50 protein-coding genes (2 of these 50 cut by a window edge) are annotated in these 57,671 nt (G+C 63.9%); 28 read left to right on the forward strand and 22 right to left on the reverse strand.

The genetic code is table 11. The annotated features are described in order from the left end of the window. Nucleotides 1-346, forward strand: partial view of an efflux RND transporter periplasmic adaptor subunit gene (locus tag P6U30_RS07450; protein WP_407168778.1) — the end only. The gene continues 521 nt to the left of window position 1, outside the view; the window shows 346 of its 867 coding nt (coding positions 522-867); its start codon lies beyond the left edge, outside the window; it ends in the stop codon at nt 344-346. Between the two features lie 44 nt (nt 347-390). On the opposite strand, the gene P6U30_RS07455 is transcribed toward P6U30_RS07450, so the two are convergent. Continuing rightward, nucleotides 391-1,956: a hypothetical protein gene (locus tag P6U30_RS07455; RefSeq protein ID WP_407168779.1), complete on the reverse strand. Its 1,566-nt coding sequence runs from the start codon at nt 1,954-1,956 to the stop codon at nt 391-393. Continuing rightward, nucleotides 1,953-3,065: a glycosyltransferase family 4 protein gene (locus P6U30_RS07460; RefSeq protein ID WP_407170392.1), complete on the reverse strand. Its 1,113-nt coding sequence runs from the start codon at nt 3,063-3,065 to the stop codon at nt 1,953-1,955. The genes P6U30_RS07455 and P6U30_RS07460 overlap by 4 nt, the downstream gene beginning before the upstream one ends. A 409-nt stretch (nt 3,066-3,474) precedes the next feature. Here P6U30_RS07460 and P6U30_RS07465 point away from each other — a divergent pair, with 409 nt between their 5' ends. Continuing rightward, entirely contained in the window at nt 3,475-5,559 is a 2,085-nt protein-coding gene (locus tag P6U30_RS07465; protein ID WP_407168780.1) for a GumC family protein, read from the forward strand. Nucleotides 5,560-5,591: 32 nt separating this feature from the next. Here P6U30_RS07465 and P6U30_RS07470 read toward each other — a convergent pair whose 3' ends face one another. Further along, the gene (locus P6U30_RS07470) at nt 5,592-6,938 is read right to left on the reverse strand and encodes a lipopolysaccharide biosynthesis protein (RefSeq protein ID WP_407168781.1); all 1,347 of its coding nucleotides are present in this window, start codon (nt 6,936-6,938) and stop codon (nt 5,592-5,594) included. Between the two features lie 517 nt (nt 6,939-7,455). On the opposite strand from P6U30_RS07470, the gene P6U30_RS07475 reads away from it, so the two are divergent. Next, a complete protein-coding gene (locus tag P6U30_RS07475; protein WP_407168782.1) occupies nt 7,456-8,676 on the forward strand; it encodes an FAD-dependent oxidoreductase in 1,221 nt (406 codons plus the stop codon). A gap of 33 nt (nt 8,677-8,709) precedes the next feature. Here P6U30_RS07475 and P6U30_RS07480 read toward each other — a convergent pair whose 3' ends face one another. Beyond that, on the reverse strand, nt 8,710-9,843 hold the full coding sequence (locus P6U30_RS07480; protein ID WP_407168783.1) for a GNAT family N-acetyltransferase: 1,134 nt from the start codon (nt 9,841-9,843) through the stop codon (nt 8,710-8,712). 527 nt (nt 9,844-10,370) lie between these two features. On the opposite strand from P6U30_RS07480, the gene P6U30_RS07485 reads away from it, so the two are divergent. From P6U30_RS07485 to P6U30_RS07495, 3 genes are all read left to right on the forward strand, one after another. After that, complete coding sequence (locus P6U30_RS07485; RefSeq protein ID WP_407168784.1) at nt 10,371-11,207, forward strand: WecB/TagA/CpsF family glycosyltransferase; 837 nt, start codon at nt 10,371-10,373, stop codon at nt 11,205-11,207. An 89-nt stretch (nt 11,208-11,296) separates the two neighbouring features. After that, a complete protein-coding gene (locus P6U30_RS07490; RefSeq protein WP_407168785.1) occupies nt 11,297-12,592 on the forward strand; it encodes an O-antigen ligase family protein in 1,296 nt (431 codons plus the stop codon). Nucleotides 12,593-12,603: 11 nt separating this feature from the next. Then, on the forward strand, nt 12,604-13,626 hold the full coding sequence (locus tag P6U30_RS07495; protein WP_407170393.1) for a glycoside hydrolase family 5 protein: 1,023 nt from the start codon (nt 12,604-12,606) through the stop codon (nt 13,624-13,626). A 62-nt stretch (nt 13,627-13,688) separates the two neighbouring features. On the opposite strand, the gene P6U30_RS07500 is transcribed toward P6U30_RS07495, so the two are convergent. After that, nucleotides 13,689-14,900, reverse strand: coding sequence for an amidohydrolase family protein (locus tag P6U30_RS07500; protein WP_407168786.1), 1,212 nt, complete (start codon nt 14,898-14,900; stop codon nt 13,689-13,691). A gap of 193 nt (nt 14,901-15,093) precedes the next feature. Here P6U30_RS07500 and P6U30_RS07505 point away from each other — a divergent pair, with 193 nt between their 5' ends. After that, the gene (locus tag P6U30_RS07505) at nt 15,094-16,314 is read left to right on the forward strand and encodes an MFS transporter (protein WP_407170394.1); all 1,221 of its coding nucleotides are present in this window, start codon (nt 15,094-15,096) and stop codon (nt 16,312-16,314) included. A 90-nt stretch (nt 16,315-16,404) separates the two neighbouring features. Here the strand turns inward: P6U30_RS07505 and P6U30_RS07510 are convergent, their stop codons facing one another. The 5 genes from P6U30_RS07510 to clpB all read right to left on the reverse strand — a co-directional run bounded on the left by P6U30_RS07510 (nt 16,405) and on the right by clpB (nt 21,650). Continuing rightward, the gene (locus P6U30_RS07510) at nt 16,405-16,599 is read right to left on the reverse strand and encodes a hypothetical protein (protein ID WP_407168787.1); all 195 of its coding nucleotides are present in this window, start codon (nt 16,597-16,599) and stop codon (nt 16,405-16,407) included. Nucleotides 16,600-16,682: 83 nt separating this feature from the next. Continuing rightward, the gene (locus P6U30_RS07515) at nt 16,683-17,501 is read right to left on the reverse strand and encodes a family 1 encapsulin nanocompartment shell protein (RefSeq protein WP_407168788.1); all 819 of its coding nucleotides are present in this window, start codon (nt 17,499-17,501) and stop codon (nt 16,683-16,685) included. Continuing rightward, nucleotides 17,494-18,555 (reverse strand): Dyp-type peroxidase, encoded by a 1,062-nt coding sequence (locus P6U30_RS07520; RefSeq protein ID WP_407168789.1) that lies wholly within the window; start codon nt 18,553-18,555, stop codon nt 17,494-17,496. The genes P6U30_RS07515 and P6U30_RS07520 overlap by 8 nt, the downstream gene beginning before the upstream one ends. Before the next feature lie 114 nt (nt 18,556-18,669). Beyond that, the gene (locus P6U30_RS07525; RefSeq protein WP_407150736.1) at nt 18,670-18,942 is read right to left on the reverse strand and encodes a DUF2171 domain-containing protein; all 273 of its coding nucleotides are present in this window, start codon (nt 18,940-18,942) and stop codon (nt 18,670-18,672) included. Nucleotides 18,943-19,037: 95 nt separating this feature from the next. Beyond that, on the reverse strand, nt 19,038-21,650 hold the full coding sequence (gene clpB, locus P6U30_RS07530) for an ATP-dependent chaperone ClpB (RefSeq protein ID WP_407168790.1): 2,613 nt from the start codon (nt 21,648-21,650) through the stop codon (nt 19,038-19,040). Nucleotides 21,651-22,786: 1,136 nt separating this feature from the next. On the opposite strand from clpB, the gene P6U30_RS07535 reads away from it, so the two are divergent. From P6U30_RS07535 to P6U30_RS07550, 4 genes are all read left to right on the forward strand, one after another. Continuing rightward, entirely contained in the window at nt 22,787-23,689 is a 903-nt protein-coding gene (locus tag P6U30_RS07535; RefSeq protein WP_407168791.1) for a DnaJ C-terminal domain-containing protein, read from the forward strand. Next, entirely contained in the window at nt 23,686-23,961 is a 276-nt protein-coding gene (locus P6U30_RS07540; RefSeq protein ID WP_407168792.1) for a chaperone modulator CbpM, read from the forward strand. Before P6U30_RS07535 ends, P6U30_RS07540 begins: the two co-directional genes overlap by 4 nt. Before the next feature lie 53 nt (nt 23,962-24,014). Further along, on the forward strand, nt 24,015-24,248 hold the full coding sequence (locus tag P6U30_RS07545; RefSeq protein ID WP_407150740.1) for a hypothetical protein: 234 nt from the start codon (nt 24,015-24,017) through the stop codon (nt 24,246-24,248). A 67-nt stretch (nt 24,249-24,315) separates the two neighbouring features. Then, a complete protein-coding gene (locus P6U30_RS07550) occupies nt 24,316-24,714 on the forward strand; it encodes a thioesterase family protein (RefSeq protein ID WP_407168793.1) in 399 nt (132 codons plus the stop codon). A 42-nt stretch (nt 24,715-24,756) separates the two neighbouring features. Here the strand turns inward: P6U30_RS07550 and P6U30_RS07555 are convergent, their stop codons facing one another. Together P6U30_RS07555 and ybaL are read right to left on the reverse strand one after the other, a co-directional pair. Further along, nucleotides 24,757-24,990, reverse strand: a complete 234-nt coding sequence (locus tag P6U30_RS07555) for a hypothetical protein (RefSeq protein WP_407168794.1) — start codon at nt 24,988-24,990, stop codon at nt 24,757-24,759. A 155-nt stretch (nt 24,991-25,145) separates the two neighbouring features. Continuing rightward, the gene (gene ybaL, locus P6U30_RS07560; RefSeq protein WP_407168795.1) at nt 25,146-26,852 is read right to left on the reverse strand and encodes a YbaL family putative K(+) efflux transporter; all 1,707 of its coding nucleotides are present in this window, start codon (nt 26,850-26,852) and stop codon (nt 25,146-25,148) included. Between the two features lie 140 nt (nt 26,853-26,992). On the opposite strand from ybaL, the gene P6U30_RS07565 reads away from it, so the two are divergent. The 15 genes from P6U30_RS07565 to P6U30_RS07635 all read left to right on the forward strand — a co-directional run bounded on the left by P6U30_RS07565 (nt 26,993) and on the right by P6U30_RS07635 (nt 43,705). Then, entirely contained in the window at nt 26,993-27,658 is a 666-nt protein-coding gene (locus tag P6U30_RS07565) for an HAD family hydrolase (RefSeq protein WP_407168796.1), read from the forward strand. A gap of 6 nt (nt 27,659-27,664) precedes the next feature. Then, entirely contained in the window at nt 27,665-28,618 is a 954-nt protein-coding gene (locus tag P6U30_RS07570) for a sugar-binding transcriptional regulator (RefSeq protein WP_407168797.1), read from the forward strand. A gap of 152 nt (nt 28,619-28,770) precedes the next feature. Continuing rightward, the gene (locus P6U30_RS07575) at nt 28,771-30,084 is read left to right on the forward strand and encodes an ABC transporter substrate-binding protein (protein ID WP_407168798.1); all 1,314 of its coding nucleotides are present in this window, start codon (nt 28,771-28,773) and stop codon (nt 30,082-30,084) included. Between the two features lie 137 nt (nt 30,085-30,221). Beyond that, nucleotides 30,222-31,094 carry a carbohydrate ABC transporter permease gene (locus tag P6U30_RS07580; RefSeq protein WP_407150746.1) on the forward strand — a complete coding sequence of 291 codons (873 nt, stop codon included), beginning with the start codon at nt 30,222-30,224 and terminating at the stop codon, nt 31,092-31,094. A gap of 4 nt (nt 31,095-31,098) precedes the next feature. After that, nucleotides 31,099-31,929: a carbohydrate ABC transporter permease gene (locus P6U30_RS07585; protein WP_407168799.1), complete on the forward strand. Its 831-nt coding sequence runs from the start codon at nt 31,099-31,101 to the stop codon at nt 31,927-31,929. Between the two features lie 16 nt (nt 31,930-31,945). Further along, complete coding sequence (locus P6U30_RS07590) at nt 31,946-32,950, forward strand: ABC transporter ATP-binding protein (protein WP_407168800.1); 1,005 nt, start codon at nt 31,946-31,948, stop codon at nt 32,948-32,950. 76 nt (nt 32,951-33,026) lie between these two features. Continuing rightward, on the forward strand, nt 33,027-33,800 hold the full coding sequence (locus tag P6U30_RS07595; RefSeq protein WP_407168801.1) for an SDR family NAD(P)-dependent oxidoreductase: 774 nt from the start codon (nt 33,027-33,029) through the stop codon (nt 33,798-33,800). A 27-nt stretch (nt 33,801-33,827) separates the two neighbouring features. Then, complete coding sequence (locus P6U30_RS07600; protein ID WP_407168802.1) at nt 33,828-35,483, forward strand: FGGY-family carbohydrate kinase; 1,656 nt, start codon at nt 33,828-33,830, stop codon at nt 35,481-35,483. Between the two features lie 12 nt (nt 35,484-35,495). Continuing rightward, the gene (locus tag P6U30_RS07605; RefSeq protein WP_407168803.1) at nt 35,496-36,434 is read left to right on the forward strand and encodes a carbohydrate kinase family protein; all 939 of its coding nucleotides are present in this window, start codon (nt 35,496-35,498) and stop codon (nt 36,432-36,434) included. 118 nt (nt 36,435-36,552) lie between these two features. Further along, a complete protein-coding gene (locus tag P6U30_RS07610; protein WP_407168804.1) occupies nt 36,553-37,974 on the forward strand; it encodes an amidase in 1,422 nt (473 codons plus the stop codon). Nucleotides 37,975-38,270: 296 nt separating this feature from the next. Beyond that, entirely contained in the window at nt 38,271-39,221 is a 951-nt protein-coding gene (locus P6U30_RS07615) for an ABC transporter permease (protein ID WP_407168805.1), read from the forward strand. Continuing rightward, nucleotides 39,218-40,114: an ABC transporter permease gene (locus P6U30_RS07620; protein ID WP_407168806.1), complete on the forward strand. Its 897-nt coding sequence runs from the start codon at nt 39,218-39,220 to the stop codon at nt 40,112-40,114. Before P6U30_RS07615 ends, P6U30_RS07620 begins: the two co-directional genes overlap by 4 nt. A gap of 2 nt (nt 40,115-40,116) precedes the next feature. Beyond that, nucleotides 40,117-41,127, forward strand: coding sequence for an ABC transporter ATP-binding protein (locus P6U30_RS07625; protein ID WP_407168807.1), 1,011 nt, complete (start codon nt 40,117-40,119; stop codon nt 41,125-41,127). Continuing rightward, a complete protein-coding gene (locus P6U30_RS07630) occupies nt 41,124-42,158 on the forward strand; it encodes an ABC transporter ATP-binding protein (RefSeq protein WP_407168808.1) in 1,035 nt (344 codons plus the stop codon). The genes P6U30_RS07625 and P6U30_RS07630 overlap by 4 nt, the downstream gene beginning before the upstream one ends. A gap of 56 nt (nt 42,159-42,214) precedes the next feature. Beyond that, nucleotides 42,215-43,705, forward strand: a complete 1,491-nt coding sequence (locus P6U30_RS07635; RefSeq protein ID WP_407168809.1) for an ABC transporter substrate-binding protein — start codon at nt 42,215-42,217, stop codon at nt 43,703-43,705. Between the two features lie 187 nt (nt 43,706-43,892). Here the strand turns inward: P6U30_RS07635 and bla are convergent, their stop codons facing one another. Beyond that, on the reverse strand, nt 43,893-44,795 hold the full coding sequence (gene bla / locus P6U30_RS07640; protein ID WP_407168810.1) for a class A beta-lactamase: 903 nt from the start codon (nt 44,793-44,795) through the stop codon (nt 43,893-43,895). 99 nt (nt 44,796-44,894) lie between these two features. Between bla and P6U30_RS07645 the strand changes: the two genes are divergently transcribed. Beyond that, nucleotides 44,895-45,881, forward strand: a complete 987-nt coding sequence (locus P6U30_RS07645; RefSeq protein WP_407168811.1) for a LysR substrate-binding domain-containing protein — start codon at nt 44,895-44,897, stop codon at nt 45,879-45,881. A gap of 324 nt (nt 45,882-46,205) precedes the next feature. Here the strand turns inward: P6U30_RS07645 and P6U30_RS07650 are convergent, their stop codons facing one another. From P6U30_RS07650 to P6U30_RS07680, 7 genes are all read right to left on the reverse strand, one after another. Beyond that, nucleotides 46,206-47,174: an ABC transporter ATP-binding protein gene (locus P6U30_RS07650; RefSeq protein WP_407168812.1), complete on the reverse strand. Its 969-nt coding sequence runs from the start codon at nt 47,172-47,174 to the stop codon at nt 46,206-46,208. Then, nucleotides 47,171-48,151 carry an ABC transporter ATP-binding protein gene (locus tag P6U30_RS07655; RefSeq protein ID WP_407170395.1) on the reverse strand — a complete coding sequence of 327 codons (981 nt, stop codon included), beginning with the start codon at nt 48,149-48,151 and terminating at the stop codon, nt 47,171-47,173. Before P6U30_RS07655 ends, P6U30_RS07650 begins: the two co-directional genes overlap by 4 nt. After that, nucleotides 48,148-49,065 carry an ABC transporter permease gene (locus tag P6U30_RS07660; protein WP_407150760.1) on the reverse strand — a complete coding sequence of 306 codons (918 nt, stop codon included), beginning with the start codon at nt 49,063-49,065 and terminating at the stop codon, nt 48,148-48,150. Before P6U30_RS07660 ends, P6U30_RS07655 begins: the two co-directional genes overlap by 4 nt. Beyond that, nucleotides 49,031-49,987, reverse strand: a complete 957-nt coding sequence (locus tag P6U30_RS07665) for an ABC transporter permease (protein WP_407168813.1) — start codon at nt 49,985-49,987, stop codon at nt 49,031-49,033. Before P6U30_RS07665 ends, P6U30_RS07660 begins: the two co-directional genes overlap by 35 nt. Before the next feature lie 242 nt (nt 49,988-50,229). After that, the gene (locus tag P6U30_RS07670) at nt 50,230-52,020 is read right to left on the reverse strand and encodes a peptide ABC transporter substrate-binding protein (protein WP_407168814.1); all 1,791 of its coding nucleotides are present in this window, start codon (nt 52,018-52,020) and stop codon (nt 50,230-50,232) included. 363 nt (nt 52,021-52,383) lie between these two features. Continuing rightward, nucleotides 52,384-53,802 (reverse strand): M20 family metallopeptidase, encoded by a 1,419-nt coding sequence (locus tag P6U30_RS07675; protein ID WP_407168815.1) that lies wholly within the window; start codon nt 53,800-53,802, stop codon nt 52,384-52,386. A gap of 279 nt (nt 53,803-54,081) precedes the next feature. After that, nucleotides 54,082-55,167 (reverse strand): mandelate racemase/muconate lactonizing enzyme family protein, encoded by a 1,086-nt coding sequence (locus P6U30_RS07680; protein ID WP_407170396.1) that lies wholly within the window; start codon nt 55,165-55,167, stop codon nt 54,082-54,084. A 241-nt stretch (nt 55,168-55,408) separates the two neighbouring features. Between P6U30_RS07680 and P6U30_RS07685 the strand changes: the two genes are divergently transcribed. After that, nucleotides 55,409-56,176, forward strand: coding sequence for a glucose 1-dehydrogenase (locus P6U30_RS07685; protein ID WP_407168816.1), 768 nt, complete (start codon nt 55,409-55,411; stop codon nt 56,174-56,176). 222 nt (nt 56,177-56,398) lie between these two features. Here P6U30_RS07685 and P6U30_RS07690 read toward each other — a convergent pair whose 3' ends face one another. Continuing rightward, nucleotides 56,399-57,025 carry an FMN-dependent NADH-azoreductase gene (locus P6U30_RS07690; protein WP_407168817.1) on the reverse strand — a complete coding sequence of 209 codons (627 nt, stop codon included), beginning with the start codon at nt 57,023-57,025 and terminating at the stop codon, nt 56,399-56,401. Between the two features lie 15 nt (nt 57,026-57,040). After that, on the reverse strand, nt 57,041-57,671 hold the 3' end of the coding sequence (locus P6U30_RS07695; protein ID WP_407168818.1) for an isochorismatase family protein. It continues 944 nt past the right edge of the window; only the last 631 of its 1,575 coding nucleotides appear in the window; its start codon lies off the right edge, out of view; its stop codon occupies nt 57,041-57,043.

Consider the following 57,671-nt stretch of genomic DNA (forward strand, 5'->3'; position numbering starts at 1 on the left):
CTATGTCACCGCTGGCAAGGGCGTGATGGCCCTGGTCGACACCGATACGCTGCATGTCGAAGGCTATTTCGAGGAGACTAAGCTGGCGCGCATCCACATCGGCGACAAAGCACGGGTGCGTCTGATGGGTGAGCCGACCCGGCTGACCGGGCACGTCGAGAGCATCGCGGCGGGTATCGAGGATCGCGATCGCGCAGAGGGCGCGAACCTACTGGCAAACGTCAATCCGACCTTCAGTTGGATTCGGCTTGCGCAGCGCGTGCCGGTGCGCATCGTGCTGGACCACATTCCGGAGAACGTTGCGCTGGTGGCCGGCCGTTCGGCGACAGTCGAGATCGGACAATAGCGTAGGCTCCTACACGCCCGATCCGTGGAGAAAGATCGCGGACGCTATTGGAGACGCCGTGCGACGGGCTTCGCTGCCGCCGCGCTATGCCATTCCGACAACGACGTGCGGGCCGTTGACAAAAGTCCGCTCAGCAACACCGTGGTTTTCGGTTGAACCCGCGACCCGTCGATCACCTCGAGTTGGCCGCACCGGTTGAGCGTGTGCAGCTTCCGACCGGTCCACGCCGGTCCGGGCCTGAGCGAGTGCCGAACGGCTTGCCGATACGTCGTCGGTGACAGCTCCAGCACTTCCGCGAGACCGAGCGCTGCGCCATATCCGTTGCTGCAATCCTGCACCGGTCGCCACAGCCGTCCATTGATATTCACGAAATTTCCAGCCGGCCGGGTACTCGCCCGGTCCATCAGGATCGGATTGCTGGCGTGAGGCAACCAGGGGCCGAACAACTGCTCGGCGTAGTAGATCGCCAATGTGTCGGAATATCCGCCGGTGCCGTCGCGCCAGGCTCCGAACAGATAATACAGGCCGTTGTGGCGCGTGATGGTTACATCTGCGAGCTCGAGCCCGGAGAGCAGCGTGCTATGACGCTCCCACTTATCGGGAAACCGAATGCACCTGTAGAGCGGGACGTCCCGATGCTCGGTGCTTTCGGGGATCATCCATAGCTCACCATTGTCTTCGATCAGGAAGGGGTAAGACAGGTGCCAGGGTTCCTCCAGCACGGGCACGACGCTTGCGAGCGGCCCGTTGCCGTCGAACTCGACGGCTGAGATGATACCCTTGCCGACCCGATGGTCGAGGTCTTCGAAGAAGACGAACGTCCTTCCCTGCCATTTGACCGGGAAAGGATCAGCAAAGAAACGGTGCCCAGGATCTTTCAGTACGTTCCAGGCCGGCCCGGACAGATCGCCGGTGCGCCAGATATCGGCGTTTTCGACGTAGCGCCAGCCGACATGCCAGTGCGGCGCATAGCAGCACAGGCGATAGATCTCCTTCGCAATCGAAGCAGCCAGGCCGCGTCCGACATAGGCCGTGGCATTTCGCGGGCTGCGTCCGCTGGTCGAAGGGGCGAGCTGCGGCACCAGCCGTGTCGTTCCTGACAAAATCGCTGTCAGCATCGTCAGGGTTCGCGCCATCACCGTGTCGAGCGCGCCGCTCAAGCCGGTTGCGATCTCGCCGGAAGGATGGCCGCGGTCCATCACGCTACCGTCGAGCTCATTGACGATATCGATCACCGGCAGATCACCGGCAAGGATGACTGCGAGCGCGGCGTTTTCTCCTGCCACGCCGTTGAACAGCGGGCGAAGATAGAGCCGGGCGGAGCAGTCCGGATCTCGCTTGGCAGTCGTAAAATCGACCACCACGTCGGCTTGGCCCAACGGCGCCCGCACACGCTCGGGTATTGCCTTCAGTCTGTCGGCCTTGCTGGCCTCGCCCTTGCGCAAGACCATGCGCTCGAGCTCAAACAGCACGTCGAGGCCAGCAGGCCGAGGTTGCTCGGTCGTGGTCCATGCGATCTGCACCGGTACGTTCTGACCGTTGACGGACAGCGCCTCGCGGCACATCCAGAGCCGTGCACGCTCCCGTTCGCAGCGAAACTCGATGATCATGTTCGGCCCACCATCTCATCCATGTCCGCGCGAGTGGCCTCGTCGAGGATGCGGACGTATTCGTCGACCATAGTATCTAGCGAATAGCGCGACTTCAGGCCCTTGGCGCGTTGTCGCAGCTCCGCGCTCAGGGCACCGTCGGCCAGGATGCTAGAAACCGCGGCCGATAGCGCGGCCTGGTCTGCAGCATCAACGAACATGGCTGCCGGCTTACCATCGAACGACAACACCTCGCGCAGAACGGGGAGGTCATTCACAACACAAGGGACGCCCGCGCTCGCGGCCTCGACGGCGGCGAGACCGAAGGTCTCGGCTTGCGAGGGAAACACGAACACGTCGAGGCAGACCAGGAAATCGGCCATGCGCTGCGGCGGAATCTCGCCGATGAAGTGCAATCTGTCGTTGACTTTCAGTTCGTCGGCCAAAGCCTTTAGCCGTTCCTCGTCGGCGCCTTGCCCGGCGAGTGCAAGGTGCCATGATGGTGTATCGGCGAGCAGACGTATTGCGGCATCAAGCCGCTTGTGCGGGTGCAGTCTTGCGGCGCAGCCGAGCAGGACGCAATCCGACGGCAGCTTGAACTGCTGCCGCGCAATCTCTCTTGGCAGACCACGCGATTTATCGTCGAACCCGTGCGGGACGTGCTTCATTCGCGATCGATAGCGGGCCGGGTACCGCGCATACTCACGCTCCATGTCCCGCGAATTCAGCGTGATGCATGTGAAGAAGCCGACGCTGCCCATCACGATGTCGGCGGCGCGAACCGGCCAGCTCATCGACATGGCTGAGGATACCTGATTGGCGATGACCGGAGCGCGGCTCACGAGCCGCGACACGCCTGCACCAATGACGTTGCCGAAATGCTGGAAGGTCAGCACGACGTCGGGCTTGATGGTCCTGATATGAGCGGCGAGCTGCCAGAGCATCCGAAGCAGCGCGAGCGGATTTCCAGGGCGGCGGGAGGCGCAGTAGAGCGTATTGGGCGGCTCGTCGAAGGAGTCCGATTTGCGGAAGAAAAACAGATTGAAGACGTCGTAGCCGCGCGCGGTCAGGCCGCTGCCGAGCAGCCTCGAGATTTCCTGAGCGCCGGCGTTCTCCGCCTGGGTCTGCATCAGAATGACGCGGAGCTTCGGCTGAATGGTGTTTTGCCGATCGTGCGACGCGGATGACGATTGGTTCGGCGCCTCGCGCAGTTCTGTGCTGGGCTTGTAGTGGAGCACGGATTCCTCGACCATTAAGGGAGTGAAGCCGTCTCCCATACTCTTGTGCACATACTTATCACGCGAGACACGCTCGTACGTCGAGTAACGCGAGTTGAGGTTACTGCCCGTTTGACGGGACTTGCCGGCAAAACGAGAGTCCACTGTGGGGGCCGCAAGGTACCAGCGGCTCGTTAACCAGTTGGTTACGGCCATGCATCGATTGCCGCCAGGAGAGGGTAACCGCTGATTAACCATAGATCCTTACGTTGGCGCAGGCCGCTGAACAGTGAATGCCAGTTGAATTCGAGTCAGAACACCCATGACGTTCGGTAGCCGCTCAGGCCCAAGACGGTCCGGTCCAACGGATCCAGCAGCGTCGTGGGAGTCCGCTGCCGGTGTGCGCAGATCTGCGGCCGAGGTCGCCAAGGGCGCGCTGACCCTCTCCGGTACGATTGCCTTCCTGCGCGAAAATGGTCGGCGCATTTTGACGCTCGCGTCGGTCATCTTCGTGATCGGTATCATTCTCCTGCTGCTTATTCCGGCCCGCTATGCGGCGACGGCGCTGGTCGTCGTCGACCCGCGTGAGCAGCGCGTGACCACCGATCAGGACGTGCTGCCGGGGATCGGACAGGATGCCGCGGCGCTCCAGAGCCTGGTTGAGATCGCGAAGTCCGACGGATTCTTGCGGCCGCTGATCGAGCAGCTCAAGATCGCGGACGACCAGGACATTGCCGGCGGCAAGACCGAGGCCACGCGTCTGCTCGAGAGGTTTCGCAGCCGGCTCGACATCTCCCGCCGCGGGCTCACCTACGTCATCGCGATCAAGTTCACGTCCAACAATCCGCAGCGTGCTGCGTACTACGCCAACGCCGTGGCAGAGGCCTTTGTTGCCAATCAGCGCGGGACGCGGGTTGTGGCTACCGACGAAGCTGCCGATTGGCTCAAGAGCCGGCTGAAGACGCTGAACGACCGCTTGAGGGCGTCAGAGGATGCCGTGGCCGCATTCAAGCTCGAGCACCGGATCGTGAATGCCGGCAAAGATTCAACGACGCAGCAGTTGCGCGTGACCGACCTCACCCAGCAGGTTGCCGCCGCTCGTGCGCGCACCGAAGAGGCCAAGGCCCGCTACGAGCAGGCGCAACGCGACCTGAAGGCGAATGTCGACGGCCCGGTCAAGCAGGACATCCTGACTGCGCTGCGAGCGCAGCGCTCGGCGCTCAACGATCAGATTGCGCAGAAGCGTGCGGTGCTCGGTGATCGTCACCCTGACCTCGTCATGTCATATGGCCAGTTGAACGATCTCAACCGGCGGATCGAGATCGAGCGGAAGAAGAATATCGAGACTGCAAAGTCTGAATACGAGGCCCAGCGCGAGCAGCAGAAGGGCCTTGAGGACCAGTTGAAGGTCGTCGAGTCGCAGATTCTGGTCGATGGTCAGGCGCTGGTCCGGTTGCAGGAGCTGCAGCGTGACGCAGATGCCAATAAGAACATCTACGAGCAGTTCCTGTCGCGCTACAAGACCACCGATGAGCAGCGCCTGCTGCAGAACTCTCAGACCAAGGTCGCTTCGCCTGCTACGCCACCGGTCCGCTCGACGCTTCCGCCGCTGCCGTTGCTGATCGCCGTGCTCGCGATTGCCTCGCTGCTGATCGCAACGTCTATCGTCGCCGCGCCGAGTCTGAAGCTGCTTGCGGCGAAACCCGATCCGGAAGTTCGCCGCGTGGATGCGACGTCGCTGCGACCCCAGTTGCCGCCGGAGCTGCCGGTTTTGGCCCGGATTCCCAACCTGTCATCACCGGGCTCTATCAAGAGCGTCTGGCAGACTCCGCTCTCCACAACCGGCGAACCCGATCTCAGCCCGCATCTGCAACCTGTAATCAGGAACATCGAGCAGCTTCCGGGCCCGCACGGCAAGGTCGCGCTTCTGATGTCGACCGAAGAAGGTGTGGGTGGAAGCACGGTTGCAAGATCGCTCAACCGGTCTGCCGTCAAGAATGGAATGCTCAGTGTTCTGATCGAGATGGAACCGAAGGCCACCGATGCGATACCGGCGACACAGGCATCTGGCATCGTCAGGGCGGACCTTCATTCCGTTGAGGAGCTCCTGAGCGGCAGCGCGAAAGATCAACCGTTGCCGCCGGACGACATTCGTGCCGACTTTGGTCTCATCATTGTCGACGCGTCGTGCTTCGTCGCGCAAGCGGCCGTCGCGGCGTTGGCCGCCCATGCAGACCTGATCATTCTCGTGGTTGGCGATGGCGCAGCCAATGCCGACGCTACTCGCAAGGCGAATGCTGAGCTGTCGAAGTTCGGCAGTGTGCCGACGGTGCTGGTCGTCAATCGTATACCCACCAGCGCAACCGCTGGTGCGGTTCAAGCCGGGGCGCTGGGATTGGCGAGCTGAGCGCGGATTGGCAAGGTCCCGACGGAACCGGATTAGTCGTTCGAGTCCGCGGCGCCAACCACGTAAGTGTCCGACTTGTCCGACGCGAAGTGACAAAGCGCCAGGATGGAGGGGTCGAGGCCGGTTCGCTTGCGACACAGCACGTTGAGCCCGATGGTAGCGAGTGCCAGCGACACCGTGGCCGAGATCGCGGCGCCGAGCACGCCGAGCCAGGGGATCAGGATGAGGAACCCGATGAGCCGCAATACGACGTTGGCGGCGATGACAGGGACATACTCGCGCTCATGGCCGGTCAATTGCAATATCGCCGCGGCCGGACCGCCCGCCGCTTGAAATGCCGTCCCTATCGCAAGCACGATCAACACCCATTGCTGCGCGATAAAGTGGGATCCGAACAGGCCGAGAAGATGAGGCGCTCCGAGCCAGACCAGAAATAGGCCGCTGAACACGCAAAGCGCGGTCACCTCGGCCATGAGCTTCAAGGTGTGCTCAAGGTCACGCTGGTTCTTGCTGAAGTAGAGCGAGGGGAGCCTCCGCGCGCCGAACGTATACAGCGCGGCCGAGAGCATGGCAAAGATGTTCGCCAGACGCGAGGCCGCGAAATAGACGCCCGCTGTGGCGGGATCCAGCATCCAGTAAACGATGATGACATCGAAATACTGGTTCGCCGCCTCGAGGATGGAGGACAGCCAGAAGCGAATCGCGCTCGCTCTCCAGCGGGACGTCTCGAACCGGGCGGTCACATCGCGCAGGTGAGGAACAACACGCAAGATCGAGGCGACCTGCACCAGCAACCCTGCGAGCATCGCCACTGTCATTGCGCTGAACAGTTCCGCAGGGGTGAGCTGTCGGTGACCGAACAGGACTGCGATCAGAAACAGGACGACGGCAACCCGCCAGAAGAATTCCCGGTTGCCTTCTCCCATCAGAATACTGACCAGGGATCGCGCGATCTGGCTGCCGAGCATCAGGCCGGCATTGACTGCCGTGAACGCCGAGACCGACAGGATCAGGAGCCACCACTCGCCGCGAATGCTCGCCACGGCCGCGATGGCGGAGATCGAGATCAGCATGGCGATCGCTGAGCCCTTCAGGCTGGATAACAGCACACCCTTGGTGAGATCGGCCCTGCCTCCGACGTCATACTCGTTGAGGAAACGAACCAGGAGCAGTTCTTGGCCGATCAGACCCACGACCGAAGCGATCTGGGCAACCGACAGCCAGGTCGCAAAATCTCCAAACGCCTCGGGCGACATCGCCCGCGCCGCCAGCGAGAACAACGCGAACGCAAGTCCGCCGCTACCGACCTTGAGGAGGATCGTGCCGGCAACGCCGCGTGTCACGTCACGCTGCATCAGTTGGAGAAGAGAGGCGAACATGAAGGCGAGGGACCTTTCTCCTTCCGAGAAGCCGCCATGCCGTCGAGGCGCAACATTCGGTGGAGCGGGGAGTGTTAACGTTCGGTTGCTAAGATTCAGTTCCTCCCCGCCGATCCGAGCTTCCGGTGAATGCGGCGCCTCGCTCCATTCCGGAACGCCGCCTGCCTTGCTGTCTCCAAATGAGGCAGGCGCGGGAAAGTCCTCACGGCGGGCATTGCCGTGCGAAGGAAGCGGGACGGGGCCGGCTCTGCGCATCATGGGCACGATATCGTGGCGCTCCACGACCGGTCGCGCGCTTCGGATGCGGCGGCAAACGACCGCGCATTCTGCGGCGGAGCCTTGGGAAAGCAGGTTCTCATGAGGCTTGTCGTGCAAGGTGCATGCCGGGCAGCCGTCCGCCGGGTCTCTTGTATTGCCGTTAACCTCAATGTCGGAACGGCACTGACCGGCTCGGGAAGGGAGCATGCAGCCGGCAAGGAAATTGCAGTTCCGGCGTCATCCGTTGGAGTGGGACAGCATGATCGCCGATCAGAGCATGACAAAGCCGGCCGCAGCAGACGGCGCAGAAACGATCGAAACCGATGTTGCCATCGTCGGCGCCGGGTTGACCGGCTCGCTCGCCGCGGCTGTGCTCGTCCGGGCCGGATACCGCGTTCTCCTGATCGACAAGCGCACGGTCCCACCGCACGAATTTCGCGTTGAGAAGATCGCAGGTCCGCAGGTCGATATCTTGCGCAAGCTGGGCTTCCTCGGCGATATCGAGGCCGCCGCGTCTACCTTTGACCGGGTGCTCAATATCAGGGAAGGCAAGGTGGTCGACGTCAGCCTCCGTCGCGCGTACGGAATTCGCTATTCCGATCTCGTTGCCACGGCCCGTCGCTTGCTGCCCGATTCGTCCAGCTCCATGTCTGATGAGGTCACCGGCATAGATTGCAGCGAAGACCTTCAACATCTGCAGTTGGCTTCCGGAAAACGCGTCATTTCGCGCCTGGTTGTTCTGGCGACCGGCATGGCGGGAGTGTTGGGATATAATCTCGGAATGAACCGGCGGGTGCTCGCCGCGCGCCATTCGATTTCGTTCGGCTTCACCATTGCTGCACCGGAGGACGCGCCGTTCGATTTCGAATCGCTGACCTGCTACGGGGAGCGGACAGTGGACGGTGTCGACTATCTCACCTTATTTCCGATTCGGGACGGCATGCGGGCAAACCTGTTTCTGTTTCGCGACCCGAACGACCCGATCATGCGCGAGCTGCGCCGAAATACAAAGGCGACGCTGTTTCGCTTGATGCCGGGCTTGCAGCGCTATGTCGGGGATTTCCGCGTGATAGATCAGGTCCAGAACTGGGTGATGGACCTATCGGTGATCGAAGGCCACGTGCAGCCGGGGGTCGTGGTGATCGGGGATGCATTTCAGACCAACTGTCCTGCCGCAGGGACCGGCGTAAGTCGCCTGCTGGTGGATGTCGAACGTCTCTGTACGGAGTACATCCCGCAATGGCTGGAGACCGACGGCATGGGCATCGAGAAGATCTCGCAGTTCTATTCCGATCGGGACAAGATCGCGGCCGACCAGCGCTCGTTGCAGGTGGCGCACTTCCGCCAGGCTCTGGCGTCGAGCACCGATCTGCGATGGAACATGCAGCGGAGGCTACATTTCCTGCGACGAAGCATCACCCACCGGGTCGACCGGATTCGGCCCGGTTGGGTCGCACGCGTACGCGGTGCGCTCGGATAGGCGGAAAACGGTCCTCGCAGGGAACCGAACCTGCTAACGTGTGTCAGTCGAGGTGCGGATCGGCTGGGCCCTGAAATCAACCATTTTCTTGACCGCTTGTTTGATCCACGGCGCCTGGTTCAGGGCGAATATCGCAATTGACCCGGCGGCGCTGCCGGCCTGCGTCACGCTCGACATCGGTGAGGGCTGAGCACCGAACAGCTTCTTGTACGGCTCGTCCCCGATGGTGAAGTCAAGGATATGATCGCCACGCTCGATACAGTCCTTCGCAACCTGCTCGAACGTCAGCGCGCCGATCGATTGGCTCTTGTATCCGGCGATATCGAATGCCGTCATCAGGATGAGGAAGCTGTCTCGGTGAGACAAGCCGAGCACGGTCGCAATCACGTTGCCGTCTATCTTCATGACGTATAGCCGGACTAATGAACCCAGACCGCGCAACGCCACGTCGGAGTAGAAGTCGAAATACTCGGGACGCTGCAGCAGGTCGCCATCGCCTTGCGCCTGGAAGCGCGGACCACGATACTTCTTCATCGTCTCCATCGCTTCCAGGATGGAAGTGTTGTCCTCACAACATGAGAAGGTCAGTGCACCCTTCTTCTGAACCTGACGCCACTTCTTTGCGAGTTCTTTCCGATAAGAAGGGTTGAGGGCGTTGGTTCGCCATTGTTCGAACGGTGCCGTTAGAACGGTTGCATACGAGTTCGTATTGGTTGCAACTCGGCGTGGCGCCGCCAGAAGACTCTCGATGGGCATCCTCGCATCGAGCAATTTGGGCATGCGCAACAGATCAAATGGCCTGACGAGTTGTCGAAGCTTCGCGCAGGCACTCTGATCCTGGAGCAGATCGGCGAAGGTCCGGACGGTGCAGACAGGTGCCAGATAGTCGGATACTCGCAGGTCCGCGAACTCAACGGTTCGCATGGGGCCGCGTCGCAAGCGCACCAGAGGCAGTATTGCCGCGAGTTCGCCTGTTGCGCGACGGCGTACGACGACAACGAGCGGCTTCGCCGCCATAGCGGGCGCGAGCTTGCCGTAGAGACTGCTCAGCCATATCGGGTGCTGAAAGGCGGTGGCGTCCGAGTGCTTGAACAACTCCGCATATTCGTGAGACAGGAAGTCGAATGCGTCGTCGATGCACACATCGAACGCGTCATTGTTATTCATGTGAGGCCAGACAACCGGTGGTTTCGAGGCGCCTGCCAAGCCAGCGCGGCGTCCTTATAGCAAAGGCCGATCGGGTCGGGCAGCAACGGAATGCGATTTGTATTAATACAATGCCCTCGCCGATCTCGAGGCCGCATGGTTGGCGGAAGCGTGCGTGAGATCGAACCGGGCTGGCGCAGCCCCATCCTCGCTCCGGCCAAGCGAATGGCGTTGGCATGGGGCCGTGTTGGTCGATCCTCGTTACGGTTAACGAACCGTTGGCAGACCGGCCAGCCAGCTTGGCCAGGGCTGGCGCGCGAGCTGGACCGGATATTGCACTTGGGGGCACGTACGCATTGGAGTCTCCGGTAAACATGTTGAGTCATAGTCAGAAAGCGCGTGTTTCCAACGAAAAATCCTCGTTGCGACACGACGGCGAACGCGCCTGGCGTATCAATTCCGACGCGGCTGCCCCACGTGTCCGGATTTGGAACACGGATCGCGGCGCGCAGCCGAAGTCCCCGGCAGATCTCGCCGCGGTGACACCGATGCCGAGCAAAGCGCTGAGGACGCGTGAACGTCGTGCCAATCCTGTCGGCAGAGCCGCGACAGCAAGTATCCCTCGGGAGACGGTTGGCGGACTGCGGCTCGCCGTGGTCGATCTCGAGCAGACGGCGGATTTCATGATCGATGCGGTATTCCCGCGCCGGCGCGTCAGCCGGCCGCTCTATCTGACGTCGGCCAATGGCGAGGTGCTCTCGCGATGCTCGACCGAGCCGGTGACCGATCGCCTGTTCCGTTCGGCCGACCTGATCAATGCCGACGGGCAGCCGCTGGTCATGATGTCGAAGCTCCGGTCTCAAAAGCCGCTGCCCGAACGTGTCGCGACGACCGATCTATTCCACGTTGTCGCGCGCAAGGCGCAGGCACTCGGGCTGACTTTCTACATGTTCGGCGCCGACGAAGCGGAGAACGAGGCCGCGGTCGCAAACGTCCGCAGCATGTATCCGAAGCTCAAGATCGTTGGTCATTCGCACGGTTACCTGCGCGGCGAAGCGCTGCGATCCAAGGTCGATGAGATCAACGCATTAGCGCCGGACTTTCTTTGGGTCGCGCTCGGCGTACCCTACGAGCAGGCGTTCGTCGAAGAGTTCATGCCGCGGCTTGCCCGTGTCGGCGTCATCAAGACCTCCGGCGGGCTGTTCAACTTCCTGTCGGGCAGCCGGCCGCGCGCGCCACAATGGATGCAGAACTTCGGATTGGAGTGGGCCTGGCGGCTCTGGCTCGAGCCGCGGCGGCTGTTCTGGCGCTACCTCACGACCAATCCGCACGCTCTTTATCTTCTGTTCAACCGCACCTTGGCTTCGCGTACGAAACGAGACTGAAGCGATGGAGCCCCGAGCACGGATGCCTATGCTTCGGTCGCCGCGCCCGGACCAGCAAAGATTTGAGCCTGCTTCATGAAGTTCGAGCCATGACCAGAGCGCCGGCTGAGATGGATTGGGACCAAGTCGAGAGTTCGATCTGGCAGGCGCCCAGTGTCGAAGCGGAGAACTTTGCACGAACCGTCATCAATTGGTCGATCACCATCAACATGGTGATGTCGATGGGGAACTTCAACGCGGGCTTACTGGCGGCCGAGCAGGCTTATGTGCAGCAATCCGTCGCCCTCCTGATGTGGGGTGTGCTGATCTACGCGAGCGCGTTTCTGCGCCCGGTTCTGCGGCTGGCATTCAACCTCGACACGGTCGCGATCGTCTCGTTCTACGCCTTTGCCGCGATCTCCGTGCTCTGGACGAATCTGAGCGCTGCCGCCTTCATGAAGGCTGCGGCGCTCGCGATAACAACCTTTGGTGCGTTCTGTCTCATCACCCGCGTCGACATCGATGACATCGTCAAATCGACCGCGAGGGGCCTCCTTGTTCTGGTGGCTGCATCTGCCGTTTTTGCGATGTTCGTACCGGACATCGGCATCGATCGTACCTGGATGCACAACGGTCAGTGGCAAGGCGTCTTCGAGTCGAAGCAAACCCTGGGTTTCGCCGGTGCCTATCTCATGTTCTTTGCGTGCTATCGGAAGATCACCGGGCAGGGATGGCTGCCCTTCCTGGTGACGTTCCTGATCGCTTCGACCTGCGTCATCGGGTCGGAATCGCGGGGCGCGGGCGCGCTGGCGCTGGTCGCCTGCGCCTTGGTCTTGACGTCCTTGTGGTCAGTGAGATGCATGAAGGTATACGCGGTACTGCCGTGTGTCATGTGCGTCGCGGCCGCGGTGCTGTTCCTGTACTTCTATACGACGGGGTACGACGCCATCCACATCTTCGACTCGACGATCGACTTCACCGAGAGAACGTTCATTTGGCAGTACGCAATCAGCCATTTCGACAACGCGCCGTTGATCGGATTCGGAATCAACGGGTTCTGGACCAATCCGGCGATCTACGACTATTTCCAGCAGAATCACGGCTGGGTGCTCGACAATTATCATAACGGCTACATCGCCATTCTCATTGAAACGGGATTCCTGGGCTACGTTCTTTTCATGGCAAGCGTGTTCCTGTTCTCAAGCAAGGTGCGCTACCTGATCTCTGCGCGGGCAATTGACCGATCTCACTGCGCCCTCATCATTGGGTTTGTCTTCCTCACTTGTCAGACAAATTTTACCGAAACGACCTTCCTTCGTTCGACGACGTTCACGTCGGTGCTGCTGGTGTCCTTCTTTTTTGCGGTATGCAGACCTGTCTACGCTGCAAATCCACAGCCATCGTGAATTGGAGCGCAATGATGGCCGTTCGCGCACGCTGGCCAGGGGCCGTCAACTGGCTTCTGGCACTTCTACTCGCGGTGCTGACTTCGCCGGTTGATGCAGCGGGACCAGGTCAGCCTGCGGCGATGCCGGCGCTTGGGCGTGGCATCAATATTCTCGGATATGACGGCCTCTGGGAGGGCTACCAGAATGCGCCATTTCGTCTCGAAAACTTGACCGCCATTCGCAAGGCGGGCTTCTCGCACGTCAGGATCAATTTCTTTGGATTCAAGCATATGGATTCCGAGAACGTGCTGGACGAAGCTGTCCTGAGGCGGCTCGATGTCGTGATCGAGCAGGCACTCGCCAGAAGGCTGATTCCGATCGTTGACGAGCACGATACGGACCTTTGCCAGCGTGATGTCGCGGCATGCGCGGAGAAGCTCAAGGCATTTTGGCGGCAGATCGCATCGCGCTACGCCGGGAGATATCCGGCATTGCTGTTCGAGATCCTGAATGAGCCCGGAGGAAACATGACCTCGGCGCAGTGGAATTCGCTGCTGGGCGAATGCCTTCGCATCATCCGGGTGGGTAATCCCGAGCGGGGCGTCATCGTCGCGGCGTTGAATACCGAGGAAGCGCCGATCGATGAACTGGCGTTGCCGGCCGAGGACAGAAGACTGATTGTGACCTTTCACTATTACGCGCCCCTTCAATTCACGCATCAGGGCGCGCCGTGGTCGCCGACGTTCTCGAAGATCGGACCCTTGAGTTGGGGCAGCGCCGAAGATGAAGCGAAGGTCACGGCCGACTTCGACAAGGTCCGTCTCTGGTCGGAACGGGAAAGACGTCCGATCTACCTCGGCGAGTTCGGCGTCTACGAGCGCGCTCCTTCGGACAGCCGGACGAAATACCTGTCGTTCGTGGCGAGAACCGCCGAGCGATACGGCTGGGCGTGGGCTTACTGGCAGTTCGATCACGATTTTGCTGCGTTCGATGGCACGCGTCAGGCGTGGAATCGGGATATCCTGCACGCGATCATTCCCTCGGCGCGGTAAAGATCGCCCAGCCGCCGGTGGTTCTGTAGATCTGATCGAAGGCTCAACTCCGATAGGCCCGATCAGGCTTGACCAGTATCCTTGACGACACGATTGTCACGCGCCGTGAGCCTTCCGCCCTTGAAGACGGAACGCCCCGCGGGCCGTGCGACCACGGCTTCCTGGATATGCTCGGCCTTCAGCGTCACGAAGTCCGCCCTCGCGCCGATGTGCAGGCCGTAGTCCTCGAGCCTGAGCGCCCTGGCGCCGGCCGCGGTGACCAGGTCGAACGCGATGCCGAGTTCTTCATCGGTGTAGAAACCCGATCGATATCCGATCATCATCGCGCGGCCCAGCATGTCGCCATCGCCATAGGGCCACCAGGAGTCGCGGATGTTATCGTTTCCGCTGAACACCGTGACGCCCGCCGCCCGGAGCGTCATGATCGGGGGAAACGGTCGGCTGCCCGGTGCATTCGTCATGATTGCGACCCCCGAGCGCGCCAGAATGTCGGCAATCTTCTTCAGCGTGTCTGCCGGAATGTCGCCGAGCCCATAGGCATGACTGACGGCGACATGGCCTTCCATCCCGAGTGCTCGCGTGCGTGTCGCGATCTGTTCGATTTCGAAGGCACCGAGCATGCCAGCGTCATGAAGATGAATGTCGACGTCGACGCCGTGCCTTTGCGCGACGCCGAAGACGACATCGAGATGACCTTCGACATTGCGATCGAAGCTTGCGGGATCGAGGCCGCCGACAACGTTGGCTCCGAGCTTGATCGCCTCGTCGAGCAGTTGCGGCGTGCCCGGGCTGCTGAGGATCCCGCTTTGTGGAAAGGCGACGAGCTGGATGTCGATCAGGTCCCGGTATTCGTCGCGCACCCCGAGAATGGTTTCCAGCGACTTCAGACCCACGGAACCATCCACCATGACGTGACTGCGCATGTGCGTCGTGCCGTGCCCGATGCAGAGATCAAGCTGGTTCCGCGCGCGCACGTCCATGGGAGCGGCGGCGGCGAGATTCTCGGCCTGAAATGCCACACGCTCGCGCACGTCGAAGCCTTTCGTGCACGGCTTGTGTGGCCGCCAGGTGTCGCCATAGAAGCTGGTATCGAGATGAATGTGGCCTTCGACGAAGCCGGGAACGACCAGCGCGTGGTCGAGGTCGATGACATCGACACCGGCCGCGCGATGCTCGGAACGCTCGATCGCAACGATACGACCATCGCGGACCAGCATGTTGCCGCGAGAACCGTCGGCGAAGCGCGCATTGGCAAAGAGTCGATCGATCGCCATCAAGTCCCAATCCTTTTTTGTTGACCGCGGCCCGGGCATGGGCCGCGTGGACGTGCCGTGCCTTGCTTAACACAGCCGGGAGAATATTATCCGCACACGTCGGGAGCGCAAGGAACCGGGATCGTTGCCGGACATTCAAGGCCAGCAGGAGTTCAGCGTCCAACGCGCAGCATTTGCCGCGACGATCGGCAATATGCTGGAGTTCTATGACTTCATCACCTACAGTTTCTTCGCGATCGAGATCGGCCATACCTTCTTTCCCGCGCACAGCGCATATGGCAGCCTGATGTTGTCGCTGGCGACCTTTGGCGCAGGGTTTCTGACGCGGCCGATCGGCGGTATCGCGCTCGGCATCTATTCCGACCGCGTCGGGCGGCGGCCGGCCATGTTGCTGAGCTTCGCGTTGATGGGGGCCGCGATCCTGACCATCGCGCTCACGCCGTCCTACGACTCGATCGGTCTGGCCGCGCCGGTCGTCGTGATCGCTGCGCGCATGGTGCAGGGATTTGCGCTTGGCGGCGAGGTTGGGCCGACCACGGCCTATCTCGTCGAGATCGCTTCGCCGCTGCGTCGCGGCCTGGTGGTGGCGTGGCAACCCGCCAGCCAGGAGATCGCTGCGACCGCCGGCGCTTTGGTCGGTGTCATCCTGAGCAGCGTGATGACGCCCGACATGATCCAAGCCTACGGATGGCGCATCGCATTTCTGATTGGCGCTGTCTGCCTGCCGTTCGGCCTGTGGATGCGCCGCACGCTGCCGGAAACGATTTCACACGAAGAGCACGTCGCCGCGCATGTCGAGAGTTCGAGCCATGCCGTGCAGGCGCGCCGGTATATCCGGGTGATCGTGTTGGCGCTGATGATCCTCGCCAGCGGTACGATCTCGACCTACGTGACCCAGTATATGACGACCTATGCCAAGAACACCTTGCATGTGTCGTCGTCGCTCGCGTTTGCCGTCTCGCTCGTGAGCAACGGTCTTCAGATCATCGGTGCGTTATACGGCGGCTGGCTGGCGGACCGATTCGGACGCAAGCCGATCATGGTCTGGCCGCAATTGGCCGTGCTGGTGCTGACCTATCCGACCTTTCTCTGGATCGTGCAGGATCCCGGAATGTCGTCGCTGCTCATCGGCTTCGGCATCCTGTCATTCATCGGGTCTTTGCCGTTCACGGCCTTCTATGCGAACTTCACCGAAGCATTGCCGCAGAACATTCGTGGCGGCGTCTTTGCCACGATCTATGCGGTTGCGATCGCGGCGTTTGGCGGGACCGCGCAGCTCGTGGTCACATGGCTGCTTCACGTGTCCGGCGACCCGTTGGCGCCGTCCTGGTATCTTCTGCTCGCGGCGATCGTCGGTCTCGTTGCCATGGGCCTGATGCCGGAGACGGCCCCCGTCAAAACCGGCGACAAGTGACCGCCGAGCTCCCGCTTGGTGTCACGCGCGGCTGCAAACAGGAGTCTGCCGATCGAGTCGATCGGCAGAATCGACGACCGGGCCTTCGTCTCAATCCATGTCGCGAAAGGCGTGACCGTTGGCTTCGATCTCCTTCACCACGGCCGGCGGCAGGCTGGCCTCGGCGGCGGTGCCGTCAAATACCCAGTCCTTGGAGTCGGCGAGATCGGGAAGACCTGCGCCCTTGCGGACGTAGAGGCCGATCGAGGCTTTCTGCGGATTGATGTAGAGATCGTATTCCTGCATTGCGGGCCTCCTCTCCGTTTCGTGTTGGACGGGATCTCTGGCGCGGGACGACCCGAGGCCGCTCCGACCCGTCGACGTCCGCGTCAGGCGGGCTTCTTCTTCGCTTCCAATGCCAGGGCCACGGAGGCCTCGCTCGTCAGCATCAGGAAGGTGATGGTCTCCTGGAAATAGAGTTGCACGCTTGTCGCCGAATGGCCCAGATACCCGATCGAAAGGTCCTGGCCGATCGAGAGCTGAAAGTCGCCGCCGCGGGTGGTCAGCATGACGCCGCCCTCGATGGCCGGCGCCCAGATGATTTTCCCGTCGACCAGGCGCTGGATGTGCTCGAGCACTGGATAACCATCGTCGGTCGCGCCGCCGATTGCGGTATAGGGTTCGGTGCCGAGCAACAGCGTATAGGGACCGTTGACGCCCGCCAGCCGCAATTGGCTCACCGCTTGCGCGACCACGCCCGGATAGCCCTTGACGTTGGACGGCAGCGTCAGCACCGGGTTGCTGCTGCCCTGGCGGATGCCCTGAATTCCCGCCGCGGCGTATCCGTCAAACACGGCGCGGTCCTCTGCGAAAGCGATCTTGCGCGCTGCAGCTTTCAGCGGATCCCAGTCGGAATCGTTGGAGCCGCGCTCGACGTCGTCGATGGCCTGACGGCTCAGTTCGAAGGGGACGCGCAATTCCACGAGGGCCCTGACGTCGCGTTGCGTTGCCTCGACCCCGTCGCCCGGCGTCGGGATCTTCCTGACATGGCCGGTGCCGACCGCGGAGAAGTCCGTGCTCTTCGGACCATCGACATCCACCACGTGGCGCGCCGCCAAATGGCGCTTCAGGGTGCGCGAGGCTTCCTCTTCAATCTGGGCCCATGCCGCGTCTGAGATGGGGGCGAGTCCCCGATGAAGATTATTCATGTGCAGCCTTTCCTTTCAGTGAGCCGATACCGAGCGAGCCATCGGGCGGCGGCATTTTCGGTGTAGGGGCATCGTCGGCCTGATCGCCGTCCAGAGACAGCTCTGCGGTCGAACAAGCGGGTCCCGCGGTCGCGGCGTCCTCGAGGAACGTCACGGACGGGATGAAGTACAACGTGCCGGTCACGGCGCGGCTGAAGTCGAGCAGGCGATCGTAATTGCCTGGCGGCCGGCCGACGAACATGTTCTCCAGCATCTGCTCGATCCGATGCGGAGACTTTGCATAGCCGATGAAATAAGTGCCGAACTCGCCCTTGCTGATATTGCCGAAAGGCATGTTGTCGCGGACGATGTCGAGCTCTTCGCCGTTCTCCACGATCGTGGTCAGGGCGTTGTGCGCGTAGCTCGGCTTCACCGCATCGTCCAGCTCGATGTCGGACAGTTTGGTCCGGCCGATGATCTTCTCCTGCATCTCGACCGGCAGCTCGTTCCACTTCTTCATGTCGTGCAGATACTTCTGCACGATCACATAACTGCCGCCGGCAAAGGCCGCATCTTCATCGCCGATGACAGTGGCATCCAGCGCCGCCTGGTCCTCCGGGTTCTCCGTCCCGTCGACAAAGCCGAGCAGGTCGCGTTCGTCGAAATACTTGAAGCCGTGCACCTCGTCCGACGAGGCGATCGCATCGCCGAGCCGAGCCACGATCTGCGTCGCGAGCTCGAAGCACAGGTCCATCGGCACGGCGCGGATGTGAAACAGGAGGTCGCCCGGCGTTGCGACGGCGTGGTGGACGCCATGGATCTCGCGAAACGGGTGCAGATCCTTCGGCTTCGGCGCGCCGAACAATCGGTCCCATGCGTCGGAGCCGATTCCCATGACACATGACAGCCGGCCCTCGAGGTCGCGGAATCCAACGGCGCGTACCAACGCGGTCAGATCGCCGCACAGCGACCGCACCACCGCGTCATATTCCGGATTGGGCTTGAGCGTGACGGCAAGGAAGATAGCGGCGCGCGTCAGCTTCGCAGCGACCGGTTGCGGGACGGCTGATGGCACGCATCTCTCCTTACCGAACTATCATTCCAAGAGCGCAACGAGCAAGGCGCTCGGCGAATATCCGAGCACGGGGAGAGGAGCATGCAACGGTTAGCTTTACAAGAGCCCGAATTGCTAGGCGTCTGCTGAAGGACCAGCCGGCTTTCCGGACTTCTCTTCCTCAAGCGTCACCGCAATCGCGGCGTTCGCCGAGAGACGAACCTTGGTGCCTTCGACGCCAGCGACAAAGCCGAGCTCGACATAGTGATGGTGGCCCTTGTGCAGCCCTTCGCCGCTGTCACGCTTCGTAAGCTTGATGCGGCTGCCTTCAACGCGATCAACGGTGCCGACGTGCACGCCATCGGCGCCGATGACCTCCATACCGTCCTTGATCTTCAGCTCCGACATGTGTTCCTCCTTGGTTGAGGGCCAGCTTGCCTATGATGCCGCGAGATGACGCCGCGATGACATCGCGCGTCTGTGCATCATTGTCTGGGTCGGTCTCACGCCGATTCGAATTCGTCGGCTCCGGCGGTTTCCGGCTTCTTGCCGTTGAAGGTGAGGCCTGCCGTGGTCGCGGAGATCTTCACCTCCGAGCCGTCGCGCACGTCGCCGGCGAGGATCATCTCGGCGAGCGGATCCTGCACGCTGCGCTGGATCACGCGCTTCAGCGGGCGAGCGCCGTAGGCGGGATCCCAGCCCTTCTCGGCGAGCCAGTCTCGTGCCTTCGGATCGAGCTCCAGCTCGATCTTGCGGTCCTCCAGCAGTTTGCGCAGCCGCGCGAACTGGATCTCGACGATCCGGCCCATCTCGCTCTTCTGCAGCCGATGGAACAAGATGATCTCGTCGACGCGGTTGAGGAATTCAGGACGGAAGTGCGCCCGCACCATGTTCATGACCTGGTCCCGCACCGCACTGGTGTCCTGGCCTTCGGGCTGGTTGACGAGATATTCGGCCCCGATATTCGAGGTCATGATGATCAGCGTGTTGCGGAAGTCGACGGTGCGGCCCTGGCCGTCGGTCAGACGGCCGTCGTCGAGCACCTGCAGCAGCACGTTGAATACGTCAGGATGCGCTTTCTCTATTTCATCGAACAACACCACTTGGTAAGGCCGGCGCCGTACCGCCTCGGTGAGCGCGCCGCCCTCGTCATAGCCGACATAGCCGGGAGGCGCGCCGATCAGCCGCGCCACCGAATGCTTCTCCATGTATTCGGACATGTCGAGGCGGATCATCGCGGTCTCGTCGTCGAACAGATATTCGGCGAGCGCCTTGGCGAGCTCGGTCTTGCCGACGCCGGTGGGTCCTAAGAACATGAAGGAGCCGATCGGCCGGTTGGGATCCTGCAGGCCGGCACGCGCACGGCGCACCGCGGTCGAGACTGCGCGCACCGCCTGGGCCTGGCCGACGACGCGCTTGCCGAGCATCTCCTCCATGCGCAGCAGCTTGTCCTTCTCGCCTTCCAGCATCTTGTCGACCGGCACGCCGGTCCAGCGCGAGACCACTTGCGCGATGTTGTCGGCGGTCACCGTTTCGCTGGCCGACGAGGTCTCGCTGGCCTCGACGGTGGCGAGCTTCTTTTCAAGGTCCGGAATGCGACTGTAGGCGAGCTCGCCTGCCTTCTGGAATTCCCCCTTGCGCTGCGCGTTGGCGAGCTCGGTGCGCAACTGCTCGAGTTCGCCCTTCATCTTCTGGGCGTCGGAGAGTTTGCTTTTCTCCGATCGCCATCTCGACGTCATGTCCGCCGACTTCTTTTCGAGGTCGGCGAGGTCCTTCTCCAGCGTCTCGAGGCGGCTCTTGGAGCCGCGGTCGGTCTCTTTCTTCAGCGCTTCCTGCTCGATCTTGAGCCGGATGATCTCGCGGTCGAGTGAGTCGAGCTCTTCCGGCTTGGAATCGACCTGCATCTTCAGTCGCGCCGCCGCCTCGTCCATCAGATCGATCGCCTTGTCTGGCAGGAAGCGGTCGGTGATGTAGCGGTTCGACAGCGTGGCGGCTGCAACCAGCGCGGAGTCCGCGATGCGGACGCCGTGATGCTGCTCATACTTGTCCTTGAGGCCGCGCAGGATCGAGATGGTGTCCTCGACCGTCGGCTCCGACACGAACACTGGCTGGAAGCGGCGGGCGAGCGCCGGATCCTTCTCGACATGCTTGCGATACTCATCGAGCGTGGTGGCGCCGATGCAGTGCAGCTCGCCGCGGGCCAGCGCCGGCTTCAAGAGGTTCGAGGCGTCCATCGCGCCGTCGGCCTTGCCGGCGCCGATCAGCGTGTGCATCTCGTCGATGAACAGGATGATGCCGCCCTCGGCTGAGGTCACCTCCTGCAATACGGCCTTCAGCCGCTCCTCGAACTCGCCGCGATACTTGGCGCCGGCGATCAGCGCGCCGAGGTCGAGCCCGAGCAGCGCCTTGTCCTGCAGGCTTTCCGGTACGTCGCCGTTGACGATCCGCAGCGCCAGGCCCTCGACGATCGCGGTCTTGCCCACCCCAGGCTCACCGATCAGAACGGGATTGTTCTTGGTTCGCCGCGACAGCACCTGGATGGTGCGGCGGATCTCCTCGTCGCGGCCGATCACCGGATCGAGCTTGCCGTCGCGTGCAGCCTGCGTGAGATCGCGGGCGTACTTCTTCAGCGCATCGTAGGCGTTCTCGGCGGACGCGCTGTCGGCGGTGCGTCCCTTGCGCAAGGCATTGATGGCTGCGTTCAGGTTCTGCGGACTGACGCCGCCCTTGGCGAGCAGCTTGCCGGCGTCGCTGTCCCTGTCGGCTGCCAAAGCCTGCAACAGCCGCTCCACGGTGACGAAACTGTCGCCGGCCTTGTCCGCGGCCTGTTCCGCCGCCGTGAAGGCGCGTGCCGTCTCGGGCGCCAGATAGATCTGTCCCGAGCCGGCGCCGGAGACTTTCGGCAGCTTCGCCAGCGCGTCCTCGGTCGCTTTCAGGATCGCGCGCGAGTTGCCGCCCGACCGGTCGATCAGACCTGCCGCAAGGCCTTCGCTGTCGTCGAGCAACACTTTCAAGATGTGAAGCGTCGAGAATTGCTGATGCCCCTCGCGCATGGCGAGCGATTGCGCCGACTGGATGAAGCCGCGTACGCGATCGGTGTAGTTCTCTACGTTCATCTTGGCACCTCAGGGCAACAACGCAACAGGACGAGCCGCTCAAAGCCACTCATTGGCGCCGTCGACAGGTGGCGGAATGATGACATCAACTAAATTCGCGCTCGGTCGACCGAGAGTGCAACGTGGCTGTGCACGACCGTCTCATCGTGTGATCCTTTCATCGGATAGTCAATGTGCGACGTCCGCCGCTGTCTGTCAGCCGCCATCAGCCACGCGAAATGTGAGACGCTCACTCGCCGGGCGCAACGACCCCAGGCCGTTGGTCCCCGCGTCTCGATGGATCGGATTCGCGCCTTGGCGATGACGGACTCCGCCAGGAGGCACCCACCAATGCCGGCTGAGCCGATGAGCTTGCCTCGATGCGGCTGTGCTATCGCCTCCCAGGACTATTACAACGGTTACAATGGTACGAAGATCGACGCTTCGCCGCCGCAGTCCGAGCGCGGTGCGAGGGCTGACGTCGACCGCGTTCCCTCCACATTGGTTATCCGGCATAATCAGAGAGGGTTGTTGTCCTTGTTGACGATCAGCGGACGCGGAGGCACGACATGACGAGGTGGCTCGGCCGGAAGCGCGGTCTCGCGTCGCCGGTAGGGCCTGCGGCTCTGCCGCGTGCGTCCCGCCGAAGAGAAGAGAAGGGCCCGAGCGCCGAGCAATTCGCACACGCCCTGCCGGACTTTTCCGCCGCGTCGCGCTATGCTCTGGATCGTAATTCAAGGGAGATCATCCGCAGGAGGTGAGTCATGGGACCGAGTCACGGAGGCGACGGACAACTCGACGATCGAAAGCCGCGCTTGAGCGAAGACGACATCACGCGAGCCTTGCTTGGTCCGAGGGGAGTGGTGGGCAAACCGGACACCGCCAGAATGACACCTCAGCAGGAGAAGAACATGCCGAACTATCTGGACCCCGGACATACGTCATAGCGTCCCGAGGCATGGGCGCTCGCTGCTCTGACCTATAAGGCCATCCGATACCGCACCCGGCGAATGGACGACCGAGGCCTGCCTGCCTCGATGTGAACGCTACGCCGGCGACGCTATCGTCGCGGGATGAGCTGTCACGAGGAGTGTTGCAATTCGGCGCATTTTGAGCCCTCATGACCTTGGGTGCAGTGTGATGTTGCGGAGCAGGTCGTGAGAAATCCGTACGAGATTCTTGGCGTTGCCCCGACGGCGTCTTCGGCCGATATCCAGAAGGCATATCGAAAGCTCGCAAAGAAGCTGCATCCGGATCTCAATCCCGGCGACAAGGCCGCTGAGGATAAATTCAAGGAGGTCGCCGGCGCGTACGATCTGCTCGGAGATGCCGAGAAGCGCAAGCGCTTCGACGCCGGCGAGATCGATGCGAGCGGCGCGGAGCGGCCACAGCATCACTTCTATCGCGATTTTGCCACCTCCGATCAGGGACATCCCTACGCGGACAGTTCCGGCTACGCGGATTTCATGGATTCGGACGACGCGTTCGCCGACCTACTGAGGCGCAGCCAGGAGGCGCGCGCGAACCGGCGCGGGCGCGACCTGCACTACAGCCTGACGATTGACTTTGCGGAATCGATCACCGGCGCGAGCAAACGACTGACCTTGCCCGACGGCGGCACGCTCGACGTGACGATCCCGCCGGGGCTCGTCGATGGGCAGGTGCTCCGGCTGCGCGGCAAGGGTGCTGCCGGCTCCGGCAAGGGTGGGCCCGGAGATGCGTTGATCGAGGTGGAGGTTCGGCCCGATCCGCGCTTCACGCGCGACGGCGACGATATCTCGCTGGAATTGCCGATCTCGCTCTCCGAGGCGGTGCTCGGCGGAAAAGTTCGCGTTCCGACGCCGACCGGCGATGTCACCATGACGGTTCCGAAGGGGTCGAACACCGGCACGACGATGCGGCTCAGGGGCAAGGGCGCGCCGCGCCATGGCGGCGGTCACGGCGACGAGTTCGTCAAGCTCAAGGTTGTCCTGCCGAAGGGATCCGATCCTGAGCTCGAGGCGTTCGTGTCGACGTGGGATCGGAAGGCGTTCAATCCGCGTGAGGAAGGCGCATCATGAACAAGCAGCAGTTCCTGAACAACGCCGGTGTCGAGGTGCAGACCCTGGAGTTCTGGATCGAGCAGCAATGGCTCATCCCGGATCGGACCACCGCGGACATCAGCTTTTCCGAGACCGACGTGGCACGCGCCCATCTGATCCGTGACCTGAAGGCCGATCTCGGGGTCAATGACGAGGGCGTCGACGTCATCCTCCATCTCGTCGATCAGCTTCATGGCCTACGGAAGGCATTCGAACAACTGCACGCGGACATGCCGAAGCCCTCGCGCTGATCCGCAAGGGGACGAGAATCGTCATCGCGCCTTGACCCGGGGAGACCACACTCATGGAAAAGCCGACGCAGCTCGCGCACGGTCAGATCGACGTCCTCATCCTTCAAGCACTGGTCAGGAAGCTTGTCATGAAGGGTGTGCTCTCGCCGGACGAGGTCCGAGCGATGCTGCTGGAGGCTGCGAAGAATCTCGATCTCGTCGGCAGTGAATTGACGCCGGAGGCCGCGCGCATCATCGTCCAGGAGGACCTGATGCCGGCATTTCTGGGCACCGGCGCGTCAGGCTGATCGCCATCCTATACGAACGGCCGAACGCGTCACGGGGCAGGAGCAGGCAAGCGACTGGGAGGTGAAGATGCGTGCGATATCCCCGGGAGTGAAGGGAAGCTCCGCGCTCGTGGTCGGACCCGACCACCTGGCAAGCCGATTCAAGGATGCGATGTTGCCGCCGGTGCTGGCAACGCCGATCATGATCCTGGTGATGGAGAATGCCGCGCTCGACGCCATTCGCAGCTACCTGGAGCCCGGTGAGAGCGCGCTCGGCACGCTGGTGGACGTCCGCCATGTCGCGGCGACGCCGCTCGGGCAGCGGGTCACGGCCGAAGCGGAGGTGGTCCGGGTCGAGGGCAGGCAGATCGTCTTCGCGGTGACCGCGCGTGATGAGGTTGAGGAGATTGGGCACGGCACCCATGAGCGGACGGTAATCGACTTACGCCGTCTCGCGCAACGCCTTGATACGAAGGCGCGTCGATAGGACGGCTGTATCGTTGACCGTCGCACGCACGGGATGGGCGCGTCACGTCTGACCGCTGCGATTGGAGACCAGCCTGATCTGCGTGACCTGGTCGGCATTTCCGGCAAGATACGCGCGCGCAGCCTGTGTCAGCCGCTCCACGGCTGCGGCATCGTAGCTTGGATGCCGTACGTTCAGATGCAGGTCCGTCTCGATCAGCATGACATTGGTCGTGTCCCTTGCACTGATCTCTACCGAGAACGACACCAGCGAGACGTGCGGGGTCTTGAATGCCATCTTGTCATCTCCATTCCTTCGGACGCGCCAGCTGACGACACGCCGGTCGAGCGCGTGGGAGCCTGGCCAAGCGCTGCAGCAGCAAGGGCTGGGGAAACTGGTAGATCCGGCCATCGGCATTGATCACCTCGAACTTGCGAATGTTCCTTGGCCGGCTATGCAGCTTGCGTGGAAGCATCCGGGTGCCTCCTCTCGAGCTCCTCGATCATGCCGCGAGCGATCTCCCGCTCGCCCATGATCACGATGTCAGCTCCCAGTCCCTTCAGATGATCGACTTCGGCGTCCGAGTGCGCACGCGCGATGATTTGAAGGTCCGCATTGGCCGCGCGCGCCTGTTCGACGATCTGTCCGGCTTCGAACGCCTCCGGAATCGCGATGACCAGCGCGCGCGCGGCAGCGGGGTTGGTCGCGCGGAGCACGCTCGCGCGCGCAGCGTTCCCCATCACGGCCTCGATGCCTCGTTGCTTGAGTTTCGCAACCGTGTCGTCGGAGGCCTCGACTGCAAGGAACGGCGCGTTGCGCTGATGCAGCGCATCGCCGACGATGCTGCCGACCCGGCCGTAGCCGACCAGGATAGTGTGGTCGGACAATTCGGTGATCGGGATCGCCTCTGATGTCGCAGCGGCTGGCGACAATGCCTGCGGCCTCTCGAGCCGCGACGTCAGCCAATCGATCGCCGCGAAGACCAACGGGTTGAGCATGATCGAGAAGATAGCTCCCGCCAGGATCAGGTCGCGGCCGGCCTTTGGCAGTAGATCGAGCGCGACCCCGAGCTCGGCCAGGATGAAAGAGAATTCGCCAATCTGGGCGAGGCTTGCCGAGATCGTCAGCGCGGTCGCAATCGGGTGACGAAACAGCAGCACGATCAAAAGCGCGGCGAGCGACTTGCCGACCACGATCACGAACAGGGTCGCGACAAAGGGCCAGGGCTCGCGGATCACGCTCATCGGGTCGAACAGCATTCCGACCGAGACGAAGAACAGGACCGCGAACGCGTCGCGCAGCGGCAAGGTTTCCTGCGCGGCGCGCTGACTGAGCGGCGATTCCCGCAGCATCATTCCCGCGAAGAACGCGCCGAGCGCGAGCGAAACTCCGAACAGCTTAGTCGCGCCGAACGCGATGCAGAGCGCAGTCGCAAGCACCGTCAGCCGGAACAATTCACGCGATCCGGTATGGGCGATGTAGTGCAACACCCATGGAATGAGGCGGCGCCCGACCACCAGCATCAAGACGATGAACACAGCAATCTTGATCAACGTCAATACAAGCACGCCGGTCAGCCCTAACCCGAAGCGGGCAGCGAGCGGATCGGACGTCAGCGCCGTGCCGCTGCCGGTCTGCAGGCTCGCCACCGCGGGAAACAGCACCAGCGCCAGCACCATCGCGAGGTCTTCCACGATCAGCCAGCCGACGGCGATCTTGCCCCGCTCCGTGTCCATCAATCGGCGTTCCTGCAGGGCGCGCAGCAGCACCACGGTGCTTGCAACCGACAGTGCGAGGCCGAACACCAGGCCGGCGCCGACGCTCCAGCCCATCAGCAGCGCAAGGCCAAGCCCCATCAATGTCGCGACTGCAATTTGGGCAACCGCGCCCGGCACCGCGATGGTACGGACGGACAGCAGGTCATTCAGCGAAAAATGCAGGCCCACGCCGAACATCAGCAGGATGATACCGAGCTCCGCGAGCTCGGTCGCCAGCGCCTGATCGGCCACGAAACCCGGTGTGAAGGGGCCAGCGGCTACGCCCGCGAGCAGATAGCCGACAAGTGGCGGAATGCGGAAGCGCTGGGCGATTGTCCCGAATACAAAGGCAAGCCCGAGACCCGCGACGATGGTCGCGATAAGAGGAGTGTCGTGCGGCATCTGGCCTTGTCGCACAGCATCGCCATCGATGCACCGCGACCAATTGAGGCGGCGCAGCGCTGGCGCACCGCGTCGACGCACACAGGGTCATTTCGTGTCGAGCTATTGCTCATCGCCTGAGCATATGATCTCATGTCTGGATGGATTTCCGGCTGCCCGAGATAGATCTCGTCATCTTCGACTGCGACGGCGTTCTCGTCGACAGCGAGGAGTTGAGCTGCCGCTGCCTATCAGACGCGCTGACGCGGGCGGGCATCGAGATGAGCACCGAACAGGCGCTCGAATGCTTCCTCGGTCGCAGCACGGCGGCCGTGCTCGAGTACTGCCGGGCCGCCGGCCGGGCCGTGCCTGTGAACTTCCTGGCTGATCTGGCCGGACAGGTCCGGGAAACCTTTCGATCTCAGCTCAGGCCGATATCAGGCGTCGCGGCCATACTGGCGGAGTTGCGCGTGCCATACTGTGTCGCGTCATCCAGCGATCTTGATCGCGTGAAGTTTTCGTTGGAGTTGACGGGCCTGGCGCCCTATTTCGCGCAACGGCTCTTCACGTCCCAGATGGTCAAGCACGGCAAGCCGGCGCCGGATCTGTTCCTGCATGCCGCGGGCCGGATGGGATTTGATCCGCGGCGCACGCTGGTCATCGAGGACAGCATCAGCGGTGTGACGGCGGCGAAGGCGGCGGGCATGAAAGTGTGGGGATTTGTCGGGGGGGCCCACTATCGGTTGCGGGACGGCAGTGCTCTGCTGCGCGACGCTGGAGCGGATCGAATCTTCGCTGCGATGGCCGATTTCTGGACGGAAGGTTGACACAGGATGGCTGCGCCCGACAACGAAAAGTCCCGCCTGGATGATGCGGCGCGCGCCGGCTGGCTTTATTTCATTGCAGGCCACACCCAGGACGAGATCGCCAAGATGCTGCAGGTGTCGCGCGCCTCCGCGCAGCGCCTGGTCTCGCTCTGCCTGGCGGAGCGGCTAATCACCTTCCGTCTCGAACATCCTATCGCGGCCTGCATGGAGCTGGCCTCGAGGCTGAAGGAGCGCTTCGATCTCGTGCATTGCGAGGTCGTTCCGACCGATCCGGCGGCGCCGACATCAAACGCCGGAATCGCCGAGCGCAGCGCGAATCTGCTGGAGATGACGCTGCGCTCGGAGACGCCGGTGATCGTCGCGCTGGGCACCGGTCGCGCCGTGCGCGCCGCAGTCGAGCGTGTGTCGCCGATCGAGCGGCCCGATCACCAGATCGTCTCGCTGGTCGGCAATATCTCCGCCGATGGCTCCGCAAGCTTTTACGATACGGTCGGCCGGCTGGCGGACCGTACCGGTGCACGCCATTACCCGATGCCGCTGCCTTTCCTGATGTCGAGCGAGGACGAGCGCAACCGCATGGTCCGCATCGAGCCGATCGCCAGGGTGAGGGCGGTCGCCGCCAAGGCCGATCTCCGATTGATCGGCATCGGCCAGATGGATCAGAAGGCTCAGGTGCATGTCGATGGCTTCGTCACCCGCGAGGAGCTGCTCGAGATGATGCGGCTCGGCGCGGCCGGCGAGGTGACCGGTTGGGCCTATGATGCCAAGGGGCGGCTGATCAAGGGCGGCACCAACAAGCGGCTGACCAGCATTCCGCCACAGATTCCTGCGCAATCAACCACGATCGCCGCCGCGGTCGGCGCCGCCAAGGTGCCGGCGATCAAGGCCGCGCTTGCCGGCCGCGTGGTCAACGGCCTCATCACGGATGAGGCGACGGCGCGCGCGGTGCTCGACCGCTAGGCGCCTTTTGCGTCGGCAATAACTCGATCCTGGATCTCACAGCGCCGATAAGCGCGCGCCGGCGCGTCCCCGCGCTTGACAAAATCGGGAGACGGGTTGAACATACGCCCAACACGTGGGCATATGCTCAACGTGGCATATGGGAGGTCACCTTGAAGAACGTCCTTTGCGCCGTCACGGGCGCGGCTGCCCTTTTGCTCTCTGCCCCCTCGATCGCCCAGACCACGCTGACGGTTGCGACCGTCAACAATGGCGACATGATCCGCATGCAGGGGCTCACCAGCGACTTCACCGCCAAGAATCCGGACATCACCGTCAAGTGGGTGACGCTCGAGGAGAACGTGCTGCGCCAGCGCGTCACCACCGATATCGCCACCAAGGGCGGCCAGTTCGACGTGCTGACCATCGGCACCTATGAGGTGCCGATCTGGGCCAAGAAGAATTGGCTGGTACCGCTCGACAAGCTCGGCGCCGACTACGACGTCAACGACCTCTTGCCGAAGATTCGCGATGCCGTGTCGGTCGACGGCAAGCTCTATGCCGCGCCGTTCTATGGCGAAAGCTCGATGACGATGTATCGCACCGATTTGTTCCAGAAGGCCGGATTGACCATGCCGGAAAAGCCGACCTGGGACTTCGTGGTCGATGCCGCCAAGAAACTGACCGACAAGTCCGCCGGCGTCTACGGCATTTGCCTGCGCGGCAAGGCCGGCTGGGGTGAGAACATGGCGTTCCTGACCGCGATGGCCAATTCCTATGGCGCGCGGTGGTTCGACGAGAAGTGGGAGCCGCAGTTCAACTCACCCGAATGGAAGAAGACGCTCACCACCTATGTCGACCTGATGAAGCAGGCCGGCCCCCCCGGTGCGAGTTCCAACGGCTTCAACGAGAACCTTGCGCTGTTCAACGCCGGCAAATGCGCGATGTGGATCGACGCCACCGTCGCGGCGTCCTTCGTGACCAACCCGAAGGATTCCAAGGTCGCCGACAAGGTCGGCTTCGCGCTGGCGCCGAACACCGGGCTCGGCAAGAACGCCAACTGGCTGTGGGCCTGGAGTCTTGCGATTCCGGCCGGCTCGAAGAAGGTCGATGCGGCCGAGAAGTTCATCGCCTGGGCAACCAGCAAGGACTACACCAAGCTCGTCGCGTCCAAGGAAGGCTGGGCCAATGTGCCTCCGGGCACGCGGACCTCGCTGTATCAGAATCCGGACTACCTGAAGGCCGCGCCGTTCGCCAAGATGACGCTGGCCTCGATCGATGCGGCCGATCCGAACAAGCCGACGGTGAAACCGGTGCCTTATGTCGGCGTGCAGTACGCGGCGATCCCTGAATTCCAGGGCATCGGCACCGCGGTGGGCCAGCAGTTCTCGGCGGCGTTGTCCGGCTCCACCACTGTCGACGCTGCGCTCAGTGCCGCGCAGTCCTCGACCGAGCGCGAGATGAAGCGAGCAGGCTACATCAAGTAGCGCATGCGCAAACGATGAGCCAAGACGCGCACGTGCGCCTTGGCTTTCTGACCAGCTCAATCCTCCCGAGCTGGGCCACTCGCGGCCATCCTGTCCCGCAGCGGGATGGCCGCTCCTTTCGATGGAAGGAGGCGGGGATGGCGACCCAGCAGACCCAACTGCTTGCCCGTACACTGCTCAGTCCCGCCGTGGCGCTGCTGTTCATCTGGATGATCGTGCCGCTCGCGCTCACGATCTACTTCTCCACGTTGCACTACAATCTGCTCGATCCCGGCTCCGAGGAATTCGTCGGGCTGGACAACTTCCGCTACTTTCTCACCGACCCGGCTTTTCTCGCCTCGCTGCAGAACACGCTGGTGCTGGTCGGCTCGGTGCTCGCGATCACGATTCTGCTCGGCGTGCCGCTGGCGCTGCTGCTCGATCAGCAGGTGGTCGGGCTCTCGATCGTCCGGTTGATGGTGATCGCGCCATTCTTCGTGATGCCGACGGTGAGCGCACTGGTCTGGAAGAACCTCTTGATGCATCCGGTGTCGGGCCTGTTCGCCTGGATCGCCCAGTTGTTCGGGATGGCTCCGATCGACTGGTTCAACGACGCGCCGCTGTTCTCGGTGATCCTGATCATCTCCTGGCAATGGTTACCGTTCGCAACCCTGATCCTGCTCACCGCGCTGCAGTCGCTCGACGAGGAGCAGAAGGAGGCGGCGGAGATGGATGGGGCGAGCGCGGTCTCGACCTTCATCTACATCACGCTGCCGCACCTGGCGCGCCCGATCACGGTGGTGATCCTGATCGAGACCATCTTCCTGCTCACGGTGTTTGCGGAGATCTTCGTCACCACCGGCGGCGGTCCCGGCCTGCAGACCACCAACATCGCCTTCCTGATCTACTCGCAAGCGCTGATCCAGTACGATGTCGGCAGCGCCTCGGCGGGCGGCCTGGTCGCGGTCGTGCTCGCCAACATCGTCGCGTTCTTCCTCGTTCGTATCGTCGGCCGGAATCTGGAGGCGTAACGCCATGGCGCGGATGGTGACGACAAGACGCAAGGTGATCTCGACGCTGGCGGCCTGGCTGGTCGGCTTCGTGATCTTCTTCCCGATCCTGTGGATGGTGCTGGCGAGCTTCAAGACCGAACTCGAGGCCTTCGCCATTCCGCCCTCGTTCCTGTTCTTCCACTGGACCACCGAGAACTACGTCACGGTGCAGGAGCGCAGCGACTATTTCCATCATGCGCTCAACTCGATCATCATTGCCGGCGGATCGACGCTGATTGCCCTGCTGATTGCGATCCCGGCCGCCTGGTCGATGGCGTTCTCGCCGACCAAGCGGACCAAGGACGTCCTGCTCTGGATGCTGTCCACCAAGATGATGCCACCGGTCGGCGTGCTGGTGCCGATCTATCTGATCTACCGCAATCTCGGCCTGCTCGACACCCGGAGCGGTCTGATCTTCATCCTGTGCCTCGGCAATCTGCCGATCGTGATCTGGATGCTGTTCACCTATTTCAAGGAGATCCCGAAGGACATCCTGGAGGCGGCGCGGATGGACGGCGCCACGATCGGCCGCGAGCTCGTCTACGTGCTGACGCCGATGGCGATCCCAGGGCTCGCCTCGACCCTGCTGCTCAACCTGATCCTGGCCTGGAACGAGGCGTTCTGGACGCTCAATCTGTCGACGCTGGAAGCCGCGCCGCTCACCGTATTCATCGCGTCCTATTCGAGCCCGGAGGGATTGTTCTGGGCGAAATTGTCGGCGGCGTCGACGCTCGCGATCGCGCCCATTCTCGTGCTCGGCTGGTTCAGTCAGCGGCAGCTCGTCCGCGGCCTGACCTTCGGCGCGGTCAAGTAGCAGAAAGGCTTTCGCCATGGGTCAGATTACACTGCAGGGTGTGCAAAAATCGTTCGGGCCGGTCCACATCATCAAGGGCGCCGATCTCGACATCGCCGACGGCTCCTTCGTCGTCTTCGTCGGCCCCTCCGGCTGCGGCAAGACCACGCTGCTCCGGCTGATCGCGGGGCTCGAGGACGTCACCGGCGGCGCCATCCTGATCGACGGACGCAATGTCGTCGACGTGCCGCCGGCCAAGCGGGGGCTGTCGATGGTGTTCCAGTCCTACGCGCTCTATCCGCATATGAGCGTGCGCGGCAACATCGCGTTCGGCCTGAAGATGGCCGGTGCCGCCAAGGACGAGATCACCCGCAAGGTCGAGGCGGCCGCGGCCACGCTCAATCTCACGCCCTATCTCGACCGCAAGCCGCGCGAACTGTCCGGCGGGCAGCGCCAGCGCGTCGCCATCGGGCGCGCCATCGTGCGCGAGCCGAAGGCGTTCCTGTTCGACGAGCCGCTGTCGAACCTCGACGCCGCCCTGCGGGTGCAGATGCGGCTCGAGGTGACGCGATTGCAGAAGCAGCTCGGCACCACGGCGATCTACGTCACCCACGATCAGGTCGAGGCCATGACCATGGCGGACAAGATCGTGGTGCTGAACGGCGGCAAGATCGAGCAATACGGCTCGCCGCTCGAACTCTATGAGAAGCCGGCCAATCTGTTCGTCGCCGGCTTCATCGGCTCGCCGAAAATGAACTTCATCGCCGGCGAGCCCGCGAAGCAGCATGGCGCCGCCACCATCGGCGTGCGACCCGAGCATCTCAAGGTCGAGCGCAACGGACAGGGCTGGCAGGGCACGGTCGCGGTCGCCGAGCATCTCGGCAGCGACACCTTCCTCTATGTCGATGCCGGATCGCTCGGAACGTTGACCGCGCGCTATGTCGGCGAGTTGGGCTTGAGCCCCGGCGATCACGTGTCGCTGATCCCCGATCCCGCCCGCATCCATCGTTTCGACGACAACGGAAAGGCGATCCGCGCGTAAGACCCGGGCAGGTTTGGAATTGGCTCGGGCCGGGCGGTGCGCCTGCGATCCTCAGGCTAAGGCAAGGGAAGAAAAGATGTATCTCGAGAAATTCAAGCTCGGCGGCAAGACCGCCATCATCACCGGCGGCGGCCAGGGCATCGGGCTTGCCTGCGCCGAGGCGCTGGCGGAAGCCGGCGCCAAAGTCATCATCGGCGACCGCGATGCGAAAGTCGCCAATGACGCCAGGGCGGCGCTGAAGGCGAAGGGATTCGAAGCGGATATCGCGCTGATGGACGTCACCGACTCCAGACGTGTCTCCGAGGTCGCCGACGACCTGGTCGGCAAATATGGAAAGGTCGATATCCTCGTCAACAATGCCGGCATCGCGCGCAGCGAGACGCCGGCGGAGACGGTGACCGACGAGCACTGGCTCAATGTCGTCGACGTCAACCTGAACGGCACCTTCTGGTGTTGCCGTGCGTTCGGCAACCACATGCTGAAGGCGAAGTCCGGCACCATCGTCAATGTCGGCTCGATGTCCGGCTTCATCGTCAACAAGCCGCAGGAGCAGTGCTTCTACAACGCGTCGAAGGCCGCAGTGCACCATCTGACCAAGTCGCTGGCTGCCGAATGGGCGACGCGCGGCGTCCGCGTCAATGCGGTGGCGCCGACCTATATCGAGACGCCGCTGAACGCCTTCGTGAAGAACAGCCCCCGGATGTACGACGCCTGGATCGGCGGAACCCCGATGGCCAGGATGGGCCAGGTCGATGAGATTGCTTCCGTCGTCCTGTTCCTCGCCTCGGAGGCCGCCAGCCTGATGACCGGCAGCATCGTTTTGGTCGATGGCGGCTACACTTGCTGGTAGGCTTGCCCCGCAGATAACGGAGCGGTCATGCGGCAAGCCTATATCGGGGTGGACGTCGGGAGCGCGAGCGCCCGGGCAGGGGTGTTCGATGAGGTCGGCAAACTGCTGGGGGCGGCCCGGCATCCGATTCGCGTCTGGCATGAGACCGGCGATATCGTCGAGCAGTCCTCCGAGGACATCTGGGTCGCCTGCGTCGCCGCCGTCCGCGGCGCGATGCGCGAGGCCAGCGTCGGCGCCGAGCACGTCAAGGGGATCGGCTTTGATGCGACCTGTTCACTCGTGGTGCTCGATGCGGCCGGACAACCGCTCACCGTCAGCCCATCCGGCGACCACGCGCGCAACGTCGTGGTCTGGATGGATCACCGCGCGATGGAGGAAACCGCATTCGTCAACGCGACGGGCGATCGCGTATTGCGCTATGTCGGCGGCGTCATCTCGCCGGAGATGGAGATCCCAAAGATCCTGTGGCTGAAGCGGCATCTGCCCGTGACCTTCGCCGCCGCGGGACACTTCTTCGACCTCGCCGATTATCTCTCGTTCCGCGCCACCGGATCGCTGGCGCGATCGACCTGCACGGTGACCTGCAAATGGACCTATGTGGCAGGCGAGGGCGGCTGGAGCGAGACCTTTCTCAAGCGGGTCGGGCTCGAGGCACTTGCCGCCGATGGCTTCGCGCGGATCGGCAGTGAGATCGTCCCGCCTGGTGCTCCACTCGGCCGCGGGCTGTCGGAGGAAGCCGCCCGCGATCTCGGCCTGCTGCCGGGAACGGCGGTCGGCGCCTCGCTGATCGATGCTCATGCCGGCGGAGTCGGTGCGATCGGCGGTCGCGATGGCTCCGGCGCCGATGTCGATGTCTGCAACCGCCTCGCTTACATCATGGGGACCTCGGCCTGCATCATGGCCACCACCGTCGAGCCCTGCTTCGTGCCGGGCGTCTGGGGGCCGTATTTCTCCGGCATGGTGCCGGGCTTCTGGCTCAATGAAGGTGGCCAATCGGCTGCGGGAGCCGCGATCGATCATCTGCTCAAATCGCACCCGGCGCATGCCGAGGTTCAGGCCGCGGCGAAGGCCGACGGCCTCGACGTCATCGAATATCTTGAGAGGCGCATTCTGTCGCGAGCCGGCAATGCCGGCGCCGCAGCGCTGCTGGCGCGCAGCGTCCACGTCCTGCCCGAGTTTCTCGGCAACCGCTCGCCTTATGCCGATCCTGGGTCGCGCGCCGTAATCGCCGGGCTCGATCTCGACGCCGATGTGTCCGCGATGGAGCGGCTGTTCGTCGCCGGCCTGTGCGGGCTCGCCTATGGCCTCGCCGACGTCATCGACGCGCTGCAGACCCATGGCGCCAGCGGCAAGACCATCGTGATCGGCGGTGGCGCGAGCCGCAGCCCGCTGGTCCGCCAGATCATGGCCGACACCACGGGCTATACGGTGGCGCTGCCGCAAACGCAGGAGCCGGTGCTGCTGGGCGCTGCGATGCTGGGCGCAGTCGCAAGCGGCGCGCACAATTCGATCAACGCGGCGATGGCCGGCATGTCGGCGCTCGGCCGCCCGAGCGAGCCGACCAAGCCCGAGCTCGCCGATTTCCACCGCCGCAAGCGCGGCGTACACCGGATGCTGCGGGAGCTCGATCGCGGCGCGCGCGAGGCCATGACGCGGGCGCCCGGCGAAGCGCTATCGATTTAGGGCGTTTGTGAGATGCTGCTCAGTTGTGGAGATGCGCTGATCGACTTCCTGCCGTCGAAGACAGCGGATGGACGCGAGGCGTTGACGCCCGCAGTCGGCGGCTCCTGTCTCAATATCGCGATCGGGATGGCGCGGCTGGATGTTCCCACGGGGTTCGTCGGCGGCATCTCGACCGATACGTTCGGCAGGATGATCGCTGATCACGCCGCGAACTCGGCGGTCGATCTCCGTTATGCGACACGCAGCGATCACCAGGCGACGCTGGCGTTTGCGCGCGTCACCGGGACCGAAACCCAGTACGCTTTCTATGACGCCGACACCGCATCGCGAAACTGGGTCTACCGACGCGATGCGATCGCGCTTAGCGACATCCAATGCGTTCACGCCGGCTCGACGACGCTCGTCAACGACAAGGGCGCGGCCGAAACGCTGGCCTTCATCGACGATGCCAGAGCGAGCGTGACGATCTCTCTCGATCCAAATTGCCGGCCGAACCTGGTCACCGACAAGGAGGCCTATCGCACGCGTATGCTGACCTTCTGCCGCAAAGCCGACATCGTGAAGATGTCCGACGTCGACTTCGCCTATCTGTTTGGCGACGAGCCCTACGCCGACAGGGCGCCGACGCTGCTGTCCGAGGGGGCATCGCTCGTCGTCGTCACGCGCGGGAACAACGGCGCCTGTGCCTGGCACCGGCGGGCTGGATCAATCGAGGCCGCATCGCCGGCGGTGAAGGTGGTGGATACGATCGGTGCCGGCGACAGTTTCCAGGCCGCGATGCTGGCGGCGTTGCACCGGCTCGGCCGCATCGAGCGGCAACGGTTGCGCGACATCACCGCAGCCGAGCTTAAGCGCGCGTTGTCCTTTGCCTGCAAATGCGCCGCCTTCACCTGCACGCGTGCGGGCGCCGACCCGCCACGCAGCCGCGAATTGCCCGCCGATAGCTGGTAGGCCATGCGGGATCGCGGCGGAGTGAGGCGAGGCCATGCACCGGACGCGATGGACTTGGCCCGTGGCGCGCGGCACGATGCCGGCCATCGATCATGTCCGACGTGAGCGCCTGTTCCGAATGAGCGATGATCTGTGTTTCCTGCTTGCCGTTGAGCTGCGTGCCCGCATCGGCCGCAAGGAACTGTCTCCCGTCGAGGTGACCCGCGCGGTGCTCGCCCGTGCCGAGCGTTTGCAGCCGGAGTTGAACTGCTTCATCACGCTGTGCGGCGAGGAGGCGATGGCGCAGGCCAATGCCGCCGAGCGGCAAATGATGGCAGGCGAGCCGCTCGGCCTGCTGCACGGCATTCCCTTCACGGTCAAGGATATCGTCAATACCAGGGGCGTGCGGACGACCTTCGGCGCGGTACCGTACAAGGACAACGTGCCCGACCATGATGCCGTGGCGGTGGCCCGGCTGCGCGCGCAGGGCGGCATATTGATCGGCAAGACCACGACGCCGGAGTTCGGCAGCAAGTGCTTGACCGACTCGCCGCTGTTCGGCCGCACGCGCAATGCGTGGAGTGCCGAACGCTCCAGCGGCGGTTCAAGTGGCGGCGCTGCGGTGGCCGTCGCAGGCGGCATCGCACCGCTGGCGGTTGCGACCGACGGCGGCGGCTCGACCCGGATTCCGGCGGCCTGCAACGGCGTAGTTGGGATCAAGCAGAGCAACGGTGTGATCCCGCACAGCCAGGTGCAGGACACCTTCGGCAACCAGACCTATGTCACGCCGACCACGCGCACCGTTGCCGATACCGCGCTGATGCTGCAGGCGATGGCGGGCGAGGACGCCTCCGATCCCTGGTCGATCGGCGTGCCGGTGCCGGATTATCTCGATATGGCGGCGCCGCGCGGCGATCTCAGGGGCAAGAAGATCCTGTTTTGTCTGTCACCGCCGGAACGGCCAGTGAGTGCGGACGTCGCCGCGTCATTCAAGACCAGCCTCGACCGGCTCGCCAGCCTCGGCGCGGAGCTTGAGGAGTTTTCCGGCGAAGGTTTCGACATCGAGCCGATCTGGCGCGCCATCAACCACACGGTCTGGCGCACCCGCTTCGAGAAGCTCGCAGCGGACCATCCCAATGATCTGAGCGCGACATTCCTCAAGCAGCTCGCGCTTGCCGCTGAGGTCACCGGCGTCGACTACCAGCAGGCGATGTTCGACCGCACCGCGCTGTTCCGCCGCGTGCAGGCGCTCTTGGCGCACGGCGATTGGCTGGCGATGCCGACCCTCACGCGTACCGCGCTGCCGATCGACCAGGACCTGTTCGGCCCCATCGAGATCGATGGCCGGAGCTTCGACAGCGTAAGGCCGCACTGGTTTCCATGGACCATGCTGTTCAACATGACCGGGCACCCCGCGATCAGCATTCCCTCGGGCTTCGGCAGCGACGGCCTGCCGATCGGTCTGCACCTGGTCGGCCGCTTCCGCGCCGATGCGGAACTGCTGCGCGCCGCGGCGCTGTTCGAGGCGGCGAGCGCCCTGCTCGGCCGCCGGCCGTCCTGATCGTGACAGCCCGAGCGACGCGAAAGACTTGCATTCGGCCCCGAACTTGTTGAAACGTTGCTTCGAAGCATCAAGGGGAATGAAGCTTGTTGAATCGGTTCGGCCGCGGACTCGGTTCACCTCCCCCAGCGGGGAGACGTTGATTTGCGGCTGCAAATCGGTGAGGGGGCGCTGCTGCAACGAGAGACCGTAACCCCTCACCCGGCGCTACGCGCCGACCTCTCCCAAGGGAGAGGTGAACCTTCACCGCGGCTCCAGTTCAACACGATGTCACCCTGCACTGAATTCCGGCGCACATGAGCCTGTTTGTCTTACGGCGGATCCTGACACTGGTGGCGACACTGTTTGCCGCCTCGCTCATCATTTTCCTCGTGCTGGACGCGCTGCCGGGCAACGCCGCGCAGATGCTGATGGGTGCCGATGCCTCGCCCGACGCGGTCCGCGCGCTCACCGTCAAGCTCGGGCTCGACCAGCCGCTGACCTACCGCTATTTGCTCTGGATCAAGGGCATGGCGGTCGGTGACCTCGGTAGCAGCTATGTCTACGGCACACCGGTCGCCGGCCTGATCGCGGAGCGGCTGGTGCTGACCGTGCCGCTCGCGATGATGTCCATGCTGATCACGGTGGTGCTGGCGCTCGCTGCCGGTATCTACACCGCCGCCAATCACAACAAGCTCGGCGACGTCGGCGTGATGTCGCTGACCCAGGTCGGCATCGCGCTGCCGAATTTCTGGTTCGCGATCCTTCTGATCCTGCTGTTCGCAGTGAAGCTGCAATGGCTGTCGGCGGGTGGGTTCGCCGGCTGGGACGACGGCATCTGGCTGGGTATCCGCTCGCTGCTGCTGCCGTCGATCTCGCTCGCCGTGGTGCAGGCCGCAATCCTCGCCCGCGTCACGCGCTCCGCGGTGCTGGAGGTGTTGCGCGAGGATTTCGTCCGCACCGCGCGCGCCAAGGGGCTCGGCAAGCGCGAGGTGTTGTGGCGCCACGTGCTGCGCAACGCCATGATCCCGGTCATGACGGTGATGGGCCTGCAATTCGCCAATCTGCTCGCCGGCACCATCGTGATTGAGAACGTGTTCTATCTGCCGGGTCTCGGCCGCCTGATCTTTCAGTCGATCGCCAACCGCGACCTGATCGTGGTGCGCAATTGCGTGATGCTGCTGGCGGCGATGGTCGTAACAGTCAATTTCGTGGTCGATGTGCTCTATGCCTTCATCGATCCGCGCATCAAGGTCGGCAACCTGTGAGCGCGCCGCTGACCGTTCCCGCCGATGTCCCGGCGATTGCGCCCGGTGCGAAGCCGGCAACAGGCTTCTGGCGGCGAGCGCTGCGCCATCGCAGCTTCATGCTGGGGGCTGCACTCAGCCTGCTGGTGCTCGGAGCGGCCCTGCTGTCGCTGGTGTGGACGCCGTGGTCGGCCTACGACATCGACGTCGCCTCGAAGCTGCACCCGCCCTCGGCCGCGCATTGGCTCGGCACCGACGTGCTCGGCCGCGACATCGTCTCGCTGCTGCTGGTCGGGGCGCGCTCCACCATCGTGGTCGGCGTCATCGCGGTCGGCATCGGCCTCACCTTCGGCGTCTGCCTTGGGTTGATCGCGGCCGCGCGCAAGGGCTGGACCGCGGAACTCATCATGCGGATGAGCGATTTCACCTTTGCCTTTCCCGCCGTGCTCTCAGCGATCATGCTCGCCGCCGTCGTCGGTCCCGGCATGCTGACTTCAATCACCGCGATTGGCATCTTCCAGATCCCGATTTTCGTCCGCGTCACGCGCGGATCGGCCAACGCGATCTGGGCGCGCGAGTTCATCCTCGCCGCGCGCGCCGCCGGCAAGGGTGGTTTCCGCATCACCATCGAGCACGTGCTGCCGAATATCCTGTCGATCCTGATCGTGCAGGCGACGATCCAGTTCGCCCTCGCGATCCTCGCCGAGGCGGCCCTGTCCTATCTCGGCCTCGGCACCCAGCCGCCGCAGCCATCCTGGGGACGCATGCTGAACGACGCGCAGACGCTGCTGTTCCAGTCGCCAATGCTCGCGGTCTATCCGGGCGCCGCCATCGCGATCGCGGTACTCGGCCTCAACCTGCTCGGCGACGGGCTGCGCGATCTGCTCGATCCACGGCTGGCACGGGAGCGTTGAGCATGAGCAAGGCAAACGCACCGTTGATCGAGGTGAGCGATCTCGGCGTCAGGCTGAACACCAGCCGCGGCCCGGCGCGGGCCGTTCGCGGCGTCAGCTTCTCGCTCCGGCGCGGCGAGACGCTGGGGCTGGTCGGCGAATCCGGCTGCGGCAAGTCGGTCACTGCGCTGGCCCTGATGGGACTGTTGCCCGACAGCGCTGTCGTCAGCGGCAGCATCCGGCTCGATGGCGCTGAGCTCGTCGGCCTGTCCGATGCTGATTACTGCAAACTGCGCGGCAACCGCATCAGCATGATCTTCCAGGAGCCGATGACCGCACTCAATCCGATGCACACGATCGGACGGCAGGTGGCCGAGCCGCTGCGCCGGCACACCGGTTGCTCGGCGAGCGAAGCGCGAAAGGAGGCGATTGCCTTGCTCGATCGCGTCGGCTTGCCGGATGCCGCTAAGCGTGTCGATGCCTATCCGCATCAGTTCTCCGGCGGCCAGCGCCAGCGCATCACGATTGCGATGGCGCTCGCCTGCCAGCCCGACGTGCTGATCGCCGACGAGCCGACCACCGCGCTCGACGTCACGATCCAGGGACAGATCCTCGATCTGATCGCAGATCTGGTCGAGGAGCGCGGCATGTCGATGATCCTGATCTCGCATGATCTCGGCGTGATCGCCGAGAACGTCCAGCGCATGATGGTGATGTATGGCGGCACCGTCGTCGAAAGTGGCGCCACCGACGCCGTGTTCACCCGGATGGGCCATCCTTACACGCAGGGTCTGTTCCGCGCCCGCCCGCGGCTTGGCGCACGCAAGGGCACGCGGCTCAAGACCATCGCCGGCACCGTGCCGGAGCTTGCCGATCTGCCCGAGGGGTGCACCTTCGCGGATCGCTGCACGATCGTCGACGCGCGCTGCCGCGTGGCGCTGCCGGCGGTGGTGGATGTCGGCGCGGCTCATGACGTGCGCTGCCTGAGGACCGACGTTTCGATGGCCGAGGCCGCCGGAGGTGTCCGCACGTGACCACGCTCGACCAGCCCTCGTCCGCGCGTGAGACTCCGCTCCTCGAGGTGAAGGATCTCGTGCAGCGCTACGCGCTGCCGCGGGAAAGCCTGTTCAAGCCGGCGACGCAGGTGCACGCGCTCAATGGCGTGACGGCGCGGGTCACTGCCGGCAAGAGCCTCGGCGTGGTCGGCGAGTCCGGCTCGGGCAAATCGACCTTTGCGCGGCTGGTGATGGCGCTGGAGCGGCCGACGTCGGGGCAGGTCTTGCTGCTCGGGCGCGACCTCAACCAGATGCGCCCCGATGAGCTGCGCCGCGCTCGGCGGGATTTCCAGATGGTGTTCCAGGATCCCTATGGGTCGCTCGATCCGCGGCAGACCATTGCGCGCATCGTCGCCGAGCCGTTGACGGCGCTCGGGCGGATCGACCGCGCCGCCTTGCGCGAGCGGGTCGCGGCGGTGCTACGGCAGGTCGGGCTGCGCGATGCCGACATGGACAAGTTCCCGCATGAATTCTCCGGCGGCCAGCGCCAGCGCATAGCGATCGCACGCGCGCTGATTACCCAGCCGAAGCTGATCGTCGCCGACGAGCCGGTGTCCGCGCTCGATGTCTCCGTGCAGGCGCAGGTGCTGAACCTGATGCAGGACCTGCAGGACGAGTTCGGATTGAGCTACGTCCTGATCAGCCACGATCTCGCCGTGGTCGATCTGCTCTGCGACGAGATCGCGGTGATGTATCTCGGAAGGATCGTGGAGCAGGGAAGTCCAGACGATCTGTTTGCGCACAGCGCCCACCCTTACACGCGCGCGTTGCTCGAGGCGGTGCCGCGGGCGCGGGTCGGCGGCGTCCGCCGGCGCCTCCGCGCGCAGGCGATCGCCTCGCAATCGTCAGGGGCGGCGGGCTGCCCCTATGTGTCCCGCTGTGCGCTGGCCGACCGGCATTGTCGCGAGGCCGCGCCTGCGCTACGCCCGGTGGGCCAAGCCCATCTGGCCGCATGCCACCACGCCGAGGCGGTGATGGCGCTGCCGGCCGCGACGGCGGAGGCCGGTTAGCGTTTGGCGCGGGATTGGCCTAGTTTGACAAAATAAGACGTCCGGGGAGCAAACCAATGTTGAAGAAATTGTCTGTTATCGCGGCGGCGGTCGCATTTGCCGCGGCGCCATTGCCGAGCCTGGCGCAGGGCAAGAAGGACAGCGTCGTGATGGGCATGACGCTGGAGCCGCCGGGGCTCGACCCGACCACCGCTGCCGCAGCGGCGATTGCCGAAGTCACGCTCTATAACGTCTATGAGACGCTGACCAAGATCAACGAGGACGGCTCGGTGTCGCCGTTGCTCGCGGAGAGCTGGCAAGCCTCGCCCGATCTGAAGACCTACACATTCAAGCTGCGCAAAGGCGTCAAATTCCAGAATGGCGAGCCGTTCAATTCGGCGGCGGTGAAGTTCTCCTACGATCGCGCCGGCGCGCCGACCTCCACCAACAAGGACAAGAGCCTGTACCAGGCCTTCGAGGCGGTGACGGCGCCCGATGCTGACACGGTCGTGGTCGCGCTGAAATATTCCGAGCCGGACCTGCCGTTCCTGCTCGGGCAGGCGACCGGTGCGATCGTCGAGCCGAAGAGCGCGCCGACCGACGCGACGCAGCCGGTCGGCACCGGGCCTTATACGCTCGGCGCCTGGGCCAAGGGCTCATCGATCACGCTCGTGAAATGGCCGGATTACCGCAACGCGGCTGCGATCAAGCTGGCCAAAGTGACGATCCGCTTCATCGGCGATCCCGCCGCGCAGGTGGCGGCACTGCTGTCCGGCGACGTCGACGTCTTCCCGCGGGTTGCGGCGGCACGCAGCCTGGCGCAGTTCAAGGCCGATCCGCGCTTTACCGTGCTGATCGGCGGCTCCAAGGCGAAAACCATCGTCGGCATCAACGAGCGCAAGAAGCCGCTCGATGACGTGCGGGTTCGTCGCGCCATCCTCGCCGCCATCGACCGCAAGGCGATGATCGACGGCGCGGTCGACGGTTTCGGCACGCCGATCGGCAGCTTCTACACGCCGGGGTCGCTCGGTTATGTCGACACCACCGCGATCAATCCCTACGATCCGGACAAGGCCAAGAAGCTGCTCGCCGAGGCCGGCGTCACCACGCCGCTCGAGCTCAGCCTCAAGCTGCCGCCGCCGCCATACGCGCGGCAGGGCGGCGAGATCCTTGCCGCTCAACTCGCCAAGGTCGGCATCGTCGCCAAGATCGAGAACGTGGAATGGGCCCAGTGGCTGTCGCAGGTGTTCACCGGCCCGCACAATTACGACCTCACCATCGTCTCGCATGTCGAGCCGTTCGATCTCGTGAAGCTGACCGAGCCGGACTACTATCTCGGCTACAGGTCCGAGGCGTTCAATGCGCTCTACCGGCAGATCATGGCGACGCCGACCGAAGCCGATCGCGCCAAGCTGCTCGGCGATGCGCAGCACATGCTGGCGACCGACGCCGTGGCCGGCTTCCTGTTCCAGCCGCAATGGATCACCGTCACCAGCAAGAAGCTGAAGGGCGTATGGAAGGAAGTCCCGCAGTTCGAGAACGACTTTTCCGCGTGGTCGTGGGAGTAGTTGCAGGAGCGTGCGCGCTCCTCAACGCGCAGCACTCGCTGAAGGTCTCGACCTCCCGCCCCTCATGGTGAGGAGCGCGGAACGCGCGTCTCGAACCATGAGGCCCCACCTGAGGCCTACATCCTTCGAGACGCCCGCGTTCCGCGGGCTCTCAGGATGAGGGCGCAGGTGTTTGCCGCACTTGGAACTAACCCGTCTGCCCGCTGCCCACATCGACGATCGCGCGCGCGACCTTTGCGATCGCCTCGTTGCATTGGGCCGCATCGACCTTGGTGTCGGTCAGATAGACCGTCACCACGACCGGCTTGCGGCCGGGCGGCCAGAACACGCCAATGTCGTTGGCGGTGCCGCGCTCGCCGGTGCCGGTCTTGTCCGCAACGCGCCAGTCATGCGGGACGCCGGCGCGCAGACGTGCGCCGCCGGTCTTGTTGCCGACCATCCAGTCCGTCAGCGTCTGCCGCGAATTCGCCGACAGCGTGTCGCCGAGAAGCACGCGCTGCAAGTTCTTCAGCATGGCGGCCGGGCTCGTGGTGTCGCGCGGGTCACCGGGCGTGCCTTCGTTCAACGCCACCTCCCAGCGGTCCAGCCGGCTGACATTGTCGCCGATCGAACGGAAGAAGTTGGTGAGCCCCGCTGGACCGCCGATCTCGCGCAGCAACATGTTGCCGGCGGTGTTGTCGCTCTGCGTGATCGCGGCCTCGCAGATTTCGGCCAGCGTCATGCCTGACGCTACTCGCTCCTTGGTCACCGGTGAGTAAGGCTGAATGTCCTTGGCCTCGAACTGGATATGTTGATCGAGGCTGGATTGGCCGCGATCGACCCGGCGCAACACAGCGGCCGATGCCAGCGCCTTGAAGGTGCTGCACATCGGAAAGCGTTCGTTGCCGCGCAGGCTGGCGCGCAGCCCCGTCTCGGTGTCGAGCACTGCGACCCCGAGCCGTCCGCCGGTTCCCTGCGCGATGCGCGCGAGCTCCTGCTGCAGCCGCTGCGTCAGGGCGGCGGCGGTTTCCGCTGCCGCGCTTTGCCGCGGCAAGGTGCAGGACATTGCGAGGCCCAGGGCGCGCAGTCCAAATGTCCGTCTCGTCAACATGTCTCGTCTCCGTTGGCGGCGCGAACCTGCCGAACCGGGTGACGGCGTACAAACGATCATTTATACAGCGAGGCATGAGAAAAACTTGGTCTTGATATCGTGCGCCGCCACCTCCCGCTGAACGCGTTGCGCGCCTTTGAGGCGTCGGCGCGGTTGTTGAGCTTCACTCGCGCCGGGCTGGAGCTGCGCGTGACGCAGACCGCGATCAGCCACCAGGTCAAGCAGCTCGAGGACATGCTGGGCGCCAGCTTGTTCCGCCGCCTGCCGCGCGGCCTCGTGCTCACCGACGAGGGCCTGGCATTGCTGCCGGTGCTCTCCGACGCGCTCGATCGCATCGACGCGGCGATCGACCGAATCGAAGCAAAGGGCACACGCGAGGTCGTCACCGTCGGCTGCGTCGCGACCTTTGCAACCGGATGGCTGTTGCAGCGGATCGAGCGCTTCAAGCGCGCTCATCCCTATATCGACCTGCGTCTTTTGACCAACAACAACCGCGTCGACATCGCCGGCGACGGGCTCGATCTCGCGCTTCGCTTCGGCGACGGCTCCTGGCACGGCACCGAGGCGATCCATCTTCTTTCCGCGCCGCTCTCGCCGGTGTGCCGGCCCGACGTCGTGGACCGGCTGCGCAAGCCTGCCGACCTTGCCCAGGAATTCCTGCTGCGTTCCTACCGCGCCGAGGAATGGCCGCTGTGGTTTGCCGTCGCCGGTGCGCCATGTCCCAAAATCCAGGGACCGATCTTCGACAGCTCGGTTGCGATGGCCGAGGCGGCGGCGCGGGGCGTCGGCGTCGGCCTGGTGCCGGTCGCGATGTTCGAGAACGAATTGACCTCGGGCCGGCTGGTGCGGCCATTCGCTGCCGAGGTTCCGGCGGGGTCGTACTGGCTCACCTGGCTGAAGTCGAAGGACATGACGCCGGGTATGCGCGCGTTTCGCGACTGGATGATCGAGACGTTGCGGGCGGATGCGCGTGAGGCGGAGGAGGTGAGGGCGGCGGCGCCTGCTCAAGCACCGAAGGTAAAGGCCAAGTCAAGGACTACAGCGAAAGCGAAGGTCGTAAGGAAGCGACGAGTTAGCTTGCGTTGATGTGACGCGAACCGCTTCGACAGTCGCTACTGTGCTCCCTTTCCCGCTTGCGGGGCGGGCGGGTGTAGGCTCATCGGCCATGACGTGGAAACGTCGGTTATAGACGCGCGCGAATGCCATATGCCCCTCTGGGACGAGCGCGGCATCTGGGTGATTTCGGAATATTGGAAATATATTCGCGAGTTGCCCGACGTGTCAAGCAGTCTGGCCGAACGCCGGCTACTTTGCATGGGGTTGTTTTCGATGTTTTGACAACGCGCCTCCCCCTTGCGAGGCCCGCAAGCGGGAGAGGCGATACGACGAGTTTGCGGCAACAGCTCCGACTCACGCCAGATGGCACGCCACAAAGTGCCCGTTGGCGCCCTGCCGCAATTCCGGTGCGCTCTGCCGGCAGCGCGCTTCGGCGATCGGGCAGCGGGTGTGGAAGTGGCAGCCTTGCGGCGGCTTCATCGGGCTCGGCACGTCGCCCTTGAGGCGGATGCGCTCGCGCTTTGCCTTGGGATCCGGCACCGGCACCGCGGAGAGCAGCGCCCTGGTGTAGGGATGCTGCGGGTTGCGGTAGAGGTCGTTAGCCTTGGCAAGCTCGACGATGCGGCCAAGATACATCACCGCAACGCGGTCGGAGATGTGCTCCACCACAGACAGGTCGTGGGCGACGAACAGATAGGTGAGGTTCAGCTCGGCTTGCAGGTCCTCCAGCAGATTGATCACCTGCGCCTGGATCGAGACGTCGAGCGCCGACACCGGCTCGTCGCAGACCAGGAGCTTGGGCTCCAGCGCCAGCGCCCTTGCGATTGCGATGCGCTGGCGTTGGCCGCCGGAGAATTCATGCGGGTAGCGCTGCATGTGCTCGGCCTTCAGCCCGACCTTGACCAGCAGGGCAGCGACGCGTTCCTCCCGCTCGCTCGCCGAAGCGGCGAGGTTATGGATGATGAAGGGTTCGCCGAGGATCGCACCGATCGTCATGCGCGGATTGAGCGAGGCGAACGGGTCCTGGAACACGAGCTGCATGTTGCGCCGCATGGCGCGCAGGTCGCCGGCGCCGAGGCCGGTCACGCTCTTGCCGTCGAACACTACTTCGCCCGATGTCGGCTCGATCAAGCGCAGCACGCAGCGGCCGGTGGTGGACTTGCCGCAACCGGATTCTCCGACCAATCCCAGCGTCTCGCCGCGGTTGACCGAGAACGACACGCCGTCGACCGCGTAGACCTGTCCGATCTCGCGCGACAACAGGCCACCCAGCACCGGAAAATGTTTCTTGAGATCGGTGACGCGCAGCAGCGGTTCGCTCATGATGCGTCTCCGAGGTGGCAGGCCATGCGATGGCCGGGTGCGATCTCGCGCAAGCGCGGCTCCTTCTCGGTGCAGATGCTCATGGCATGGCGGCAGCGCGGCGCGAAGCGGCATCCGGGCGGCGGATTGATCAGGATCGGCACCGAGCCGGCGATCGTCTCCAGCCGTGTCTTGTGCTCGGCGTCGAGATCGATGCGCGGGATCGAGCGGATCAGGCCTTGCGTGTAGGGATGGCCCGGATTGCCGAATAGCTCGTCGACCGGTGCTTCCTCCACCACCTTGCCGGCATACATCACGACGACGCGCTGCGCGGTTTCGGCGACCACGCCCATCGCATGGGTGATCAGCATCACCGCCATGCCGAAGCGCTCCTTCATGTCCTGCAAGAGGTCGAGGATCTGCGCCTGGATGGTGACGTCGAGCGCGGTGGTCGGCTCGTCGGCGATCACGAGCTTGGGCCGGCACGCCAGCGCCATCGCGATCATGACGCGCTGGCGCATGCCGCCGGAGAACTGGTGCGGATAATGATGCACGCGGCCTTCGGCATTGGGGATCTGGACCAGCTTCAGCATCTCGATGGTGCGCTCGAGCGCCTGCTTCTTGGTGACCGCCTCGTGGCGGCGCAGGCTCTCGGCGATCTGCTCGCCGATGGTCAGCACCGGATTGAGCGAGGTCATCGGCTCCTGGAAGATGAAGCCGATCTCCTTGGCTCTGATGTCGTCGAGCTGCTTGCTGCTCAGTGGCACCAGGTCGCGGCCCTCGAACATGATCTGGCCCGCGACGATGCGGCCGGGGGGCATCGCGATCAGCTTCAGGATCGACATCGCGGTGACGGTCTTGCCGCAGCCGGATTCGCCGACGACGCAGAGCGTCTCGCCCTTGTTGATGCTGATGTCGACGCCGTCGACCGCCTGCAGGATGCCGGCGTCGGTTGCGAAATGGGTCTTCAGGCCTTTGATCTCGAGCAGCGCCATCAGATCACCTTGCGCGCGTCGAGCGCATCACGCAGCCCGTCGCCGATGAAGTTGATGGCGACCACCGCGATGAAGATCGCGCCGCCCGGGAACAGCGCCCAGTGCGGGCCGATGTCGAGAAAGTCCTTGGCGTCATAGAGAATGCGGCCCCAGGTGGGAGTATCGGGCGGAAAGCCGAGGCCGAGGAACGACAGCGTCGACTCCGCGATGATGGCGGCGGCGACGTCGATCGTGCCGGCGATGATGACGGGCCCGAGCGCGTTGGGCAGAATGTGGCGCACCACCTGCCGCACCGGGCTGGCGCCGAGGGCTCGCGCAGCCTCGACGAATTCCTTCTCGCGCAACGACAGGAATTGGGCGCGCACCAGGCGCGCCACCGGCATCCAGCGCAATCCGCCGATGACCAGCACGATCAGGATGAAGATGCCGCCCTCCGGTCCAAACACCGTCTTGAGTCCGTCGCGGAACAGATAGATCAGCAGCAGCAGCAGCGGCAGTTGCGGCAACGACAGGAACAGGTCGGTGAGCCACATCAGGGCGTAGCCGAGCCCGCCGCGCGACATGCCGGCGAGCGCACCGATCAAGGTGCCGACGAACACCGAGACCAGCATCGCGGCGAGCCCGACCGCAAGCGAAATGCGGCCGCCATAGATCATGCGGGCCAGCAGGTCCTGGCCGAGGTCGTCGGTGCCGAAGGGATGTGCCAGCGACGGGCCTTGCAGGCCGGCCACGACGTCGATGTCGTTGATCGAGACGCGCCAGACCAGCGGGCCGATTACGACCGCCAGGATCAAAAGCAGCAGCAGCACGGCGCTGATCACCGCCGGCTTGTGCCGGCGATAGCGCCGCCAGGTCTCCCGTAACGGCGAGTAGCGTCGCCGATCAACGGAAGGAGATGCGAGGGTCAAGCCAGCCATAGAGGACATCTGCGATCAAGTTAAACAGCACCACGAGACACGCGAAGACGAAGGTCACGGCCATCACGACCGGCGTGTCATTGGCGAGGATGGAGGAAATCAAAAGCGAGCCGATGCCCGGAATGCGGAAGATCTGCTCGGTGACGATGGCGCCGCCGAACACCGCGGGCATCTGCAGCGCGATCAGCGTGACGACCGGGATCATCGCGTTGCGCATCACGTGCTTGATGATCACCTTGGTCTGGCCGAGCCCCTTGGCGCGGGCGGTGGTGACGTAGTCGAGCCGGATCACGTCGAGCATCGCCGAGCGCACAAAGCGCGTCATCGACGCCGCCTGGAACAGGCCGAGCACCATCACCGGCATGATCGCCTGCCGGATCGTCTCCAGCAGCCAGGGAATCCCGGTCCCCGGCACATCGGTGTAGACGAACGGCAGCCAGTCCAGCTTCACCGAGAAGATCAGGATGAACAGGATGCCGGTGAAGAAAGTCGGCAGCGAGAAGCCGATGAAGGCGAAGGTGTTGGCGAGGCTGTCGAACAGCGAATAGGGGCGGGTGGCGGCATAGACGCCGACCGGGATCGCGACCAGCAGCGCCAGGATCTGCGCCGAGCCGATCACATAGAGCGTCGCCGGGAGCCGCTGCAGGATCAGCGTGTCGACATCGACCCGACTGACAAAGGAGAATCCCCAGTCGCCGTGGGCCATGGCGGATAGCCAGTGCAGATAGCGAAGATAGATCGGGTCATCGAGCCCGAACTTGGCCCGCAGCGCGGCCTGCACCTCGGGCGGCACGTTCGGATTGGTGGCGAGCTCGCCGAACGGGTCGCCCGGCGCGAGCGCGAGCACCACGAACAGCACGAGCGAGATCCCGAGCAGGCTCGGGATCGCGATCATCAGGCGACGCAGGATGTACTGACTCATAAAGAAATCATCCGACTAACGGTCTCGCATACAGCGTGATGATTTTGCTTCCAGCCGAAAGACGCGCTTCACCTTGCCCCGCGTGCGGGGAGAGGTCGGAATTCAAGCGCAGCTTGAATTCCGGGTGAGGGGGACTCTCCACGAACTCACCTTTCACGGCATTTGCGGTTAAAGTTCCTCTCCCCGTAAGAACGGGGAGAGGAAGAAGGTGCACGCATTCAACTCCGGACCGGTCCCGTGGCTCAGGTTTCCCGGTACCAGTCTTGCAGATTATCGGTCTGGTTGGCCCAGCCGGAGAGCGCGGGCCGCAGCGTATTGGAGCAGGCTTCGACCGCGAGGCGGTGCATCACGGGAATCATCACCGTGTTCTCCCACAACAGGTCGTTACACTTGATATAGAGGTCGGCGCGCTTGAGCGGATCGGTCTCGACATCCGCCGCATCGATCGCGGCATCGTAGTCCTTGTTGACCCAGCGCGGGAAATTCTGGCCCTGCCACTTGTTCTCCTTGGTGGCGACGTTGCGCGAGATGTACCGGCGCATGTGCAGGGCGGGATCGGGCTGGGTCATCGGGATCTGGAACATCTCGATGTCGGCGTAGAACTTGGAGTAGGTGTCGGGATTGGCGACGTCGGAGGAGAAGAACACCGAGGCCACCACAGATTTCAGCTCAACGTCAATGCCGGCCTTCTGGCAGGCCTGCTTGACGATCGCCTGGGTCTTCTGACGCGGTCCGTTGATCGAGGTCTGGTAAAGCAGCTTGAGCCGCTTGCCGTCCTTCTCACGGATGCCGTCGGATCCTGCTTTCCAGCCGGCCTGTTCCAGAAGCTGGCTCGCCTTCTCGATGTTGAACTCCCATTTGGTGTTCTTGGAGACGAACTCCTCGGGGCCGTTGAGATAGTTCGCGGTGGTGCGTCCGGCGCGGCCGTAGATCACCTTCTTCACGGAGTCGCGGTCGACCAGCATCGCCAGCGCCTTGCGCACGGCGGGATCCGACAGGATCGGGTGCTTGGTCTTCATCGACGAACGCTCGCCGTCGACTTCGGTGTTGGGATCGGTGAAGTTGACCGCGATGAACTCGATGTCGCCGCCGACGGCATAAAGCGTCTTGCCCTTGCCGCCCTTTTCGAGGCGCAGCAGCACCTCGTCTTCGACCTGAATGTTCCAGGCGAAATCATATTCGCCGGTCTGGATCACCGCTCGCGCCGCCGAGACGGCATCGCCGCCGCCCTTCATCTCGATCGTGTCGAAATAGGGCCGGTTCGGCATGTGGTAATCGGGATTGATCTCGCCGCGCACCAGATCGCCCGGCTTGAACTCGATGAATTTGTAGGGGCCGGTGCCGACCGGCTTCAGATTGTTCGGCGCCTCGCGCGACTTGCCGCCCTTGTACTCGGCGAACAGATGCTTCGGAAGAATGCAGCCATAGGCACCGACAAAGGCGTTGGCCCAGAACGGCGTCGGCTTCTTGAAGTTGATCCGGACGGTGAGGTCGTCGACTTTTTCGACGGTCATGTCGGCGTAGGTGCCGCTGGAGACGGCCGCCGTCGCCGGATCGGTGGCATATTCCCAGTTGAACACGACGTCGTCGGCGGTGAACGGCTTGCCGTCGTGCCATTTGACGCCGGGCTTGAGCTTCCATGTCACCGTCTTGGCATCGGCGGAGAGCCCGCCGTTCTTGATCGAGGGGATCTCGGCGGCGAGGATAGGGTTGAGATGACCGTCGGCATCCCAGCTCGCGAGCGGTTCGTAGAAGATGCGCGAACCGTCCTGGTCCTTGGTGCCGGTCGCGAAATGCGGATTGAGCAGGGTGGGGCCCTGCCACCACAACAGTTTCAAGGGACCGCCGCCGCCGCGCTTGGTTGGCTTGTAGGGATTGGGGCTCTGCGCCATCGCGACACCGCCGATGGCGAGGATCTGGTTGGCCATCGGCGCGGTGAGGCCGACGGCAATCATCCGCTTGACGAAGGCGCGGCGGTCCATGCGTCCGCCCCTTACGTCGTCGATCATGCTCCGCAGGTCTTTGTCGAACATAGTCCCCTCGTCCGGTTCCGGTGATTGCGGCTGGCCGCTGGATTGGGCTGCCGGTTCATTTGGCCGCAGATGGCACACCGAATGACCGCGCAGGTCAACGCCTCACGCGGCGCAACCCATTCGTCTTTTGGCTATCGCTTGTGCAGGAGGCCACGTCGCCGCACATGGCTTCGGCATTTTCCGCGCCAAAGCATGCTCCCGCGCCCCGTAAGGTGCGGAAAATTTGTTCGTTATCCTTTGTTCTGATGCGTTTTTTTGGCGCGCGCCAAGCTTTACCCGGGATCATGTCCCGGGCCAGGTTCTGGATCAAATCCGGCGCGGACCGGCATACGATCCCGGTCCGCCTTGAGTCAAAGCCGGTGGTCAGGCCACTGACATGTCCAACGGCGGTGCAACATTCGCCGGCAGCGGGCTCACATAAGGTGTCCGCGTGGTCCGCTTCTTCAGGTCCGCCTTGGCGGCCTGGATCAGCTCGGGCTCCATCAGCGCCTTGACGCCGAGGCCAGCCATCGCCTTGGCCGCCTGCACCATCGCCTTGTGCGCCGCGGGCGTTTTGCCTTGCGCCACAACCTGCCAGGTGTGGAATGGGGTGCCGATTGCAACCGTCGGTGCATGGACCTGCACGGTCGGCACCACCCAGCTCACGTCGCCGACATCGGTGGAGCCGATCAGTGGATTGCGCTTGGCGTCGATCGGAACCAGGAAGTCGGCCAACGGCCGATCGGTCGGATCCATGCCGATTGCGTGATAGACCGAGGCGATGTCCTTCTCGGTCAGCGTCGCGCGGATCCTGCCGGCGAAATCCTTGTCGGCGTCGTCGAAATGTGGCGGGCCGAGATCTTCCATGATCCGGTGCAGCTCCTGCTCCAGCGGCGTGTTGGGCAGGATGTTGGAGACCGCGGAGATCACCTTCATCTCCACCCTGGTCTCGGTCATCAGCGCCGCGCCTTGCGCGATCTCGTGCACGCGCTCGACCAGCTCGTTCATGCCGGGCAGGTCGCGGGCGCGGATCGAATAGCGTACGCGGGCATGGGCCTGCACCACGTTGGGCGCGATCCCGCCGGTGTCGAGCAGCGCATAGTGCACGCGGGCGTCGCTCGGCATGTGCTCGCGCATGTAGTTGACGCCGACATTCATCAGTTCCACCGCATCGAGCGCGCTGCGGCCGAGATGCGGCGAGGCCGCGGCGTGCGAGGTGCGCCCGGTGAAAGTGAAGTCCGCGCGCGTGTTGGCGAGCGACGGCGTCACCGCCACCTCCCAGAAGCTGTGCGGATGCCAGGTGATGGCGATGTCGGTGTCGTCGAACGCGCCTGACCGTACCATGAAGGCCTTCGCGGCGCCGCCTTCCTCGGCGGGGCAGCCGTAATAGCGCACGCGCCCCGGCACCTTGTTGGCGGCGAGCCAGTCCTTCACCGCAGTGGCGGCGAGCAGGGCGGAGGAGCCGAGCAGATTGTGGCCGCAGCCATGACCGTGGCCGTTGGCCTCGATCGGGCGATGTTCGGCAACTCCGGCCTCCTGGCTGAGGCCGGGCAGCGCATCGTATTCGCCAAGGAAGGCGATCACAGGGCCGCCTTCGCCCCATTCGCCCATCAGCGCGGTCGGAATGCCGGCGACGTTCTCGGTGATGCGAAAGCCCTGATGCCGCAGTTCGGCCAGATGTTCGGCGGACGAGCGTGCCTCGGTGTAGCAGACCTCCGGCATTCCCCACACACGGTCGCTCAATTCGATGAAACGCGGCTTGATCGCGTCGACGCCACGCCAAACATCACTGCGGTTGTCCATTTGCTCCGGTCCTTGTACTTGCAAAGGCAAATCTGAAGCGCAAAAAGCTAGCAGCTTGCTGCGAGCCCGCCTAGCGCCGATCGGTAGACCAGCGTTTCGGCAGCGTCACGACTACGAATGACTGTAACCGCGAATTCCGTTCACCTCTCCCCGATGGGGAGAGGTCGATTTGCGCAGCAAATCGGGTGAGGGGCCGCAACTCTCACGAGAGACCCTAACCCCTCACCCGGCGCTACGCGCCGACCTCTCCCAAGGGAGAGGTGAACTCCCGTCGCCTCATCACCTCGCGCTCAGCCGGTCCAGTCCTGCCCAGTCGAACGCAACGCCGTGCCCCGGCCGATCCGGAGCGAGCGCCATGCCCTGTTCGAGCACCAGCGGATTTGCGATGTAACGATCAAGGCCGAAGCCGTGCGCCTCGAGATAGGAGCGGTTCGGACAGGCCGCCAGCAGATGGACGGTGATGTCGTGCGCGCCGTGGCTGGTGACCGGGATGTTGAAGGCCTCGGCGAGGCGCGCGATCTTCATGAAGCTGGTGACGCCGCCGCAATTGGTGACATCGGGCTCGGCATAGGACAGTGCGCCGCCGGCGATATATGGCTTGAACTCCCACAGGCTGCGCAGGTTCTCGCCCGCCGCAATCGGCACGCCGCCGGCGCGCAGGATCCGCGCATGGCCTTCGACGTCGTCGGGAATGGTCGGCTCCTCCAGCCAGGTCAGGTCGAAGGGCTGCAACGCCCGCGCGGCCCGGATCGCCTCCTCGACCGTCCATTTCATGTTGGCGTCAGCCATCAGCGGAAACTCGTCGCCGAGATGGCCGCGCATCGCCTTCACGCGCGTCACGTCCGATGCAAGGCTCGGACGGCCGACCTTCATCTTGATGGCGCGAAAGCCCTTGGCGAGATTGTCGTCGGTCTGCTTCAGCAGGTCATCCAGCGGCAAATCGAGATCGATGCCGCCGGCGTAACATGGCACGCGCGGGTCGAAGCCGCCGAGCAGCCGCCACAGCGGCAGCGACGCCCGCCGCGCCTTCAGATCCCACAACGCGATGTCGAGTGCGGAGAGGGCGAGCACCGCCGGCCCGCCGCGGCCGCCATAGTGCAGCGCCCACCACAATTTGTGCCAGAGCTGCTCGGTGTCCTCGGCCTCCGTCTCGCGCACGATCTCGCAGATCTCGCGGCTCAGGATATCGGCGATGGCGCCACCGTTGCGCCCGACCGTGTAGGTATAGCCGGTTCCTTCCGCGCCGTCGGCGTCGCGGGCACGGATCGTGATCAGCTCGAACGCCTTGATCTCGCCATGCGTGCTGTCGCTCAGCACGGTCGGCAGCGGGATCTTGTAGAAGCCCACTGTGAAGTCCTTGAGCATGGCCACGTCGGGAAACTCCTGAGATCAAGAGGACGATACAGAATTCCAAATGCCGTTTCCGGCCGCAACCACCAGCGACTGAATGCCTGCCTTGAGCAATCGGTCTGTCTCGCGCGAGCCGACGGTCGGTGTGACCGGGATTTTCCCTCGCTGCCCGCTGGATCGACGGCTGGACGGTCGCTCACGGCAAGATATTGTCTTTCCTGGGTCGCGCCCTCAGCGCATTGAACGGAGCAGCACCATGAGAGGCTTGAAGAACCGCGTCGCCATCGTGACCGGCGCAGCCGGCGGCATCGGCCGTGCCATTTGTCGCCGCTTCCTCGAGGAGGAGGTCAATATCATTGCGCTCGACATCAACGCCGACGCGCTGAAGCAGTTGGCCGCCGACATCGGCGCGGATGACCAGCGCCTGCTCTGCGCGGTCGTCGATATCGCAGACTATGCCGGGGTCAAGGACGCCGTCGATCGCGGCGTTGCCAAGTTTGGCAAGCTCGATGTCCTCGTCAACAATGCCGGCTGGGACGTCGCCAAGCCGTTCCTGCAAACCGAGCCGGACTTGTGGGATCAGATCATCGCGATCAACCTGCGTGGTCCGCTCAATCTCCACAAGGCAGCGCTTCCTCACCTGATCGCCGCCGGCGGCGGCAAAGTCGTCAACGTCGCCTCCGATGCGGGCCGGGTCGGCTCGTCTGGAGAGGCGGTCTATTCGGCCTGCAAGGGCGGCCTGATCGCGTTCTCCAAGACCATCGCGCGGGAATGCGCGCGCGACAATGTCAGGGTCAACGTCGTCTGCCCGGGACCGACCGATACGGCTCTGCTGCGCTCCTTCGTCGTCGAAGGCGAGTATGGCCAGAAGATCTACGACGGATTGAAGCGCGCCATTCCGCTCAAGCGTCTCGGACAGCCCGACGACATTCCAGGCCTGATCGCCTTCCTGTCGAGCGACGACGCCGACTTCATGACCGGGCAGGTGATCAGCGTGTCCGGTGGCCTGACGATGAGTGGATAAGGGAGCGCGCCGACCATCTCAACGATCGGAAGACGAAGCGAAATGCAGCGCGGTGGTGACGTGTCCCGGCTCAGTCAGAATCCGGCGGCGTTCTAAAATGAGAGATCTCCTCATCTCCGTCATTGCGAGGAGCGAAGCGACGAAGCAATCCATCGCTCCGCATGCCCTGAAACATGGATTGCTTCGCTTCACTCGCAATATAGCGGTACCTAAGCGGATCACTCAAAACCTTCCCGCGATCTCCGCTAGCCTCCGATGCGCAGCGTCGCGTGCCACGTGGATCGGCTCGCTCGGTCCCGCGGTCGGGCCGATCGGCACGAAGCGCACGTCACTGATGCCGATGAAGCGCAGCACCTCGCGCAGATAGGGCGTTGCCATATCGATGCGGCCGCGGTTCATGCCGGTGACGAAATCGCTGCCGCTCGCGAGGATCACGACGGTCGGGCGGTCCTTGAGCAGCGGCAGATAGCCTTGCGTCGGATCGAAGCGGAAGGTGAGCCCCGGCTGGATGATGACGTCGAGCCACTGCTTCAGCTTGTAGGGAATGCTGAAGTTCCACATCGGCGTCGAGATCAGCACGCGGTCGGCCAGCGACAGCCGCAGTGCGAGGCGCTCGGCGGCCGCAAAGGCGTCGCGCTGCGAATTGCTGAACGGCGTGCCTCCGATGCGAGCATATTTGGCCTCCAGCAGATCGCCTTCGAACTCCGGCAAGGGATCGCGCCAGAGGTCCGACGCGTCGATCTCCCAGTCTGGCCGCGCCTTGCGGAATGCCTCGAGAAAGGCGCGCGCACCGGCGGCCGATTCCGACGCGGCACGGGGAGAGCAGGCGAGGTGAAGCAGCTTCGGCACCGCCGCCGCCTCCCTCTAGCCCAGCGCTTTGATGACGGTGTCGGCGTTGGTGACCACGGAGACGTTCTGGAGGGCAAAATTGATCGCGGCGTTGTGCCATTCGGCATTCATGGTCGAGCAGCAATCCTCCGGCACGATCATGAAATAGCCCTTGTCGGCGCCGGTGCGCGCGGTGTGCTCGACCGACATGTTGGTCCACGCCCCGGTGTTGATGATCATGTCGCGGCCGGTCGCCTTCAGGATCGTCTCCAGCCGCGTGCCCTCCCAGGCGCTCATCCGCATCTTCTCGACCACGAAGTCGCCCGGCCGCGGCTCCAGCCCGGAGACCGGCGCGGCGCCCCAGCTCCCGCGCACCATCGCCTTGCTGTCGACCAGTCCCTCGAACAACGGCGCGTTCAAGGTCACGCCGGGCGCGCCGGGCTCGACGACGAACCAGACATGGATGATGGCGACGCCGCGCGCGCGGGCGGCTTCGGCAAGCCGCCGCACATTCTCGACGACGTGCTGCTGTCGCGCATGCGTGGGCGCACCGGAATCCGCGAACGCGCCGCCGTCCATGATGACGTCGTTCTGCATGTCCTGGATGATCATGGCGCAGCGCTGCGGATCGATCCGCATCTCGCCGGTGGTCAGGTTCGGCGCGGGA

The organism is Bradyrhizobium sp. ORS 111, assembly GCF_045571485.1.
Classification (GTDB): Bacteria; Pseudomonadota; Alphaproteobacteria; order Rhizobiales; family Xanthobacteraceae; genus Bradyrhizobium.

What these genes read in the sequence shown, in the direction of transcription:
- P6U30_RS07545 (WP_407150740.1), top strand. Translation starts at nt 24,015, where the DNA reads ATGGAAAAGCCGACGCAGCTCGCGCACGGTCAGATCGACGTCCTCATC.
- P6U30_RS07470 (WP_407168781.1), bottom strand. Translation starts at nt 6,938, where the DNA reads ATGTTCGCCTCTCTTCTCCAACTGATGCAGCGTGACGTGACACGCGGC.
- P6U30_RS07595 (WP_407168801.1), top strand. Translation starts at nt 33,027, where the DNA reads ATGTATCTCGAGAAATTCAAGCTCGGCGGCAAGACCGCCATCATCACC.
- ybaL (WP_407168795.1), bottom strand. Translation starts at nt 26,852, where the DNA reads ATGCCGCACGACACTCCTCTTATCGCGACCATCGTCGCGGGTCTCGGG.
- P6U30_RS07605 (WP_407168803.1), top strand. Translation starts at nt 35,496, where the DNA reads ATGCTGCTCAGTTGTGGAGATGCGCTGATCGACTTCCTGCCGTCGAAG.
- bla (WP_407168810.1), bottom strand. Translation starts at nt 44,795, where the DNA reads ATGTTGACGAGACGGACATTTGGACTGCGCGCCCTGGGCCTCGCAATG.
- P6U30_RS07565 (WP_407168796.1), top strand. Translation starts at nt 26,993, where the DNA reads ATGGATTTCCGGCTGCCCGAGATAGATCTCGTCATCTTCGACTGCGAC.
- P6U30_RS07510 (WP_407168787.1), bottom strand. Translation starts at nt 16,599, where the DNA reads ATGCAGGAATACGATCTCTACATCAATCCGCAGAAAGCCTCGATCGGC.
- P6U30_RS07660 (WP_407150760.1), bottom strand. Translation starts at nt 49,065, where the DNA reads ATGGCTGGCTTGACCCTCGCATCTCCTTCCGTTGATCGGCGACGCTAC.
- P6U30_RS07500 (WP_407168786.1), bottom strand. Translation starts at nt 14,900, where the DNA reads ATGGCGATCGATCGACTCTTTGCCAATGCGCGCTTCGCCGACGGTTCT.
- P6U30_RS07460 (WP_407170392.1), bottom strand. Translation starts at nt 3,065, where the DNA reads ATGCAGACCCAGGCGGAGAACGCCGGCGCTCAGGAAATCTCGAGGCTG.
- P6U30_RS07505 (WP_407170394.1), top strand. Translation starts at nt 15,094, where the DNA reads ATGCTGGAGTTCTATGACTTCATCACCTACAGTTTCTTCGCGATCGAG.
- P6U30_RS07670 (WP_407168814.1), bottom strand. Translation starts at nt 52,020, where the DNA reads ATGTTCGACAAAGACCTGCGGAGCATGATCGACGACGTAAGGGGCGGA.
- P6U30_RS07485 (WP_407168784.1), top strand. Translation starts at nt 10,371, where the DNA reads ATGCCGAGCAAAGCGCTGAGGACGCGTGAACGTCGTGCCAATCCTGTC.
- P6U30_RS07615 (WP_407168805.1), top strand. Translation starts at nt 38,271, where the DNA reads ATGAGCCTGTTTGTCTTACGGCGGATCCTGACACTGGTGGCGACACTG.
- P6U30_RS07685 (WP_407168816.1), top strand. Translation starts at nt 55,409, where the DNA reads ATGAGAGGCTTGAAGAACCGCGTCGCCATCGTGACCGGCGCAGCCGGC.
- P6U30_RS07610 (WP_407168804.1), top strand. Translation starts at nt 36,553, where the DNA reads ATGAGCGATGATCTGTGTTTCCTGCTTGCCGTTGAGCTGCGTGCCCGC.
- P6U30_RS07650 (WP_407168812.1), bottom strand. Translation starts at nt 47,174, where the DNA reads ATGAGCGAACCGCTGCTGCGCGTCACCGATCTCAAGAAACATTTTCCG.
- P6U30_RS07455 (WP_407168779.1), bottom strand. Translation starts at nt 1,956, where the DNA reads ATGATCATCGAGTTTCGCTGCGAACGGGAGCGTGCACGGCTCTGGATG.
- clpB (WP_407168790.1), bottom strand. Translation starts at nt 21,650, where the DNA reads ATGAACGTAGAGAACTACACCGATCGCGTACGCGGCTTCATCCAGTCG.
- P6U30_RS07540 (WP_407168792.1), top strand. Translation starts at nt 23,686, where the DNA reads ATGAACAAGCAGCAGTTCCTGAACAACGCCGGTGTCGAGGTGCAGACC.
- P6U30_RS07525 (WP_407150736.1), bottom strand. Translation starts at nt 18,942, where the DNA reads ATGTCGGAGCTGAAGATCAAGGACGGTATGGAGGTCATCGGCGCCGAT.
- P6U30_RS07590 (WP_407168800.1), top strand. Translation starts at nt 31,946, where the DNA reads ATGGGTCAGATTACACTGCAGGGTGTGCAAAAATCGTTCGGGCCGGTC.
- P6U30_RS07555 (WP_407168794.1), bottom strand. Translation starts at nt 24,990, where the DNA reads ATGGCATTCAAGACCCCGCACGTCTCGCTGGTGTCGTTCTCGGTAGAG.
- P6U30_RS07465 (WP_407168780.1), top strand. Translation starts at nt 3,475, where the DNA reads ATGACGTTCGGTAGCCGCTCAGGCCCAAGACGGTCCGGTCCAACGGAT.
- P6U30_RS07480 (WP_407168783.1), bottom strand. Translation starts at nt 9,843, where the DNA reads ATGAATAACAATGACGCGTTCGATGTGTGCATCGACGACGCATTCGAC.
- P6U30_RS07635 (WP_407168809.1), top strand. Translation starts at nt 42,215, where the DNA reads ATGTTGAAGAAATTGTCTGTTATCGCGGCGGCGGTCGCATTTGCCGCG.
- P6U30_RS07665 (WP_407168813.1), bottom strand. Translation starts at nt 49,987, where the DNA reads ATGAGTCAGTACATCCTGCGTCGCCTGATGATCGCGATCCCGAGCCTG.
- P6U30_RS07680 (WP_407170396.1), bottom strand. Translation starts at nt 55,167, where the DNA reads ATGCTCAAGGACTTCACAGTGGGCTTCTACAAGATCCCGCTGCCGACC.
- P6U30_RS07475 (WP_407168782.1), top strand. Translation starts at nt 7,456, where the DNA reads ATGATCGCCGATCAGAGCATGACAAAGCCGGCCGCAGCAGACGGCGCA.
- P6U30_RS07625 (WP_407168807.1), top strand. Translation starts at nt 40,117, where the DNA reads ATGAGCAAGGCAAACGCACCGTTGATCGAGGTGAGCGATCTCGGCGTC.
- P6U30_RS07490 (WP_407168785.1), top strand. Translation starts at nt 11,297, where the DNA reads ATGACCAGAGCGCCGGCTGAGATGGATTGGGACCAAGTCGAGAGTTCG.
- P6U30_RS07585 (WP_407168799.1), top strand. Translation starts at nt 31,099, where the DNA reads ATGGCGCGGATGGTGACGACAAGACGCAAGGTGATCTCGACGCTGGCG.
- P6U30_RS07600 (WP_407168802.1), top strand. Translation starts at nt 33,828, where the DNA reads ATGCGGCAAGCCTATATCGGGGTGGACGTCGGGAGCGCGAGCGCCCGG.
- P6U30_RS07675 (WP_407168815.1), bottom strand. Translation starts at nt 53,802, where the DNA reads ATGGACAACCGCAGTGATGTTTGGCGTGGCGTCGACGCGATCAAGCCG.
- P6U30_RS07580 (WP_407150746.1), top strand. Translation starts at nt 30,222, where the DNA reads ATGGCGACCCAGCAGACCCAACTGCTTGCCCGTACACTGCTCAGTCCC.
- P6U30_RS07570 (WP_407168797.1), top strand. Translation starts at nt 27,665, where the DNA reads ATGGCTGCGCCCGACAACGAAAAGTCCCGCCTGGATGATGCGGCGCGC.
- P6U30_RS07550 (WP_407168793.1), top strand. Translation starts at nt 24,316, where the DNA reads ATGCGTGCGATATCCCCGGGAGTGAAGGGAAGCTCCGCGCTCGTGGTC.
- P6U30_RS07515 (WP_407168788.1), bottom strand. Translation starts at nt 17,501, where the DNA reads ATGAATAATCTTCATCGGGGACTCGCCCCCATCTCAGACGCGGCATGG.
- P6U30_RS07495 (WP_407170393.1), top strand. Translation starts at nt 12,604, where the DNA reads ATGATGGCCGTTCGCGCACGCTGGCCAGGGGCCGTCAACTGGCTTCTG.